Source organism: Paraburkholderia sp. FT54, assembly GCF_031585635.1.
Classification (GTDB): Bacteria; Pseudomonadota; Gammaproteobacteria; order Burkholderiales; family Burkholderiaceae; genus Paraburkholderia.
Genome location: NZ_CP134195.1, coordinates 229,308 through 285,168, shown reverse-complemented (window position 1 = coordinate 285,168; position 55,861 = coordinate 229,308). Strand labels below are relative to the sequence as shown.

At 59.1% G+C, this 55,861-nt stretch carries 58 protein-coding genes, 6 tRNA genes and 3 rRNA genes (1 of these 67 running past the window's edge); 11 read left to right on the top strand and 56 right to left on the bottom strand.

Features of this window, described 5'->3' with window-relative positions; genetic code table 11:
* Nucleotides 1–34: 34 nt before the first annotated feature.
* From rplQ to rpoB, 36 genes are all read right to left on the bottom strand, one after another.
* The gene (rplQ, locus tag RI103_RS01370; RefSeq protein ID WP_006052227.1) at nucleotides 35–427 is read right to left on the bottom strand and encodes a 50S ribosomal protein L17; all 393 of its coding nucleotides are present in this window, start codon (nucleotides 425–427) and stop codon (nucleotides 35–37) included.
* A gap of 159 nt (nucleotides 428–586) precedes the next feature.
* The gene (locus tag RI103_RS01365) at nucleotides 587–1,564 is read right to left on the bottom strand and encodes a DNA-directed RNA polymerase subunit alpha (protein WP_006052226.1); all 978 of its coding nucleotides are present in this window, start codon (nucleotides 1,562–1,564) and stop codon (nucleotides 587–589) included.
* A gap of 124 nt (nucleotides 1,565–1,688) precedes the next feature.
* Nucleotides 1,689–2,312: a 30S ribosomal protein S4 gene (gene rpsD, locus RI103_RS01360; RefSeq protein WP_027800372.1), complete on the bottom strand. Its 624-nt coding sequence runs from the start codon at nucleotides 2,310–2,312 to the stop codon at nucleotides 1,689–1,691.
* Between the two features lie 148 nt (nucleotides 2,313–2,460).
* Nucleotides 2,461–2,865, bottom strand: coding sequence for a 30S ribosomal protein S11 (rpsK, locus tag RI103_RS01355; protein ID WP_006052224.1), 405 nt, complete (start codon nucleotides 2,863–2,865; stop codon nucleotides 2,461–2,463).
* Between the two features lie 28 nt (nucleotides 2,866–2,893).
* On the bottom strand, nucleotides 2,894–3,259 hold the full coding sequence (gene rpsM / locus RI103_RS01350) for a 30S ribosomal protein S13 (protein WP_006052223.1): 366 nt from the start codon (nucleotides 3,257–3,259) through the stop codon (nucleotides 2,894–2,896).
* A 41-nt stretch (nucleotides 3,260–3,300) separates the two neighbouring features.
* Nucleotides 3,301–3,417, bottom strand: coding sequence for a 50S ribosomal protein L36 (rpmJ, locus tag RI103_RS01345; protein WP_004199844.1), 117 nt, complete (start codon nucleotides 3,415–3,417; stop codon nucleotides 3,301–3,303).
* A 20-nt stretch (nucleotides 3,418–3,437) separates the two neighbouring features.
* Nucleotides 3,438–3,656, bottom strand: coding sequence for a translation initiation factor IF-1 (gene infA / locus RI103_RS01340; protein ID WP_004521905.1), 219 nt, complete (start codon nucleotides 3,654–3,656; stop codon nucleotides 3,438–3,440).
* An 8-nt stretch (nucleotides 3,657–3,664) separates the two neighbouring features.
* On the bottom strand, nucleotides 3,665–5,011 hold the full coding sequence (secY, locus tag RI103_RS01335; protein ID WP_007180124.1) for a preprotein translocase subunit SecY: 1,347 nt from the start codon (nucleotides 5,009–5,011) through the stop codon (nucleotides 3,665–3,667).
* A gap of 46 nt (nucleotides 5,012–5,057) precedes the next feature.
* Entirely contained in the window at nucleotides 5,058–5,492 is a 435-nt protein-coding gene (gene rplO / locus RI103_RS01330) for a 50S ribosomal protein L15 (RefSeq protein ID WP_007180125.1), read from the bottom strand.
* Between the two features lie 29 nt (nucleotides 5,493–5,521).
* The gene (gene rpmD, locus RI103_RS01325) at nucleotides 5,522–5,704 is read right to left on the bottom strand and encodes a 50S ribosomal protein L30 (protein ID WP_007180126.1); all 183 of its coding nucleotides are present in this window, start codon (nucleotides 5,702–5,704) and stop codon (nucleotides 5,522–5,524) included.
* A 10-nt stretch (nucleotides 5,705–5,714) separates the two neighbouring features.
* Nucleotides 5,715–6,233 (bottom strand): 30S ribosomal protein S5, encoded by a 519-nt coding sequence (gene rpsE / locus RI103_RS01320; RefSeq protein ID WP_006052219.1) that lies wholly within the window; start codon nucleotides 6,231–6,233, stop codon nucleotides 5,715–5,717.
* Nucleotides 6,234–6,247: 14 nt separating this feature from the next.
* Complete coding sequence (gene rplR / locus RI103_RS01315; protein WP_006052218.1) at nucleotides 6,248–6,613, bottom strand: 50S ribosomal protein L18; 366 nt, start codon at nucleotides 6,611–6,613, stop codon at nucleotides 6,248–6,250.
* Nucleotides 6,614–6,625: 12 nt separating this feature from the next.
* Nucleotides 6,626–7,156 carry a 50S ribosomal protein L6 gene (rplF, locus tag RI103_RS01310; RefSeq protein ID WP_012434569.1) on the bottom strand — a complete coding sequence of 177 codons (531 nt, stop codon included), beginning with the start codon at nucleotides 7,154–7,156 and terminating at the stop codon, nucleotides 6,626–6,628.
* Between the two features lie 18 nt (nucleotides 7,157–7,174).
* Nucleotides 7,175–7,570 carry a 30S ribosomal protein S8 gene (rpsH, locus tag RI103_RS01305; RefSeq protein WP_006052216.1) on the bottom strand — a complete coding sequence of 132 codons (396 nt, stop codon included), beginning with the start codon at nucleotides 7,568–7,570 and terminating at the stop codon, nucleotides 7,175–7,177.
* A 14-nt stretch (nucleotides 7,571–7,584) separates the two neighbouring features.
* A complete protein-coding gene (gene rpsN / locus RI103_RS01300) occupies nucleotides 7,585–7,890 on the bottom strand; it encodes a 30S ribosomal protein S14 (protein WP_006052215.1) in 306 nt (101 codons plus the stop codon).
* A gap of 7 nt (nucleotides 7,891–7,897) precedes the next feature.
* Nucleotides 7,898–8,437: a 50S ribosomal protein L5 gene (gene rplE / locus RI103_RS01295; protein WP_006052214.1), complete on the bottom strand. Its 540-nt coding sequence runs from the start codon at nucleotides 8,435–8,437 to the stop codon at nucleotides 7,898–7,900.
* A gap of 17 nt (nucleotides 8,438–8,454) precedes the next feature.
* Nucleotides 8,455–8,763 (bottom strand): 50S ribosomal protein L24, encoded by a 309-nt coding sequence (rplX, locus tag RI103_RS01290; RefSeq protein WP_020070584.1) that lies wholly within the window; start codon nucleotides 8,761–8,763, stop codon nucleotides 8,455–8,457.
* A gap of 9 nt (nucleotides 8,764–8,772) precedes the next feature.
* Nucleotides 8,773–9,141: a 50S ribosomal protein L14 gene (gene rplN / locus RI103_RS01285; protein ID WP_006052212.1), complete on the bottom strand. Its 369-nt coding sequence runs from the start codon at nucleotides 9,139–9,141 to the stop codon at nucleotides 8,773–8,775.
* A gap of 290 nt (nucleotides 9,142–9,431) precedes the next feature.
* Nucleotides 9,432–9,704 carry a 30S ribosomal protein S17 gene (gene rpsQ, locus RI103_RS01280; RefSeq protein ID WP_007180129.1) on the bottom strand — a complete coding sequence of 91 codons (273 nt, stop codon included), beginning with the start codon at nucleotides 9,702–9,704 and terminating at the stop codon, nucleotides 9,432–9,434.
* A complete protein-coding gene (rpmC, locus tag RI103_RS01275) occupies nucleotides 9,701–9,895 on the bottom strand; it encodes a 50S ribosomal protein L29 (RefSeq protein WP_007180130.1) in 195 nt (64 codons plus the stop codon). The genes rpsQ and rpmC overlap by 4 nt, the downstream gene beginning before the upstream one ends.
* 10 nt (nucleotides 9,896–9,905) lie before the next feature.
* Nucleotides 9,906–10,322: a 50S ribosomal protein L16 gene (gene rplP / locus RI103_RS01270; protein ID WP_007180131.1), complete on the bottom strand. Its 417-nt coding sequence runs from the start codon at nucleotides 10,320–10,322 to the stop codon at nucleotides 9,906–9,908.
* 2 nt (nucleotides 10,323–10,324) lie between these two features.
* Complete coding sequence (gene rpsC, locus RI103_RS01265) at nucleotides 10,325–11,131, bottom strand: 30S ribosomal protein S3 (RefSeq protein WP_012434570.1); 807 nt, start codon at nucleotides 11,129–11,131, stop codon at nucleotides 10,325–10,327.
* Nucleotides 11,132–11,142: 11 nt separating this feature from the next.
* Nucleotides 11,143–11,475 carry a 50S ribosomal protein L22 gene (rplV, locus tag RI103_RS01260; protein WP_007180133.1) on the bottom strand — a complete coding sequence of 111 codons (333 nt, stop codon included), beginning with the start codon at nucleotides 11,473–11,475 and terminating at the stop codon, nucleotides 11,143–11,145.
* A gap of 7 nt (nucleotides 11,476–11,482) precedes the next feature.
* Nucleotides 11,483–11,758 (bottom strand): 30S ribosomal protein S19, encoded by a 276-nt coding sequence (gene rpsS / locus RI103_RS01255; RefSeq protein WP_004199273.1) that lies wholly within the window; start codon nucleotides 11,756–11,758, stop codon nucleotides 11,483–11,485.
* A gap of 10 nt (nucleotides 11,759–11,768) precedes the next feature.
* The gene (rplB, locus tag RI103_RS01250) at nucleotides 11,769–12,596 is read right to left on the bottom strand and encodes a 50S ribosomal protein L2 (protein ID WP_106314050.1); all 828 of its coding nucleotides are present in this window, start codon (nucleotides 12,594–12,596) and stop codon (nucleotides 11,769–11,771) included.
* Nucleotides 12,597–12,598: 2 nt separating this feature from the next.
* Entirely contained in the window at nucleotides 12,599–12,913 is a 315-nt protein-coding gene (rplW, locus tag RI103_RS01245; protein WP_310813673.1) for a 50S ribosomal protein L23, read from the bottom strand.
* Nucleotides 12,910–13,530, bottom strand: a complete 621-nt coding sequence (rplD, locus tag RI103_RS01240; protein ID WP_007180136.1) for a 50S ribosomal protein L4 — start codon at nucleotides 13,528–13,530, stop codon at nucleotides 12,910–12,912. Before rplD ends, rplW begins: the two co-directional genes overlap by 4 nt.
* Nucleotides 13,530–14,189, bottom strand: a complete 660-nt coding sequence (gene rplC, locus RI103_RS01235) for a 50S ribosomal protein L3 (protein WP_007180137.1) — start codon at nucleotides 14,187–14,189, stop codon at nucleotides 13,530–13,532. The genes rplD and rplC overlap by 1 nt, the downstream gene beginning before the upstream one ends.
* Nucleotides 14,190–14,390: 201 nt before the next feature.
* The gene (rpsJ, locus tag RI103_RS01230; RefSeq protein WP_006998489.1) at nucleotides 14,391–14,702 is read right to left on the bottom strand and encodes a 30S ribosomal protein S10; all 312 of its coding nucleotides are present in this window, start codon (nucleotides 14,700–14,702) and stop codon (nucleotides 14,391–14,393) included.
* Nucleotides 14,703–14,829: 127 nt separating this feature from the next.
* The gene (tuf, locus tag RI103_RS01225; RefSeq protein WP_012434572.1) at nucleotides 14,830–16,020 is read right to left on the bottom strand and encodes an elongation factor Tu; all 1,191 of its coding nucleotides are present in this window, start codon (nucleotides 16,018–16,020) and stop codon (nucleotides 14,830–14,832) included.
* Nucleotides 16,021–16,067: 47 nt separating this feature from the next.
* Complete coding sequence (gene fusA, locus RI103_RS01220; protein ID WP_115781225.1) at nucleotides 16,068–18,170, bottom strand: elongation factor G; 2,103 nt, start codon at nucleotides 18,168–18,170, stop codon at nucleotides 16,068–16,070.
* A gap of 134 nt (nucleotides 18,171–18,304) precedes the next feature.
* A complete protein-coding gene (gene rpsG, locus RI103_RS01215; protein ID WP_006053291.1) occupies nucleotides 18,305–18,775 on the bottom strand; it encodes a 30S ribosomal protein S7 in 471 nt (156 codons plus the stop codon).
* 179 nt (nucleotides 18,776–18,954) lie between these two features.
* Nucleotides 18,955–19,335 (bottom strand): 30S ribosomal protein S12, encoded by a 381-nt coding sequence (gene rpsL, locus RI103_RS01210; protein WP_006998493.1) that lies wholly within the window; start codon nucleotides 19,333–19,335, stop codon nucleotides 18,955–18,957.
* A gap of 222 nt (nucleotides 19,336–19,557) precedes the next feature.
* Nucleotides 19,558–21,405 (bottom strand): DNA helicase RecQ, encoded by a 1,848-nt coding sequence (recQ, locus tag RI103_RS01205; protein WP_310813672.1) that lies wholly within the window; start codon nucleotides 21,403–21,405, stop codon nucleotides 19,558–19,560.
* Between the two features lie 217 nt (nucleotides 21,406–21,622).
* Nucleotides 21,623–25,861 (bottom strand): DNA-directed RNA polymerase subunit beta', encoded by a 4,239-nt coding sequence (gene rpoC, locus RI103_RS01200; protein WP_132376694.1) that lies wholly within the window; start codon nucleotides 25,859–25,861, stop codon nucleotides 21,623–21,625.
* Nucleotides 25,862–25,882: 21 nt separating this feature from the next.
* The gene (gene rpoB, locus RI103_RS01195; RefSeq protein ID WP_310813671.1) at nucleotides 25,883–29,989 is read right to left on the bottom strand and encodes a DNA-directed RNA polymerase subunit beta; all 4,107 of its coding nucleotides are present in this window, start codon (nucleotides 29,987–29,989) and stop codon (nucleotides 25,883–25,885) included.
* Between the two features lie 124 nt (nucleotides 29,990–30,113).
* Here rpoB and RI103_RS01190 point away from each other — a divergent pair, with 124 nt between their 5' ends.
* Entirely contained in the window at nucleotides 30,114–30,356 is a 243-nt protein-coding gene (locus tag RI103_RS01190; protein WP_310813670.1) for a hypothetical protein, read from the top strand.
* A gap of 3 nt (nucleotides 30,357–30,359) precedes the next feature.
* Here RI103_RS01190 and rplL read toward each other — a convergent pair whose 3' ends face one another.
* The 18 genes from rplL to RI103_RS01100 form a co-directional block, all read right to left on the bottom strand.
* Nucleotides 30,360–30,734 carry a 50S ribosomal protein L7/L12 gene (gene rplL, locus RI103_RS01185; RefSeq protein ID WP_062129471.1) on the bottom strand — a complete coding sequence of 125 codons (375 nt, stop codon included), beginning with the start codon at nucleotides 30,732–30,734 and terminating at the stop codon, nucleotides 30,360–30,362.
* 63 nt (nucleotides 30,735–30,797) lie between these two features.
* Nucleotides 30,798–31,301, bottom strand: coding sequence for a 50S ribosomal protein L10 (gene rplJ / locus RI103_RS01180; RefSeq protein ID WP_007180144.1), 504 nt, complete (start codon nucleotides 31,299–31,301; stop codon nucleotides 30,798–30,800).
* Nucleotides 31,302–31,603: 302 nt separating this feature from the next.
* Complete coding sequence (rplA, locus tag RI103_RS01175) at nucleotides 31,604–32,302, bottom strand: 50S ribosomal protein L1 (protein ID WP_007180145.1); 699 nt, start codon at nucleotides 32,300–32,302, stop codon at nucleotides 31,604–31,606.
* Complete coding sequence (gene rplK / locus RI103_RS01170; RefSeq protein WP_007180146.1) at nucleotides 32,303–32,734, bottom strand: 50S ribosomal protein L11; 432 nt, start codon at nucleotides 32,732–32,734, stop codon at nucleotides 32,303–32,305. It abuts the gene before it with no gap.
* Between the two features lie 164 nt (nucleotides 32,735–32,898).
* Nucleotides 32,899–33,456, bottom strand: coding sequence for a transcription termination/antitermination protein NusG (nusG, locus tag RI103_RS01165; protein WP_310813669.1), 558 nt, complete (start codon nucleotides 33,454–33,456; stop codon nucleotides 32,899–32,901).
* A gap of 1 nt (nucleotide 33,457) precedes the next feature.
* Complete coding sequence (gene secE, locus RI103_RS01160) at nucleotides 33,458–33,838, bottom strand: preprotein translocase subunit SecE (RefSeq protein ID WP_046567533.1); 381 nt, start codon at nucleotides 33,836–33,838, stop codon at nucleotides 33,458–33,460.
* Between the two features lie 36 nt (nucleotides 33,839–33,874).
* Nucleotides 33,875–33,950: transfer RNA gene (locus RI103_RS01155), tRNA-Trp, on the bottom strand.
* A gap of 64 nt (nucleotides 33,951–34,014) precedes the next feature.
* Nucleotides 34,015–35,205 carry an elongation factor Tu gene (tuf, locus tag RI103_RS01150; RefSeq protein ID WP_012434572.1) on the bottom strand — a complete coding sequence of 397 codons (1,191 nt, stop codon included), beginning with the start codon at nucleotides 35,203–35,205 and terminating at the stop codon, nucleotides 34,015–34,017.
* Between the two features lie 63 nt (nucleotides 35,206–35,268).
* A tRNA-Thr gene (locus RI103_RS01145) sits at nucleotides 35,269–35,343 on the bottom strand.
* Nucleotides 35,344–35,359: 16 nt separating this feature from the next.
* A tRNA-Gly gene (locus tag RI103_RS01140) sits at nucleotides 35,360–35,433 on the bottom strand.
* Nucleotides 35,434–35,474: 41 nt separating this feature from the next.
* Nucleotides 35,475–35,560: transfer RNA gene (locus RI103_RS01135), tRNA-Tyr, on the bottom strand.
* A 155-nt stretch (nucleotides 35,561–35,715) separates the two neighbouring features.
* A 5S ribosomal RNA gene (gene rrf, locus RI103_RS01130) occupies nucleotides 35,716–35,829 on the bottom strand.
* A gap of 241 nt (nucleotides 35,830–36,070) precedes the next feature.
* Nucleotides 36,071–38,949 (bottom strand): 23S ribosomal RNA (locus tag RI103_RS01125).
* Between the two features lie 337 nt (nucleotides 38,950–39,286).
* Nucleotides 39,287–39,362, bottom strand: a tRNA-Ala gene (locus RI103_RS01120).
* A gap of 54 nt (nucleotides 39,363–39,416) precedes the next feature.
* Nucleotides 39,417–39,493, bottom strand: a tRNA-Ile gene (locus tag RI103_RS01115).
* Nucleotides 39,494–39,558: 65 nt separating this feature from the next.
* Nucleotides 39,559–41,089: ribosomal RNA gene (locus RI103_RS01110) — 16S ribosomal RNA — on the bottom strand.
* The 16S, 23S and 5S rRNA genes sit together here with 5 tRNA genes alongside, the layout of an rRNA operon.
* Nucleotides 41,090–41,555: 466 nt before the next feature.
* Entirely contained in the window at nucleotides 41,556–42,827 is a 1,272-nt protein-coding gene (locus tag RI103_RS01105) for an SGNH/GDSL hydrolase family protein (RefSeq protein ID WP_310813668.1), read from the bottom strand.
* Between the two features lie 89 nt (nucleotides 42,828–42,916).
* A complete protein-coding gene (locus RI103_RS01100; protein ID WP_310813667.1) occupies nucleotides 42,917–44,539 on the bottom strand; it encodes an NAD(P)/FAD-dependent oxidoreductase in 1,623 nt (540 codons plus the stop codon).
* Nucleotides 44,540–44,755: 216 nt separating this feature from the next.
* Between RI103_RS01100 and paaA the strand changes: the two genes are divergently transcribed.
* From paaA to RI103_RS01060, 8 genes are all read left to right on the top strand, one after another.
* Nucleotides 44,756–45,754 (top strand): 1,2-phenylacetyl-CoA epoxidase subunit PaaA, encoded by a 999-nt coding sequence (gene paaA / locus RI103_RS01095; RefSeq protein WP_310813666.1) that lies wholly within the window; start codon nucleotides 44,756–44,758, stop codon nucleotides 45,752–45,754.
* Nucleotides 45,755–45,793: 39 nt separating this feature from the next.
* Nucleotides 45,794–46,078, top strand: coding sequence for a 1,2-phenylacetyl-CoA epoxidase subunit PaaB (gene paaB, locus RI103_RS01090; protein WP_007179854.1), 285 nt, complete (start codon nucleotides 45,794–45,796; stop codon nucleotides 46,076–46,078).
* 8 nt (nucleotides 46,079–46,086) lie between these two features.
* Entirely contained in the window at nucleotides 46,087–46,890 is an 804-nt protein-coding gene (paaC, locus tag RI103_RS01085) for a 1,2-phenylacetyl-CoA epoxidase subunit PaaC (protein ID WP_310813665.1), read from the top strand.
* A 7-nt stretch (nucleotides 46,891–46,897) separates the two neighbouring features.
* On the top strand, nucleotides 46,898–47,458 hold the full coding sequence (gene paaD, locus RI103_RS01080) for a 1,2-phenylacetyl-CoA epoxidase subunit PaaD (RefSeq protein WP_310813664.1): 561 nt from the start codon (nucleotides 46,898–46,900) through the stop codon (nucleotides 47,456–47,458).
* Nucleotide 47,459: 1 nt separating this feature from the next.
* A complete protein-coding gene (gene paaE / locus RI103_RS01075) occupies nucleotides 47,460–48,548 on the top strand; it encodes a 1,2-phenylacetyl-CoA epoxidase subunit PaaE (RefSeq protein ID WP_310813663.1) in 1,089 nt (362 codons plus the stop codon).
* A gap of 148 nt (nucleotides 48,549–48,696) precedes the next feature.
* The gene (locus RI103_RS01070) at nucleotides 48,697–49,509 is read left to right on the top strand and encodes a DUF1835 domain-containing protein (protein WP_310813662.1); all 813 of its coding nucleotides are present in this window, start codon (nucleotides 48,697–48,699) and stop codon (nucleotides 49,507–49,509) included.
* Between the two features lie 14 nt (nucleotides 49,510–49,523).
* Nucleotides 49,524–50,132 carry a TetR/AcrR family transcriptional regulator gene (locus tag RI103_RS01065; protein ID WP_310813661.1) on the top strand — a complete coding sequence of 203 codons (609 nt, stop codon included), beginning with the start codon at nucleotides 49,524–49,526 and terminating at the stop codon, nucleotides 50,130–50,132.
* A gap of 242 nt (nucleotides 50,133–50,374) precedes the next feature.
* A complete protein-coding gene (locus RI103_RS01060) occupies nucleotides 50,375–51,043 on the top strand; it encodes a GNAT family N-acetyltransferase (protein WP_310813660.1) in 669 nt (222 codons plus the stop codon).
* A gap of 81 nt (nucleotides 51,044–51,124) precedes the next feature.
* Here RI103_RS01060 and RI103_RS01055 read toward each other — a convergent pair whose 3' ends face one another.
* Nucleotides 51,125–51,622 (bottom strand): Lrp/AsnC family transcriptional regulator, encoded by a 498-nt coding sequence (locus tag RI103_RS01055; protein WP_310813659.1) that lies wholly within the window; start codon nucleotides 51,620–51,622, stop codon nucleotides 51,125–51,127.
* 165 nt (nucleotides 51,623–51,787) lie between these two features.
* Here RI103_RS01055 and hppD point away from each other — a divergent pair, with 165 nt between their 5' ends.
* Complete coding sequence (gene hppD, locus RI103_RS01050) at nucleotides 51,788–52,885, top strand: 4-hydroxyphenylpyruvate dioxygenase (protein ID WP_310813658.1); 1,098 nt, start codon at nucleotides 51,788–51,790, stop codon at nucleotides 52,883–52,885.
* A gap of 177 nt (nucleotides 52,886–53,062) precedes the next feature.
* Here the strand turns inward: hppD and RI103_RS01045 are convergent, their stop codons facing one another.
* The gene (locus tag RI103_RS01045; protein ID WP_310813657.1) at nucleotides 53,063–53,263 is read right to left on the bottom strand and encodes a hypothetical protein; all 201 of its coding nucleotides are present in this window, start codon (nucleotides 53,261–53,263) and stop codon (nucleotides 53,063–53,065) included.
* Between the two features lie 360 nt (nucleotides 53,264–53,623).
* On the opposite strand from RI103_RS01045, the gene RI103_RS01040 reads away from it, so the two are divergent.
* A protein-coding gene (locus RI103_RS01040) for an indolepyruvate ferredoxin oxidoreductase family protein (protein ID WP_310813656.1) crosses the window boundary here: on the top strand, nucleotides 53,624–55,861 show its 5' portion. Its footprint extends 1,362 nt past the window's final position; 2,238 of the gene's 3,600 nt are visible here — the first part of the coding sequence; its start codon is at nucleotides 53,624–53,626; the stop codon falls past the right edge of the window.

The following is a 55,861-nucleotide window of genomic DNA, read 5'->3' as shown; positions in this document are numbered from 1 at the left end:
CTAGGCGCCTGGCTTTTTTTAGATGCTAAGAAACTTACTCAGCTTCTTGCACTTCAACTTCTTCAACTTCCGGACGATCGAGCAGTTCGACCAGTGCCATCGGAGCGTTGTCGCCGACGCGGAAGCCGAACTTCAGGACGCGGAGGTAGCCGCCCGGACGGGTGGCGTAACGCGGGCCCAGAACTTCGAACAGCTTCGTGACCGAGTCACGATCGCGCAGGCGGTTGAACGCCAGACGACGATTTGCCAGCGACGGCTTTTTGCCGAGCGTGATCAGCGGCTCGACAACTTTACGGAGTTCTTTCGCCTTCGGCAGCGTGGTCTTGATGACTTCGTGCTCGATTAGCGAGTTGGACATATTACGGAGCATTGCCAGACGGTGGCTGCTCGTGCGGTTCAGTTTCCGCAAACCATGACGGTGACGCATGTTAATTCCTTCGATTCAAAGTTTTGGTCCAGCTCTTCTATCGCGCTCAGTTCACCCTAAGGGCGTGAGTGCACGGGCCGGTATTGAAAAAAGACAAGGCGCGGATTTTAAAGGAAAATCCGCGTCTTTGCCAGTGCAGCGGCGGGTTCTGTCCCGGGATTACTTATCGAGACCAGCCGGCGGCCAGTTCTCGAGTTTCATGCCGAGCGTCAAACCGCGCGACGCCAATACTTCCTTGATTTCGTTCAGCGACTTACGGCCCAGATTCGGCGTTTTCAGCAGCTCGTTTTCCGTGCGCTGGATCAGGTCGCCGATGTAGTAGATGTTCTCGGCCTTCAGACAGTTCGCGGAACGAACCGTCAGTTCGAGATCATCGACGGGACGCAGCAGGATCGGATCGATCTGCGGCGCACGCGACGGCGCTTCAGCCGTTGCTTCGGTGCCTTCCAGTGCAGCGAAGACCGACAGTTGATCGACCAGAATGCGCGCCGATTGACGGATCGCTTCTTCCGGCGAAATCACACCGTTGGTTTCGATGTTCATTACAAGCTTGTCGAGGTCGGTACGCTGTTCGACGCGAGCGCTTTCAACGGCGTAGCTCACGCGGCGAACCGGCGAGAACGATGCGTCCAGCACGATACGGCCGATGATCTTGGCCGACTCTTCGCCATAACGACGCACATTGCCCGGCACATAACCGCGGCCCTTTTCGACCTTGATCTGCACGTCGAGCTTGCCGCCCTTCGACAGGTGCGCAATCACGTGATCCGGGTTGATCACTTCGCAATCGTGCGCGAGTTCGATGTCGCCAGCGGTGACAACGCCTTCGCCTTCCTTGCGCAGCGTAACCGTCACTTCGTCACGGTTATGCAGCTTGAACACCACGCCCTTCAGGTTCAACAACAGGTTGACCACATCCTCTTGCACACCGTCGAGCGTCGAATACTCATGCACGACGCCTGCGATCGTCACTTCGGTCGGCGCGTAGCCGATCATCGACGACAGCAGCACGCGCCGGAGCGCGTTACCCAAGGTGTGGCCGTAACCGCGTTCAAACGGTTCCATGACCACTTTCGCGTGGCTCTCACCAAGCGATTCAACAGCGATGATCTTGGGCTTCAACAAACTGGTTTGCATAGGTTTTCCTTTTCAATACCCTCGGCTCGTTACACCGATAAGGCTGACCGGTAACAACCTGAAAATAAACAGCCGAGACGCCCCCTTGCGCAACGCAATCAGGGTGCCCCGGCCGTTAATCCGATTACCGCGAATACAATTCGACGATCAGGCTTTCGTTGATATCGCCAGCGATGTCGCTGCGTTCCGGCTTCGACTTGAACGTGCCTTCGAACTTCTTCGAATCGACAGCAACCCAGCTGGGCAGACCGCCTTGTTCAGCCAGCGACAGCGCTTCGAGAATACGCGCCTGCTTCTTCTTTTGTTCGCGCACCGCAACGACGTCGCCTGCCTTCACTTGCATCGATGGGATGTTCGACACAACACCGTTCACCGTGATCGCCTTGTGGCTCACCAGCTGACGCGCTTCAGCACGCGTCGAGCCGAAGCCCATGCGATACACGACGTTGTCCAGACGCGATTCGAGCAATTGCAGCAGGTTTTCACCCGTGTTGCCCTTCAGGCGGTCGGCTTCAGCGAAGTAACGGCGGAACTGGCGCTCGAGGACACCGTAGATACGCTTCACTTTTTGCTTTTCGCGCAGCTGCGTGCCGTAGTCAGACGTACGTGCGCCCGAGGTGCGGCCGTGTTGGCCGGGCTTGCTGTCAAGCTTGCACTTGTCAGCGAGCGAACGACGGGCGCTCTTCAGGAAAAGGTCAGTGCCTTCACGGCGGGACAGCTTGGCCTTAGGGCCGATATAACGTGCCACGTTGATTCCTTCAGTGATTAATCACGCGAATGCGTGCACTCGCGCTAGTCCGAACCCTTTGGGTCGAACGGTGGGCTTAGTCAATTCAATAGCGCAAGCAGCCTGCCGCCGCGCAGGTGCGGCAACAGGCGCGAGCAATACTAGCGTCTTAGATACGACGACGCTTCGGCGGACGGCAGCCGTTGTGCGGGACCGGGGTCACGTCGGAGATCGCGGTGATCTTGATACCAAGACCATGCAACGCGCGCACCGCCGACTCACGGCCAGGACCGGGGCCCTTGATCCGCACTTCGAGGTTCTTCACGCCGTATTCCATCGCCACGCGGCCAGCCGATTCGGCTGCCACCTGGGCTGCAAACGGGGTCGATTTACGCGAACCCTTGAAGCCCTGACCACCCGACGTTGCCCAAGCAAGTGCATTGCCTTGACGATCGGTGATCGTGATGATGGTGTTATTGAACGACGCGTGAACGTGAACCACGCCCTCGGCGACGTTCTTCTTGACCTTCTTGCGAACGCGTTGCGCCGCGGAGTTGTTCGAAGCCTTAGCCATTACGTTTTCCTGTAACTGTCAGTTCCGCTTACTTCTTCAGCGATTGCGCTGCACGACGCGGACCCTTGCGCGTACGGGCATTCGTACGCGTACGTTGGCCGCGCAGGGGCAAGCCCTTACGATGCCGAACGCCACGGTAGCAGCCGAGATCCATCAGGCGCTTGATATTCATCGTCGTTTCACGGCGCAGATCGCCTTCAACGATGAACTTGCCGACTTCTTCACGCAGCTTTTCGAGGTCTGCGTCGTTCAGGTCTTTGACCTTCTTCGAAAATGCCACACCAGCAGCGACGCAAATGTCGCGCGAGCGCGTGCGGCCGATACCGTAAATAGCCGTCAGGCCGATTTCGGTATGCTGGTGATTCGGGATGTTAACCCCTGCGATACGAGCCATTGTTTTTCCTCAAACAAAAAGCGCAAGCAAAAGCGCGGCGTTCAGCCTTGACGCTGTTTGTGGCGCGGATCAGAGCTGCAAATCACGCGCACAACGCCTTTGCGCTTGATGATCTTGCAATTGCGGCAAATGCGCTTAACCGATGCCATCACTTTCATGATATTACCCTTTTTTCAAATCACTTCGCCCGGAACACGATCCGCGCACGCGACAGATCGTAAGGCGTCAATTCAACCGTCACCTTGTCGCCCGGCAAGATTCGGATGTAGTGCATCCGCATCTTCCCGGATATGTGTCCCAATACGACATGGCCGTTTTCCAGCTTCACCCTGAAGGTAGCGTTAGGCAGGTTTTCGATGACTTCACCCTGCATCTGGATAACATCGTCTTTGGCCATAAGTCCTTTCAACGCATCGGGACGCCGCCGCCTTTGAAATTAGCTTTCTTCAGCAGCGATTCATACTGTTGCGACATAACGTACGACTGCACCTGCGCCATGAAATCCATTGTGACGACGACAATGATCAGCAGCGACGTTCCACCAAAATAAAACGGCACGTTCCAGCGCAGCACCAGAAACTCGGGCAGCAGACAAACAAACACGATGTAGATCGCACCGGCCAGCGTCAGACGCGTGAGGATACGGTCGATGTATCGCGCCGTTTGATCGCCCGGGCGGATGCCTGGGACGAAAGCGCCACTCTTTTTCAGGTTGTCGGCCGTCTCTCTGCTGTTGAACACCAGTGCGGTGTAGAAGAAACAGAAGAAAACGATCGCCAACGCATACAGCAACACGTACACGGGCTGACCGGGCTTGAGGGCTTCGGCCACGTTGTGCAACGTGTCTGCGAACCAGCTGGTACGCGACCCCGAACTAAACCAGTTCAGGATGGTTGCCGGGAAGAGAATGATCGACGATGCAAAGATCGGCGGAATCACGCCCGACATGTTCAACTTTAGCGGCAGATGCGAAGACTGACCGCCGTAAATCTTGTTACCGACTTGCCGCTTTGCGTAGTTCACAAGAATCTTGCGCTGGCCGCGTTCAATGAACACCACCAGATACGTCACAGCAGCAATCAGCGCGACGACGATAATCGCGGATATCGGGCTCATCGAACCAGTTTGCACCAGTGAGACAAGACCACCGATCGCATTCGGGAAACCCGCTGCAATCCCGCCGAAAATAATGATCGAGATACCGTTGCCAAGCCCGCGCTCCGTGATCTGCTCACCCAGCCACATCAGGAACATCGTGCCGGTCACCAGCGTCACGACCGTCGTCAACCGAAAAACCATCCCCGGATCGATCACCAGGCCAGGCTGATTTTCCAACGCGACGGCAATGCCGAACGCCTGGAATGTCGCCAGCAGGACCGTGAAGATACGCGTGTACTGCGTAATCTTCCGTTGACCCGCCTGCCCTTCCTTTTTCAGCGCTTCGAGCTGCGGCGAAACAATCGCCAGCAACTGCATGATGATCGACGCCGAAATATACGGCATGATCCCCAGCGCAAAAATCGTGAACCGCGAAAGTGCGCCACCCGAGAACATGTTGAACATGCCAAGGATGCCGCCCGACTGGCTTTGGAACAACTTTGCCAGCTGGTCCGGGTCAATACCCGGCACCGGAATATGCGCGCCGATACGATAGACGATCAACGCCAGCAGCAGGAACACTGCCCGCCGACGCAGATCGCCGAACTTCGCCGCGCTGCGACCGGGTTTTGCGAGACTCGGGCTGTTAGCCAAGTACCTTCTCCGATGCAAATGCTAGTGACGGCAAATAACTTGCACGTTACTCGGCAAAAGAGCCGCCGGCTGCTTCGATAGCAGCGCGCGCACCCTTCGTCGCACCCAGACCCTTCACAACGACCTTGCGCTTGAGCTCGCCCGTCGCGATGATCTTGGCGCTCTTGATCAGCTCACCGACCAGGCCGGCTTGCTTCAAAGCCAGCAGATCGATTTCGTCGACCGGCAGCTTTTCCAGATCCGAGAGACGCACTTCACCGACAAATTCCTTCGTCAGCGAGGTGAAGCCACGCTTCGGCAGGCGACGTTGCAGCGGCATTTGACCGCCTTCGAAGCCAACCTTGTGAAAGCCGCCCGAACGCGACTTCTGACCCTTGTGACCACGGCCAGCCGTCTTGCCCAGACCGGAGCCGATGCCACGGCCGACGCGACGCTTAGCGTGCTTCGAACCTTCAGCCGGCTTCAGGTTATTCAATTCCATTATCAACTCCTTGAGTCCTGGTCAGCCGCTTAGCTGATGACCTTAACGAGGTACGAAACCTTGTTGATCATGCCGCGCACAGCCGGCGTGTCCTGCAACTCGCTAACCGAGTTGAGTCGGCGCAGGCCCAAGCCACGCACCGTTGCACGGTGCGTTTCACGGGTGCCGATCAGGCTCTTGACGAGCTGGACCTTGACAGTTTTATCAGACATGGTGTCCACCTTAGCCCAGAATATCTTCGACGGACTTGCCGCGCTTCGCTGCGATGTCGCCCGGCGTGGACTGCTTGCGCAGACCGTCGAGCGTTGCACGAACGAGGTTGTACGGGTTCGTCGAACCGTGGCTCTTGGCCACAACGTTCTGCACGCCCATCACGTCGAACACTGCGCGCATCGGACCACCGGCGATCACACCGGTACCGTCCTTGGCCGGAGCCAGGAGGACCATCGATGCGCCGTGCTTACCGTGCACTTCGTGTTGCAGGGTACCGTTCTTGAGCGGCACCTTGAACATGTTGCGGCGAGCCTGTTCCATCGCCTTCTGAACAGCGACCGGCACTTCCTTTGCCTTGCCCTTGCCCATACCGACGCGGCCATCGCCGTCGCCAACCACGGTCAGTGCGGCAAAACCGAGAATCCGGCCACCCTTCACGACCTTGGTCACGCGGTTGACCGAAATCATTTTTTCACGAAGGCCGTCGTCGCGTTCGTCAGCCTGAACTTTCGCTTGCATCTTTGCCATGACGAATTCTTCCCTTAGAACTTGAGTCCGGCTTCGCGCGCCGCATCAGCCAGCGCTTTCACGCGGCCGTGGTAACGGAAACCCGAACGGTCGAAGGCGACGGATTCGATGCCGGCAGCCTTAGCCTTTTCTGCGATGCGCTTACCGATCAGGGTAGCAGCAGCGACGTTGCCGCCCTTGCCGGTCTGATCAGCCAGTTGCGCACGCACTTCGGCCTCGAGCGTCGACGCGCTGGCGAGCACCTTGGTGCCGCACGGCGAGAACACTTGCGCATAGATGTGCGTGTTCGTGCGATGCACGGCGAGACGCGCGACCTGCAGCTCAGCGATCTTGATACGCGTCTGACGAGCGCGGCGCAGGCGAGATTGAGTCTTATCCATGATTGCGCACCCTTACTTCTTCTTCGTTTCTTTGAGGATCACAACCTCATTGGCGTAACGCACACCCTTGCCCTTGTAGGGCTCCGGCGGGCGATAGCCGCGCACTTCTGCAGCGACCTGGCCAACTTGTTGCTTATTGATCCCCTTGATCACGATTTCGGTTTGCGTCGGGGTTTCAGCCTTGACGCCTTCCGGCATCTGGTGCACCACGGGGTGCGAGAAACCCAGCGACAGATTCAGCTTGTCGCCTTGCGCTTGTGCGCGGTAACCAACGCCAACCAGCGTCAGCTTGCGCTCGAAACCCTTCGTCACGCCGTTCACCATGTTCGCAACCAGTGCGCGCATCGTGCCCGACATCGCATTCGCTTCGCGGCTTTCGTCAACCGGCTCGAAATTTAACGTGCCGTTGTCGTTCACCACTTTCACGAGGCGGTTCGCCGCCTGCGTAATCGTACCCAGCGGGCCCTTGACGGTAATGCGATCGTCGCTCAGGGCCACTTCTGCGCCTTGCAGCGCGACCGGGCTTTTACCTACTCGAGACATGTTTCTCTCCTTTCGGCCTTAAGCGACGTAGCAGATGACTTCGCCGCCAACGCCCGTTGCGCGCGCCTTGCGGTCCGTCATCACGCCCTTCGGCGTCGACACGATTGCCACGCCGAGGCCATTCATGACCACAGGGATGTCGTTACGGCCGCGGTACACACGCAGACCAGGCTTCGAAACGCGTTCAATGCGTTCGATAACCGGACGGCCAGCGTAGTACTTCAACACGATGTTCAATTCAGACTTCGCACCTTCGGACTTCACTGCGAAATCATCGATATAGCCTTCGTCCTTCAGGACCTGCGCAATCGCAACCTTGACTTTCGACGAGGGCATAGTCACCGAGACTTTCTCAACCATCTGCGCATTGCGGATGCGAGTCAGCATATCGGCGATAGGATCACTCATGCTCATTTACGTTTCTCCTATTACCAGCTCGCCTTGGTCAGGCCAGGGATCTCGCCGCGGAACGCGATTTCGCGAATCTTGTTACGCGCCAGCCCGAATTTACGGAACGTGCCACGCGGGCGACCGGTAATTGCGCAACGATTGCGCTTACGGGTCGGGTTAGAGTTGCGCGGCAGTTGTTGCAGTTCCAGACGTGCTGCGTAATGCTCTTCGTCCGACTTGCTCATATCGCCGATAATCGCTTTCAGCTCAGCACGCTTGGGAGCGTACTTAGCGGCCAGGCGAGCACGCTTCTTTTCACGTTCGATCAGTGCCAGTTTAGCCACGGTAACCTCAGTTTCTGAACGGGAACTTGAAGCTGGCGAGCAGAGCCTTTGCTTCGTCGTCAGTCTTCGCAGTCGTCGTGATGCTGATGTTCAGCCCACGCAGTGCGTCGATCTTGTCGTAGTCGATTTCGGGGAAAATGATCTGCTCTTTCACACCGATGTTGTAGTTGCCGCGACCATCGAACGCACGACCTGACACGCCACGGAAGTCACGCACACGCGGGAGCGCGACCGTCACGAAACGGTCCAGAAATTCGTACATTGCCTGACCACGCAACGTGACCATTGCACCGATCGGATAGCCTTGACGGATCTTGAAGCCAGCGATTGCCTTGCGTGCCTTCGTGATCACCGGCTTCTGGCCTGCGATCTTCGTCAGGTCGCCAACGGCGTTTTCGATGATCTTCTTGTCAGCAACCGCTTCGCCAAGGCCCATGTTCAGGGTGATCTTGGTGATGCGCGGCACTTCCATCACGGACTTGTAACCGAACTTCTCGATGAGGCCGGGTACAACCTTCTCTTTGTAAAACTCTTGCAAACGAGCCATTTTTTTACTCCGCAGCGTCAGGCGCTCAGCTCGGCACCGGTCGTCTTAAGGAAACGAACTTTCTTGTCTCCTTCGACCTTGATGCCTACACGCGACGCCTTGCCATTCGCGTCGACCAATGCGACGTTCGAAATTTGCAGCGGCATCGTCTTGGCTTCCACACCGCCCGTCGTACCCTTCATCGGGTTCGGCTTGACGTGTTTCTTAACGAGGTTGATACCCTCGACAGTCACTTTGCCTTCGCCAACGGACAGCACGACGCCGCGCTTGCCTTTATCTTTGCCGGTGATGACGATAACTTCGTCACCTTTGCGAATCTTGTTCATCGCGACTCCTTACAGCACTTCAGGTGCCAACGAAACGATCTTCATGAATCGTTCGCTGCGCAACTCGCGCGTGACAGGCCCGAAAATACGGGTGCCAATAGGTTCGAGCTTGGCATTCAACAACACAGCGGCGTTGCCATCGAACTTGATCAGCGAGCCGTCCTGACGGCGCACGCCCTTGGCGGTGCGAACCACCACGGCGTTGTAAATTTCGCCTTTCTTCACGCGCCCGCGCGGCGTTGCTTCTTTGACGGTCACCTTGATGATGTCGCCAATGCTGGCATAACGACGCTTCGAGCCGCCGAGCACCTTGATGCACATGACTTCACGCGCACCCGTGTTGTCGGCCACTTCAAGCCGAGTTTCGGTCTGGATCATGGTTTATCTTTCCCAACTTAATCCGGTCACACCACCATGGCGTACCCGGTCAGTCTTGGTCCCGTCAGCCAATCGGCTGCTTGGGTATGAACAGCAGCGACGGCAAACGAAACCCGCCATCGCAATCCGGTGAATCCTACGGAACAGACTGGCGCCCGCTCCGCTTCCCCCACCAACTTCGCCCGCGACGGGGCTCCCATAAAAGAGGGAAGACCGAGAGTATAACAAATAATCTCGGTCTTGCAAGCGAAACTTACTGCGATTTCAATTACTTCTGCAACTTTGCGGCGTCAGATGACGCGAGCAGCCTCGACCAGGCGAGCCACAACCCAAGCTTTCGTCTTCGAAATCGGACGCGTTTCCTGGATTTCAACGAGGTCGCCCTCGTTGTACGTGTTCGCATCGTCGTGCGCGTGGTACTTCTTCGAACGCACAACGTACTTGCCGTAGATCGGGTGCTTCACGCGGTGCTCAACCAGCACGGTGACCGTCTTGTCCATCTTGTTGCTGACGACCTTGCCGACCAGCGTCCGCTTGAGCGAGGTTTTTACGCTATCGTTCATTTCTGGTTCGCCTTCTCAGTCAGGACGGTCCGCACACGTGCGATGTCGCGACGAACCTTCTTCAACTGGCTCGTGTTCGTGAGCTGCTGGGTCGCGAGTTGCATGCGCAGGCCGAATTGCGCCTTCAACAGGTCCGACAGCTCCTTGTTGAGCGCGGCCTGATCTTTCTGGTGAAGTTCGGAAGCCTTCATCATTTACTCCTTAGGCGCCGAGCTGACGCACGATAAACGTCGTCTTGAGCGGCAGCTTAGCTGCAGCCAGACGGAACGCTTCGCGTGCCAGCTCTTCGGTTACGCCGTCCATTTCGTACAGCATCTTGCCCGGTTGAATCTCTGCGACGTAGTACTCAGGGTTACCTTTACCGTTACCCATACGTACTTCAGCCGGCTTGTGCGAGATCGGCTTGTCCGGGAAGATGCGGATCCAGATGCGGCCACCACGCTTGATGTGACGCGTCATTGCACGACGTGCCGCTTCAATCTGGCGCGCGGTCAAGCGACCACGACCGATAGCCTTCAGGCCGAACTCACCGAACGACACCGCGTTGCCGCGGGTAGCGATACCGGTGTTACGACCCTTCTGCTCTTTGCGATACTTTCTGCGTTTCGGTTGCAGCATCGTTATTCTCCAGTCTTCCCGTCGCCGCCGGCACCGCCAGCACGACGGGGAGCGCCACGGCGTGCACCTGCCGGGCCACCACCTTCACCATCGCGACGCGGACGGCGATCACCACCCGGACGTGCGTTACGGCGCGGACGCTTTTCTTCGGCGACTTCTTCGACCACCGGTGCGTCGTTGCGGCCGAGCGTGTCGCCCTTGTAGACCCACACCTTCACACCGATGATGCCGTACGTCGTCTTCGCTTCCGAAGTTGCGTAGTCGATATCGGCGCGCAGCGTATGAAGCGGCACGCGACCTTCGCGATACCATTCCGTACGAGCGATTTCGATACCGTTCAGGCGGCCAGCGCTCATGATCTTGATGCCTTGAGCACCCAGACGCATTGCGTTTTGCATCGCACGCTTCATCGCGCGGCGGAACATAATCCGGCGCTCGAGCTGTTGCGTGATCGAATCCGCGATCAGTTGCGCATCGGTTTCCGGCTTGCGGATTTCTTCGATGTTGACGTGAACCGGAACGCCCATGCGCTTTTGCAGCTCGGACTTCAGCAGTTCAATGTCTTCACCCTTCTTACCGATCACGACACCCGGACGCGAGCTGAAAATCGTGATGCGGGCGTTCTTTGCAGGACGCTCGATCACCACACGGCCGACGGACGCGTTCTTTAGCTTCTTCTTCAGGTATTCACGAACACCGATGTCTTCCTGCAACATCGCCGCGAAATTGTTGTTGTTCGCGTACCAACGCGACGCCCAATTGCGGCTGACGGCCAAACGGAAGCCAGTCGGATGAATTTTCTGTCCCATCGTATGACCCCTTAATTCCCGACCGTCACAGTGATGTGACAGGATTGCTTCTCGATGCGGTTACCGCGGCCTTTAGCGCGCGCAGTAAAACGCTTGAGCGACGCAGCCTTGTCGATGTAGATGCTCGTGATCTTGAGCTCATCGATATCGGCGCCTTCGTTATGCTCCGCATTCGCGATCGCCGACAGCACGACCTTTTTCACGATTCCCGCAGCCTTCTTCGGCGAGAACGTCAGAACGTTCAGCGCCTTGTCGACCGGCAAACCGCGGATCTGGTCAGCCACAAGGCGCGTTTTCTGCGCCGAGATGCGGGCACCGCGATGAATTGCTTTCACTTCCATCATGAGCCCCTTATTTCTTAGCCTTCTTGTCGGCTGCGTGACCCTTGAACGTACGGGTCAATGCAAACTCGCCAAGCTTGTGGCCGACCATGTTTTCCGAGATGTACACCGGAACGTGTTGACGGCCGTTATGAACGGCGATCGTCAGACCGATGAAATCCGGGAGGATCGTCGAACGGCGCGACCAGGTTTTGATCGGCTTCTTATCCCGCGAAGCTGCTGCCGCCTCAACTTTCTTCAGCAAATGGGCGTCGCAGAACGGACCTTTTTTTACAGAACGTGCCATTGCCTACTCCTTAACGCTTGTGACGGCGCTGGACGATCATGCTCGTCGTGCGCTTGTTGCTGCGGGTGCGATAACCCTTAGCAGGCGTGCCCCACGGGCTCACCGGATCGCGACCTGCAGCCGTCTTGCCTTCACCACCACCGTGCGGGTGATCGACCGGGTTCATTGCAACGCCACGCACCGTCGGGCGGATACCGCGCCAGCGGTTCGCGCCAGCCTTACCGATTTGACGGAGGCTATGCTCTTCGTTACCAACTTCACCAATCGTCGCGCGGCATTCAACGTGAACGCGGCGGATTTCACCCGAGCGCAGGCGGACCTGTGCGTAGATGCCTTCACGAGCCAGCAGCATCGCCGACGTACCAGCCGAACGCGCCATTTGCGCGCCCTTGCCCGGCAGCATTTCGATGCAGTGAATCGTCGTACCGACCGGAATGTTGCGGATCGGCAGCGTGTTACCTGCGCGGATCGGCGCTTCCGAACCCGACATCAATTGCTGACCAACCGTCACACCCTTCGGAGCGATGATGTACTTGCGCTCGCCGTCTGCGTACAGAACCAGCGCGATGTTCGCGCTACGGTTCGGGTCGTACTCAAGACGTTCGACCTTCGCTGCGATACCGTCCTTGTTGCGACGGAAATCGACGACGCGATAGTGATGCTTGTGACCACCGCCCTTATGACGGGTGGTGATGTGACCGTTGTTGTTACGGCCGGCGGTCGAGGATTGCGAATCGAGCAGCGGTGCGTACGGCTTGCCCTTGTGCAGTTCCTTGTTGACCACCTTGACCATCGCACGGCGACCCGGCGAAGTCGGCTTAACTTTAACGATTGCCATGATTACTTGGCCTCCGCTTCAAAGTTGATTTCCTGGCCGGGCTTCAGGCAGACGTACGCTTTCTTCACGTCCTTGCGCTTGCCCATGAAGCGGCCAAAGCGCTTGGCTTTGCCCTTCGAGACCAGCACATTGACGGAATTGACTTCCACCTTGAACAGCAGCTCGACTGCAGCTTTCACTTCCTGCTTCGTGGCATTGGGCGCGACTTCGAACACAACTTGCTCGTTCTTGTCGGCCACCAGCGTCGCCTTTTCGGAGATCACCGGCGCGAGCAGGACCTGCATCAAACGATGATCGTTCTTGCGAATCTCGCTCATGACAGCAACTCCTCGATCTGGGCGACCGCAGCCTTCGTGATCAGGATCTTCTTGAAGTAGATCAGCGACAGCGGGTCGGCGTAACGCGGCTCGACAACCGCCACGTGGGCGAGGTTGCGCGACGCGAGGTACAGGTTTTCGTCAACCGTGTCGGTAATCACCAGCACGGAGTCGAGACCCATCGCCTTGAATTTTTCGGCCAGCAGCTTCGTCTTCGGCGCTTCGAGCGTCAGCTCGTCGACCACCGAAATGCGGCCTTCGCGGGCCAGCTGCGAGAAGATCGAGCAGAGACCTGCGCGATGCATCTTCTTGTTGACCTTGTGCGAAAAGTTTTCTTCCGGCGAATTCGGGAAGATCCGGCCACCGCCGCGCCACAGCGGGCTCGACGACATACCGGCACGAGCGCGGCCCGTACCCTTCTGGCGCCACGGCTTCTTGGTCGTGTGCTTGACTTGCTCACGGTCCTTCTGCGCGCGGTTGCCGCTACGGGCATTCGCTTGATACGCCACTACCACTTGGTGAATCAGGGCTTCGTTGTAATCGCGGCCGAACACGACGTCCGATGCGCTAACGCCTGCACCTTCCTGACCATTGGCATTCAGGAGCTTAAGTTCCATTATTTCGCTCCTTTCACGGCACGCGTCTTCACGGCCGGCGTAACGAATACCTTGCCACCCTTCGCACCCGGAACGGCGCCCTTGACCAGCAACAGCTTGCGGTCAGCGTCGATACGAGCGATTTCGAGGTTTTGCACGGTTACCGTATCGTCACCCATATGACCGGTCATGCGCTTACCCGGGAAAACACGACCCGGATCCTGCGCCATACCGATCGAGCCCGGCACATTGTGCGAGCGCGAGTTACCGTGCGATGCACGGCCGGATGCGAAGTTGTAACGCTTGATGGTACCGGCGTAGCCCTTACCGATCGACACGCCCTGCACGTCGACCTTCTGGCCTACTTCGAACAGGTCGGGACCGACCACGGTGCCGTTCGACAACTCGGCAGCCTTGGCAGCATCGATCTGGAATTCTTTGAGGATTTCACCGGCTTGAACACCGGCTTTGGCGAGATGACCGGCCAACGGCTTCGTCACGCGCGATGCACGGCGCGTACCGAATGCAACCTGCACGGCCGTGTAGCCGTCGGTTTCAACAGTCTTGATCTGCGTCACGCGGTTGTCGGACACGTCCAGCACGGTAACGGGAATCGAATCCCCTTCTGCCGTGAAGATACGGGTCATGCCAACCTTGCGACCTACGAGTCCAAGGCTCATCGTTTTCTCCATTCCCGACTGCGATTGGTCGGGGCTAATTTACAAAATGCCGGTGCCGTTTCGGGCATGAATTCATGCTGCAGCACACCGACTTTTTTGCGCCAATGCGCGAAAAGCCTTGCATTATAGCGAGGCTTTTCGTTTTCCGCAAGCAATCAATGACTTAGCGGCCTCCGGCGCGCCGGACAACCACTGGAAGCCTTATTGCAGCTTGATTTCCACGTCCACGCCAGCCGGCAGGTCCAGCTTCATCAGCGCGTCAACGGTCTTGTCCGTCGGATCGACGATGTCCATCAGGCGTTGGTGCGTACGAATTTCGAGCTGATCGCGCGACGTCTTGTTGACGTGCGGCGAACGCAGGATGTCGAAACGTTGAATGCGGGTCGGCAGAGGCACCGGACCACGGACGATTGCGCCAGTCCGCTTAGCCGTGTCGACGATTTCAGCTGCCGATTGATCGATCAGGCGATAGTCGAAAGCCTTCAGGCGAATGCGGATTTTCTGGTTCTGCATGACAATTCCTTGGAAAAGAGCGAGGCGGTATTGCACCGCCAGACAATAAAAGAACGTAGAGCCGGGCGCCCGCTGAGGGCCGGCGCCCGGCTCCGGGCACCACTTACTGCAAGTTCAATCCGCGATTTTACTCGAGAATCTTGGCAACCACACCTGCGCCGACCGTACGGCCGCCTTCGCGGATGGCGAAACGCAGACCTTCTTCCATCGCGATCGGGTTGATCAGCTTCACCGTGATCGACACGTTGTCGCCCGGCATGACCATTTCCTTGTCCTTCGGCAACTCGATCGAGCCCGTCACGTCCGTCGTACGGAAGTAGAACTGCGGACGGTAGTTGTTGAAGAACGGCGTGTGGCGGCCGCCTTCGTCCTTGCTCAGCACGTACACTTCAGCCGTGAAGTGCGTGTGCGGGTTGATCGAACCCGGCTTCGCCAGCACCTGGCCACGCTCCACGTCTTCACGCTTCGTGCCGCGCAGCAGGATACCCACGTTGTCGCCTGCCTGACCTTGATCGAGCAGCTTGCGGAACATTTCCACGCCCGTGCAGGTCGTCTTCACCGTCGGCTTGATACCAACGATTTCGATTTCCTCGCCGACCTTCACGACGCCGCGCTCAACGCGACCCGTCACCACCGTGCCGCGACCCGAGATCGAGAACACGTCTTCCACCGGCATCAGGAACGCGCCGTCCACTGCGCGCTCCGGCGTCGGGATGTACGTATCCAGCGCGTCGGCCAGATTCATGATCGCCACTTCGCCCAGCTCGCCCTTGTCGCCTTCCAGCGCCAGTTTGGCCGAACCCTTGATGATCGGCGTGTCGTCGCCCGGGAAGTCGTACTTCGACAGAAGTTCGCGAACTTCCATCTCGACCAGTTCCAGCAGCTCGGCGTCGTCCACCATGTCGCACTTGTTCAGGAACACGATGATGTACGGCACGCCAACCTGGCGCGCCAGCAGGATGTGCTCACGCGTTTGCGGCATCGGGCCGTCAGCGGCCGAGCACACCAGGATCGCGCCGTCCATCTGCGCTGCACCCGTGATCATGTTCTTCACATAGTCAGCGTGGCCCGGGCAGTCGACGTGCGCGTAGTGGCGGTTAGCCGTTTCGTACTCGACGTGTGCCGTGTTGATCGTGATACCACGTGCCTTTTCTTCCGGTGCCGCGTCGATCTGGTCGTATGCCTTCGCTTCGCCGCCAAACTTCTGCGTCAGAACCGTCGTGATCGCTGCCGTCAGCGTGGTCTTGCCGTGGTCAACGTGACCGATCGTGCCGACGTTCACGTGCGGCTTGGTCCGTTCGAATTTACCTTTAGCCATGTTTCTCTTCTTTCAAAAAGTTAATCGTTGAATGACTTGCCGCGCGATTACTTCGACTTGGCGTTGATGATCGCTTCCGACACGTTACGCGGTGCTTCGGAGTAGTGCTTGAACTCCATCGTGTACGTTGCACGACCTTGGGTCAGCGAACGCAGCGACGTCGAGTAGCCGAACATTTCCGACAGCGGGACTTCGGCGCGAACGATCTTGCCGCCGCCAACCATGTCGTCCATGCCCTGAACGATGCCGCGACGACCCGACAGATCGCCCATCACGTTGCCCATGTAATCTTCAGGCGTTTCGACTTCCACAGCCATCATCGGTTCGAGGATGACCGGTTGAGCCTTGCGCATTGCTTCCTTGAACGCCATCGAGCCGGCCATGCGGAACGCATTTTCGTTCGAGTCGACGTCGTGGTACGAACCGAACGTCAGGTGAACCTTGACGTCGACGACCGGGAAGCCTGCCAGCACGCCTGCCTTCAGCGTTTCCTGGATACCCTTGTCCACCGCCGGGATGTATTCGCGCGGAATCACACCGCCCTTGATCTCGTCGAGGAACTCGTAGCCCTTGCCTTGCTCATTAGGCTCGAGCGTAATGACCGCGTGGCCGTACTGGCCGCGACCACCCGACTGCTTGACGAACTTGCCGTCAACGTCTTCAGCCTTGCCGCGAATCGTTTCGCGGTATGCAACCTGCGGCTTGCCGACAGTCGCTTCCACGCCGAATTCGCGCTTCATACGGTCAACCAGAATTTCCAGGTGGAGCTCGCCCATGCCCGAAATAATGGTTTGGCCCGATTCTTCGTCCGTTTGAACGCGGAACGACGGATCTTCCTGTGCCAGACGGTTCAGCGCCAGGCCCATCTTTTCCTGGTCAGGCTTCGTCTTCGGCTCAACAGCCTGCGAAATCACCGGCTCCGGGAAAATCATGCGCTCGAGCACGATCGGGCTTTGCGGATCGCACAGCGTATCGCCGGTCGTTGCGTCCTTCAGGCCGACAGCAGCAGCGATGTCGCCTGCGCGGACTTCCTTGATTTCTTCGCGTTGGTTCGCGTGCATCTGCAAAATACGACCCAGACGCTCCTTCTTGTCTTTGGTCGCGTTCAGCACGGTGTCGCCCGAATTCACAACGCCCGAGTACACGCGGAAGAAGATCAGCTGGCCGACGAACGGGTCGGTCATGATCTTGAATGCCAGTGCCGAGAACTTTTCGTCGTCGGCAGCGCGGCGTTCACCCTTTTCACCGTTTTCCAGCTCGCCCGTAACCGGCGGGATGTCGATCGGCGACGGCAGGAAGTCGAGCACGGCGTCCAGCATACGTTGCACGCCCTTGTTCTTGAACGCGGTGCCGCACAGCATCGGCTGGATTTCGCAAGCGATCGTACGGTCGCGCAGACCCTTGACGATTTCCGCTTCCGTCAACTCGCCTTCTTCGAGGTACTTGTTCATCAGGTCTTCGCTCGACTCAGCAGCCGCTTCGACCATCTTTTCGCGCCACTCGTTGCACGAGTCGACCAATTCCGCCGGGATCTCTTCGTACGAGAACTTCGTGCCTTGCGACGCGTCGTCCCAAATGATCGCCTTCATCTTCAGCAGATCGACGACGCCCGTGAAGTTTTCTTCCGCGCCGATAGGCACCACGACCGGAACCGGGTTCGCCTTCAGACGCAGCTTGAGCTGGTCGTAAACCTTGAAGAAGTTCGCGCCGGTACGGTCCATCTTGTTGATGAACGCGAGACGGGGAACCTTGTACTTGTTAGCCTGACGCCACACGGTTTCCGACTGGGGCTGAACGCCGCCCACAGCACAATAGACCATGCACGCACCGTCGAGCACGCGCATCGAGCGCTCAACTTCAATCGTGAAGTCGACGTGGCCCGGGGTGTCGATGATGTTGATGCGATGCTCAGCGCGGTCGCCGGCCATGCCTTTCCAGAACGCCGTGGTAGCAGCGGACGTGATCGTGATGCCGCGTTCCTGCTCCTGCTCCATCCAATCCATGGTGGCAGCGCCGTCGTGAACTTCGCCAATCTTGTGGTTCACGCCGGTGTAGAACAAGATGCGCTCGGTCGTCGTCGTTTTGCCGGCGTCGATGTGAGCGCTAATACCGATGTTACGGTAGCGCTCGATAGGTGTCTTGCGAGCCACTTTGATCCTCTATTGGGATGACGCGATGCGAGAAAATACCCATCGCGCTGTAACACAAACGGGCGAGGCGCTTTGTAAGCGCACCCGCCCGGAATTTCTTTCCGTTTTTTCTGCTAAACCCGGGTTCGGGAAGCTTAGAAACGGAAGTGCGAGAACGCCTTGTTGGCTTCTGCCATCCGGTGAACTTCGTCGCGCTTCTTCATTGCGCCGCCACGGCCTTCGGCCGCTTCGGAGAGTTCACCTGCCAGACGCAGGGCCATCGACTTCTCGCTGCGCTTCTTCGCGGCTTCACGCAGCCAACGCATCGCCAATGCCATACGACGCGACGGGCGCACTTCGACCGGAACCTGATAGTTCGCACCACCAACGCGGCGGCTCTTCACTTCGACCACCGGCTTGACGTTGTTGAGCGCTACCGTGAACACTTCCAGCGGGTCCTTGCCACCCTTGGTCTGGATCTGTTCGAAAGCGCCGTACACGATACGCTCGGCAACCGACTTCTTGCCGGAGAGCATCAGCACGTTCATGAACTTAGCTACATCAACGTTACCGAACTTCGGATCCGGCAACACTTCCCGCTTGGGGACTTCGCGACGACGCGGCATGTTTCTTCCTTTAACTTTTCAGTTGGAGCTACTTTTAGCCCCGCGGCCACCAACTAACCCGATTCATCCCTAGCGACTTACCAGCCTGGTCGGGTGACCACTTACTCGACAGCACCGGCGATTCCGGCGCCACCGCTATTACCGCCTTTGCAGGCGACCTGAAACTACTGACCGGCCAATTACTTGCCAGCCTTGGCACGCTTCGCACCGTACTTCGAGCGAGCCTGCTTACGATCCTTGACGCCCTGGGTATCCAGCGAGCCGCGAACCATGTGGTAACGCACACCCGGCAAGTCCTTCACACGGCCGCCGCGAATCAGCACGACCGAGTGTTCCTGCAGGTTGTGGCCTTCACCACCGATGTACGAAATGACTTCGAAGCCGTTCGTCAAACGAACCTTGGCAACCTTACGCAGTGCCGAGTTAGGCTTCTTCGGCGTCGTGGTGTACACACGGGTGCACACGCCGCGACGCTGGGGGCAGTCCTGCAAAGCCGGGCTCTTGCTCTTCGTCGTTTCCGACGCGCGGCCTTTGCGAACCAGTTGATTGATGGTTGGCATTGTTTATTCCTGAAATTGAACAAAATCGACGCATATGTTTCCGGGCAAAGCAGAAACGATTGCGCATCGAGCTTCCGGACCGAGTAGTCGGCGCATGAATTGACTTCGCGCGCAGGCATTCCAAGAACCGGAACCTAGCATAATATTCCGAAAATACTAAGGGAGTCAACAGGTTGCGATGTTTCGCACCCCTGCCGACCCGCTGAGGTGATCGCTAACCGGTCAGTCCGCGGCGACGACTTCCAGCAATTCATCGCCGAAACGGTCGAGTTTGCGTGCGCCCATACCCGGAATGCCCCGCAAATCCTCAATCGAGTCGGGGCCGTTGCGGGCAATTTCTGCCAGAGTCGCATCGTGGAAAATCACGTAGGCTGGCACGCCGTCGCTCTTCGCGGTTTCAGTGCGCCATGCCCGCAACCGCTCCCAGCGCGCGCGTTCACGCGGGCCCATGCCGATCGTCGGGTCGGCGCGCTCGCTGGTGCGGCCGGACGATTGACGCGTGCGCGTGGGCTTTACATAGCGCCGCATCGTGACGTTCTGCTCACCTTTGAGCACTGGCTTGCTTGCCTCGGTCAGAACCAGGGAGCCGAAGCCTTCATGGTCTACCGTCAGATAGCCGAACGCGACCAGTTGACGAAATACCGCGCGCCACTCTGGCTCGCCCAGTGCCGAGCCGATACCGAACGTGGTCAGCTTCTCGTGGCCACGCTGCAGGATTTTCTCGCTGCTATTGCCGCGCAGGATGTCGATCAGATGACCGGCGCCGAAATGAAATCCACTCGCCCGCTGCGCGCGAAACACACACGACAACGCCATCCGCGCCTCGCGCGTCGCGTCCCACGTATCAGGCGGTTCAAGGCAGTTGTCGCAGTTACCGCACGGCTTGCTCGACTCGCCGAAATACGCGAGCAGCCGTACTCGCCGGCAGGTCGCCGCCTCGCACAGCCCGAGCAATGCGTCCAGCTTGCCGGTTTGAACGCGTTTGTGCGCGTCATCGGCGTCCGACTCGTCGATCATCTTGCGCTGCTGCACGACGTCGCCGAGGCCGTAGGCCATCCACGCGTTCGCCGGCATGCCGTCGCGGCCCGCGCGGCCCGTTTCCTGATAATAGCCTTCGACGCTCTTCGGCAAGTCGAGGTGAGCGACGAAACGCACGTCCGGTTTGTCGATGCCCATGCCGAATGCGATCGTCGCGCACATCACGATCCCTTCCTCGCGCTGAAACATCTCCTGATGCTTCTGGCGGATTTCGAACTCCATGCCGGCGTGATACGGCAGCGCGCGCATCCCTTTTTCCTTCAGCCACTCCGCCGTCTCTTCGACCTTGCGACGTGACAGGCAATAGACGACACCGGCATCGGTCGTGCCGTCCGGCTTCGAATGCTCGGCGCGAATGAAGTCCAGCAACTGCGTACGCGCATTGTCCTTCTCGACGATGCGATAGCGGATGTTCGGCCGGTCGAAGCTGGACACGAAAATGCGCGCGTCGTCCAAGGCGAGGCGGTGGATGATTTCGTCGCGCGTGATTGCGTCAGCTGTGGCCGTCAGCGCGATTCGCGGCACGTTCGGGAACCGCTCGTGCAGCACCGACAACTGAATATATTCCGGCCGGAAATCATGCCCCCATTGCGACACGCAATGCGCTTCGTCGATGGCGAACAAGCCGATGCGCGTGCGCTCCAGCAACTCCTGGAAACGGGGCGTCATCAAACGCTCCGGCGCCACGTAGAGCAGATCGATTTCGCCTTCGCGCAATGCGCGCTCGGTCGCCATTGCCTCGGCGCTGGAGAGCGTCGAATTCAGATACGCGGCGCGCACGCCCACTTCGGTGAGCGCGGCCACCTGATCCTGCATCAGCGCGATCAGCGGAGAAACGACGATGCCGGTGCCGTAGCCGCCCTCGCGGCGCACCAGCGACGGAATCTGATAGCAGAGTGACTTGCCGCCGCCCGTCGGCATCAATACGAGGCAGTCGCCGCCGCCGGCGACGTGCTCGACAATTTCGCCCTGCTGCCCTCTGAACGCGGGGTAACCGAAGACTTCGTTGAGGATTTCGAGCGGACGGGACATGAATTTGAGAGAAGCAGCGTGATGCCGGTGACACGAATTTTACCAACGCATTCGTGCTGCGCCCGCGCTTTACCGCAACGTTAGCCGTTTGGCCTAACAAAGTCGGGCAAGCGCGTAAAAAGAAAGCGCATAAAAAAAGCCGCTCAGTCGAAACTGAGCGGCTTCGCTGGCTGGTGAGCCCAAGCGGCTTGCGCCGCCGGGACTTACTGACCTGAGCTTACTCGCCTGAGTGCTGCTGTTCGGCGGCCGGGGTTTCCGGCGTACCGAATTCGAACGACTCTTCCGCTGCGATCTGATCGAAACGCTCGCGGTCGGACAGTTCCTTGCTCTTGCGTGCCTTGTGGAACGCGAGACCCGTACCGGCCGGAATCAAACGGCCGACGATCACGTTTTCCTTCAGACCACGCAGGTCGTCGCGCTTGCCCATGATCGCCGCTTCGGTCAGCACGCGGGTCGTTTCTTGGAACGACGCCGCCGAGATGAACGAATCGGTCGACAACGAGGCCTTCGTGATACCGAGCAGCACGTTTTCGTACGTTGCCGGACGCTTGTCTTCCGCGATCATACGATCGTTCTCGTCGAGCATATCCGACCGCTCAACCTGTTCGCCCGGGATGAAACGCGTATCGCCGTTGTCCGTAATCTGCACGCGGCGCAGCATCTGACGAACAATCACTTCAATGTGCTTGTCGTTGATCTTCACGCCTTGCAGACGGTACACGTCCTGCACTTCGTCCACGATGTAACGCGACAGCGCTTCGACGCCCTGCAAACGCAGAATGTCGTGCGGATCCGCCGGCCCGTCGACGATCATTTCGCCCTTGTTGACGACCTGACCATCGTGCACCAGAACCTGCTTTTCCTTCGCGATCAGGAACTCGTGCTGGTTGCCCTCGAGGTCCGTGATAACGAGACGCTGCTTGCCCTTCGTGTCCTTACCGAACGACGTCGTACCCGTGACTTCCGCCAGGATACCGGCGTCCTTCGGCGAACGTGCTTCAAACAGTTCCGCCACACGCGGCAGACCGCCGGTAATGTCACGCGTCTTCTGCGATTCAGTCGGGATCCGTGCGAGCACTTCACCGACCTGCACTTGCTGACCGTCCTTCACGGTGATCAGAGCGCCGACCTGGAAGCCGATCTGCACCGAATGCTCGGTGTTCGGGATCTTGACTTCTTCGCCGTTCGCATCGAGCAGCTTGACCTGCGGACGCACCGTCTTCGACGCTTGCGAACCACGACGCTTCACGTCGATCACGACCAGCGTGGAGAGACCCGTCACGTCATCGATCTGCTTGGCAACCGTCACGCCTTCTTCGACGTTTTCGAACTTCACCGTACCGCCGTACTCGGTGATGATCGGACGCGTCATCGGATCCCACGTCGCCAGTTGCGTGCCGGCCTTGATCTGCGCGCCGTCCAGTTGCAACAGCGTCGCGCCGTACGGCACCTTGTGACGTTCGCGCTCGCGACCGTGGTCGTCGGTAATCATGGCTTCGCCCGAACGCGAGATGACGATCTGCTCGCCCTTCGCGTTGGTGACGTAACGCATCGTTGCCGTGAAACGCACCGTACCGTTCGACTTCGCTTCAACCGACGAAGCCACTGCCGCACGCGACGCCGCACCACCGATGTGGAACGTACGCATCGTGAGCTGCGTGCCCGGTTCACCGATCGACTGCGCAGCGATCACGCCGACTGCTTCACCGACGTTGACCGACGAGCCGCGGCCCAGGTCGCGACCGTAGCAGGCCGCGCACAGACCGTAACGCGTTTCGCAAGTCAGCGGCGTACGCACGCGCACTTCGTCGATACCGAGGCGTTCGATTTCTTCGACCGCGTCTTCGTCGAGCAACGTGCCCGTTTCGTACAGCGTTTCCTGCGATTCCGGATTGACGACGTCAGCCACCGTCACGCGACCCAGGATACGGTCACGCAGCGCTTCGACGACTTCACCGCCTTCGACCAACGCCTTCATGGCGACGCCGTTGGACGTACCGCAATCGTCCTCGACCACCACCAGATCCTGCGTCACGTCGACGAGACGCCGCGTCAGGTAACCCGAGTTAGCCGTCTTCAGTGCCGTATCAGCCAGACCCTTTCGTGCGCCGTGGGTCGAGATGAAGTACTGCAACACGTTCAGGCCTTCACGGAAGTTCGCCGTAATCGGCGTCTCGATGATCGAGCCATCCGGCTTCGCCATCAGGCCGCGCATACCGGCCAGCTGACGAATCTGAACCGCGGAACCACGAGCACCCGAGTCCGCCATCATGTAAATCGAGTTGAACGATTCCTGACGCGTTTCGTTGCCGTCGCGATCCGTGACCGGTTCCGTCGACAGCTGTTCCATCATCGCCTTGCCGACCGCTTCCGACGTTGCCGACCAGATGTCGACCACGTTGTTGTAGCGCTCTTGCGAGGTAACAAGACCCGACATGTACTGACGGTCGTATTCCTTCACCTTCTTCGCGGCGTCACCGACGATGGTTTCCTTCTGCGGCGGCACGAGCATGTCGTCGACGCAGATCGAGATACCAGCGCGCGTTGCCAGACGGAAACCCGACTGCATCAACTGGTCGGCGAAAATCACCGTTTCACGCAGACCGCACTTGCGGAATGCGGTGTTAATGAGGCGCGAGATTTCCTTCTTCTTCAGCGGCTTGTTGAGCACCGAGAACGGCAGGCCCGGCGGGAGAATTTCCGACAGGATTGCACGGCCGACGGTGGTCGGGTACAGCGTGATCTTCGGCACGAACGCCGGCGCACCTTCCGACTTGTCTTCGTTGTGGACCATTTCGGTGATCCGCACGTTGACGCGTGAGGCGAGCTCGACTTCCTTGTTCTCGTAGGCACGCAGCGCTTCCGAGACGCCCGTGAACGTCAGGCCTTCGCCCTTGCCGTTCACTGCTTCACGAGTCGCGTAGTACAAGCCGAGCACGATATCCTGCGACGGCACGATCGACGGATCGCCGTTGGCCGGGAACAGGACGTTGTTCGACGCCAGCATCAGCGTGCGCGCTTCCATCTGCGCTTCCAGCGACAGCGGCACGTGAACAGCCATCTGGTCACCGTCGAAGTCGGCGTTGAACGCCGCGCAAACGAGCGGGTGCAGCTGGATTGCCTTACCTTCGATCAGCACCGGCTCGAAAGCCTGAATGCCAAGACGGTGAAGCGTAGGCGCACGGTTCAGCATGACCGGATGTTCGCGAATGACTTCTTCGAGAATGTCCCACACCACCGGCGTCTGGTTCTCGACTTCCTTCTTCGCAGCCTTGATGGTGGTAGCAACACCCATCACTTCGAGCTTGTTGAAGATGAACGGCTTGAACAGTTCGAGCGCCATCAGCTTCGGCAGACCGCACTGATGCAGCTTGAGCGTCGGACCGACCACGATCACCGAACGGCCCGAATAGTCGACGCGCTTACCGAGTAAGTTCTGACGGAAACGACCGCCCTTACCCTTGATCATGTCGGCGAGCGACTTCAGCGGACGCTTGTTCGCACCAGTCATGGCCTTACCGCGGCGACCGTTGTCGAGCAGCGAATCGACGGCTTCCTGCAGCATCCGCTTTTCATTGCGGACGATGATTTCAGGCGCCTTCAGTTCGAGCAGACGCTTCAACCGGTTGTTACGGTTGATCACGCGGCGATACAGGTCGTTCAGGTCCGACGTCGCGAAACGGCCGCCGTCCAGCGGCACCAGCGGACGCAGTTCCGGCGGCAGCACCGGCAGCACTTCGAGCACCATCCAGTCAGGCTTGATGCCCGAACGCTGGAAAGCCTCGAGCACCTTCAGGCGCTTCGCGTACTTCTTGATCTTCGCTTCCGAACCCGTGTTCTTGAGTTCGGTGCGCAGCATCTCGACCTGTTCGTCGATGTTGATCGCGCGCAGCAGTTCGCGCACGCCTTCCGCGCCCATTTCAGCGCGGAATTCGTCACCGTACTCTTCGACCTTGTTGTAGTAATCCTCTTCCGTCATGATCTGCCGCGCTTTCAGCGGCGTCATGCCCGGATCGATCACCACATATGCTTCGAAGTACAGCACGCGTTCGATATCGCGCAGCGTCATGTCGAGCACCATGCCCAGACGCGACGGCAGCGACTTCAGGAACCAGATGTGCGCAACCGGCGAGGCCAGTTCGATGTGGCCCATGCGTTCGCGACGCACCTTTGCCAGCGTCACTTCGACGCCGCACTTCTCGCAGATCACGCCACGATGCTTCAGGCGCTTGTACTTGCCGCACAGGCACTCGTAGTCTTTGATCGGGCCGAAAATCTTGGCGCAGAACAAACCATCGCGTTCCGGCTTGAACGTCCGGTAGTTGATGGTTTCCGGCTTCTTCACTTCACCGAACGACCACGAACGGATCTTGTCCGGCGAAGCCAGACCGATCTTGATCGCGTCAAAAACTTCAGGCTGTTGGACTTGCTTGAATAGATCGAGCAGAGCTTTCATTGCTTTCTCTCCGTAGTCCGATTAGTTGCGGTCGAGGTCGATGTCGATACCGAGCGAGCGGATTTCCTTCACCAACACGTTGAAGGATTCCGGCATGCCGGCGTCGATCACGTGATCGCCCTTGACCAGGTTTTCATAAACCTTGGTCCGGCCAGTCACGTCGTCCGACTTCACCGTCAGCATTTCCTGCAGCACGTACGATGCGCCGTACGCTTCGAGCGCCCACACTTCCATTTCACCGAAACGCTGGCCACCGAATTGCGCCTTACCGCCCAACGGCTGCTGCGTCACGAGCGAGTACGGGCCCGTGGAACGCGCGTGCATCTTGTCGTCGACCAAGTGGTGCAGTTTCAGGTAGTGCATGTAGCCGACCGTCACCGTACGTTCGAACATTTCGCCCGTGCGGCCGTCGTACAGACGCACCTGATTCTTCGACGGCGTCATGCCGAGGTTCTTCGCGATGTCGTCCGGGAATGCCAGATCCAGCGCGCGCGACATCTCTTCTTCCGTCGCGCCGTCGAACACCGGCGTAGCGAACGGCACGCCTTCGCGCAGGTTCTTCGCCAGTTCGACGATCTCGTCGTCCGTGAAGCTGTCCAGCTCTTCGGCGCGGCCCGACTCGTTGTAGATCTTGGTCAGGAATTCGCGCAGTTCAGCAATCTTCGCCTGACGCTGCAGCATTTCGCCGATACGCCAGCCGAGACCCTTCGCGGCCCAACCCAGATGCACTTCGAGAACCTGACCCACGTTCATCCGCGACGGCACGCCGAGCGGGTTCAGAACGACGTCAGCCGGACGGCCGTCGGCCATGTACGGCATGTCTTCGATCGGAACGATCTTGGACACGACACCCTTGTTACCGTGACGGCCGGCCATCTTGTCGCCAGGCTGCAGGCGGCGCTTGACTGCCAGATACACCTTGACCATCTTCAACACGCCCGGCGGCAGTTCGTCGCCTTGCGTGAGCTTCTTGCGCTTTTCTTCGAACGCCAGATCGAACTGGTGACGCTTCTGTTCGATCGAGTCCTTGATGGCTTCGAGCTGTGCCGCTGCTTCTTCGTCCGCGAGGCGGATGTCGAACCAGTGGTAGTGATCCAGATCTTGCAGGTAAGCCTGTTCGATCTTCGTGCCCTTGGCCAGTTTCTTCGGACCGCCGTTCGCGACCTTGCCGTCGAGCATACGTGCGAGACGCTGGAACGCGTCGCCTTCCACGATGCGCAACTGGTCGTTCAAATCTAGGCGATAGCGCTTCAGTTCATCGTCGATGATCTGTTGCGCGCGCTTGTCGCGCTGAATGCCTTCACGCGTGAACACCTGAACGTCGATCACCGTGCCGCTCATGCCCGACGGCACGCGCAGCGACGTGTCCTTCACGTCCGAAGCCTTTTCACCGAAGATCGCGCGCAGCAGCTTTTCTTCCGGCGTCAGCTGGGTTTCGCCCTTCGGCGTGACCTTGCCGACCAGCACGTCGCCTGCTTCGACTTCAGCGCCGATGTAGACGATGCCCGACTCATCGAGACGGCCGAGTTGCACTTCAGCCAGGTTCGAGATGTCGCGCGTGATTTCTTCCGGTCCGAGCTTCGTGTCGCGAGCCACGACGTTCAGTTCTTCAATGTGGATCGACGTGTAGCGGTCGTCAGCAACCACCTTCTCCGAGATCAAAATCGAGTCTTCGAAGTTGTAGCCGTTCCACGGCATGAACGCGACCAGCATGTTCTGGCCGAGAGCCAGTTCGCCGAGGTCGGTCGATGCACCGTCAGCCAGCACGTCGCCACGCGACACGATGTCGCCGACCTTCACGATCGGGCGCTGGTTGATGTTCGTGTTCTGGTTCGAACGCGTGTACTTGATCAGGTTGTAGATGTCCACGCCGACGTCGCCAGCAACGGCTTCGTCGTCGTTCACGCGGATCACCATACGGCCTGCGTCGACATAGTCCACCACACCGCCGCGGAATGCCTGAACCGTCGTGCCCGAGTCGACCGCCACCGTGCGTTCGATACCCGTACCGACCACGGCCTTTTCAGGACGCAGACACGGCACAGCCTGACGCTGCATGTTCGAACCCATCAATGCGCGGTTCGCGTCATCGTGCTCGAGGAACGGAATCAGCGATGCTGCCACCGACACGATCTGTGACGGCGCCACGTCCATATACTGGATGCGGTCCGGCGTGACCATCAGCGTTTCGCCGGCTTCACGCGACGACACCAGTTCGTCGGTCAGCGAGCCGTCGGCAGCAACCGCCGCGTTCGCCTGAGCGATCACGTAACGGCCTTCTTCGATCGCCGACAGATAGTCGATCTGATCGGTCACCTTGCTGTCCACGACCTTGCGATACGGCGTTTCGAGGAAGCCGTATTCGTTCAGGTGCGCGTACAGAGCGAGCGAGTTGATCAGGCCGATGTTCGGACCTTCCGGCGTTTCAATCGGGCACACACGACCGTAGTGAGTCGGGTGCACGTCGCGGACTTCAAAGCCTGCGCGCTCACGCGTCAAACCGCCCGGGCCAAGTGCCGAAACACGGCGCTTGTGGGTAATTTCCGAAAGCGGGTTCGTTTGGTCCATGAACTGCGACAGCTGCGACGAACCGAAGAACTCGCGAATCGCCGACGAAATCGGCTTCGAGTTGATCAGGTCGTGCGGCATCAGGTTTTCGCTTTCGGCCTGGCCGAGGCGTTCCTTCACAGCACGTTCGACACGCACGAGACCTGCGCGGAACTGGTTTTCCGCCAGTTCGCCAACGCAACGCACACGACGATTGCCCAAGTGGTCGATGTCGTCCACTTCGCCCTTGCCGTTGCGCAACTCGACCAGGATCTTGATCGTGGCGAGGATGTCGTCGTCTTGCAGCGTCATCGGACCGACGATTTCGTCGCGGCCGACACGGCGATTGAACTTCATACGACCCACCTTGGACAGGTCGTATGCGTCTTCGCTGTAGAACAGACGGTTAAACAGCGCCTCGACCGCTTCTTCGGTCGGCGGTTCGCCCGGACGCATCATGCGGTAGATCGCGATGCGCGCGGCCATCTTGTCCGCGGTTTCGTCGATACGCAGCGTAGACGAGATGTACGGACCTTGATCCAGATCGTTCGTGTAGAGCGTCTGGATGTCTTTGATCTTCGACTCGCGCAGCTTCTCGAGGACGGTTTCCGTGATTTCGTCATTCGCGTTGGCGATGACTTCACCGGTGTCGCCGTCGACGACATTCTTTGCCAGCGTGCGGCCGAGCAAATAGTCTTCCGGAACCGAGATGAACTTGGTCTTGGCGTTGTCGAGGTCGCGAATGTGCTTCGCGTTGATCCGCTTGTCCTTCTGGACGATCACGTTGCCATCACGGTCCGTGATGTCGAAACGCGCGACTTCGCCACGCAGACGCTCCGGCACGAATTCCATCTGAGCGCCTTCCGGCATCAGCGTGAAATTGTCGAACACGAAGAAGTTTGCGAGGATCTGTTCCGGCGTGAGGCCGATTGCCTTCAGCAGGATCGTGACCGGCATCTTGCGGCGACGGTCGACGCGGAAGTACAGCACGTCCTTCGGGTCGAACTCGAAATCGAGCCACGAACCGCGGTAAGGAATGATACGTGCCGAGAACAGGAGCTTGCCCGAGCTGTGCGTCTTGCCCTTGTCGTGTTCGAAGAACACGCCGGGCGAACGGTGCAGCTGCGAAACGATCACACGTTCCGTGCCGTTGATGACGAACGAACCCGTCGGCGTCATGAGCGGAATTTCGCCCATGTACACTTCCTGTTCCTTCACTTCCTTGACGACCGGCTTGCTCGGCGATTCCTTGTCGAGCAGCACCAGGCGCACTTTCGCGCGCAGTGCCGAGCAGTACGTCAAACCGCGCTGCTGACATTCCTTGATGTTGAATGCCGGCGGCGACAGCATGTAGCTGACGAACTCTAGACGAGCGAACCCGTTGTGCGAAACAATGGGGAAAACCGAGGTAAACGCAGCCTGCAGGCCTTCCGGCTTGCGTTGCGTGGACGACGTGTCTGCTTGCAGAAACGTGCTGAATGATTCAAGCTGGGTAGCCAGCAGGAAAGGTACTTGGTGAACGATGGGGCGCTTCGCAAAACTCTTGCGAATACGCTTCTTCTCGGTGAAGGAATATTGCATACGATCTCCGAATCACGGCGGGCATTGTTGTCGAGGCAGGATACCTTGATGAGACAACCCGAGTGTTCACCGACTGAGACCCGATGGCCGTCCGATGGCTTGAACGAGCCTAGAAGCTTGGTGGTTGGCCGCTACCAACCGCTGGCTGACGGCAGCGGATGCCTATGTTGCCCGCTACCCGACCAAACTTGCCTTCTGCAGTCGCTTCAGAAGACAAAGAGAAACGCCGGTCAATGTTGCCGAATGGCGGTTTTCTTTGGCTTCTGGGGCGTCGGTTCTTGCCGAAACTGGCTGGCAAAAACGTGGTCCCCACAAAGCACAAAAAGGCCGGCGGTGGAAAACCGCCAGCCTTCGCACAGCGCGCTGAAACTTACTTGATTTCAGCTTTCGCGCCGGCTTCTTCCAGCTTCTTCTTGGCTTCTTCAGCAGCAGCCTTCGGTACCGCTTCCTTAACAGGCTTCGGTGCACCGTCAACCAGGTCCTTCGCTTCCTTCAGGCCGAGGCCCGTCAGTTCACGAACAGCCTTAATGACCGAAACCTTGTTCGCGCCGACTTCCGTCAGGTTGACCGTGAATTCGGTTTGCTCTTCAGCAGCTGCAGCAGCGCCGCCGCCTGCCGGGCCTGCCACTGCAACAGCAGCCGCCGACACGCCAAACTTTTCTTCGAACGCCTTGACCAGCTCGTTCAGTTCCAGAACCGACATCGAGCTTACTGCCTCGAGGATGTCTTCTTTTGCGATTGCCATTTGAAATACTCCTAAATTGAATTCGGATACAGCCAGCGATCAATCACGCTCGACTGAAGTGCATTACGCAGCGGTTTCTTCGCCTTGTTTCTTTTCTGCCAGCGCGGCCAAAGCGCGCGCAAAGCCGGAAACAGGTGCTTGCATAACGTACAACAGCTTGGAGAGCAGTTCTTCGCGGCTCGGGATGTTTGCCAGCGCTTGCACGCCAGCCTTGTCCATCACCTTGCCTTCGTAGGAACCGGCCTTGATGATCAACTTGTCATTGGTTTTGCCGAAGTCGTTGACGACCTTAGCAGCAGCAATTGCATCTTCCGAGATGCCGTAGATCAACGGACCAGTCATCTGCTCTGCCAGCGGAGCAAACGGGGTACCTTCGACGGCGCGACGCGCCAACGTGTTTTTCAACACGCGAAGGTAAACCTGTTGCTCACGCGCTTTCGCGCGCAGCTTGGTCAGATCGCCAACCGCGATTCCACGATACTCAGCCAGAACCACGGTCTGGGCTTTCGCGACTTGCGCGGCAACCTCAGCGACGACGGCCTGCTTGCTTTCTTTGTTAAGTGGCACGGTTAACCTCCAGATTCGATACACGCAGCGTGCGCCTTGTGTACCGCGTTCAATAACGGCGTCCGACCAGTCAGGAGTATTTCGACCGCCTGAGTCCCGCGTTGCTGCGGATATCAACCGGCTTCATCACTACAAAACCTTTTCGGGTTCGCCATCTGCGTTGGCTTTACATTAAGGACGCGCCTACCAGCTGCGTGCCCGCCAACGGTCTTTGACAACCGGTCGCTCGATGCAAACTGCCACCTTACGACCGCCCAAAGCCCATAAAACCGCCCCGACTCACGCCGAGGCGATGAAATCTATTACTGTGCCGCGATCGATGCCTGGTCGACGCGAACGCCAACACCCATCGTGCTCGACAGCGCAACCTTGCGCAGGTAGACACCCTTGCTCGTTGCCGGCTTTGCTTTTTGCAGCGCGTCGACGAGAGCGTTCAGGTTGCTGCGCAGAGCCGTCGGCTCGAACGAAGCACGGCCGATGGTGGCGTGAATGATACCGGCCTTGTCGACACGGAATTGCACCTGACCAGCCTTGGCGTTCTTCACGGCGGTCGCGACGTCCGGCGTAACCGTACCGACCTTCGGATTCGGCATCAGGCCGCGCGGGCCGAGGATCTGACCGAGGGTACCGACAACGCGCATCGTGTCCGGCGAAGCGATCACGATGTCGAAGTCCAGCTTGCCGGCCTTGACTTGTTCAGCCAGGTCTTCCATACCGACGACTTCTGCGCCAGCTGCACGAGCCTGCTCAGCCTTTTCGCCTTGTGCGAACACAGCGACACGGACCGACTTACCGGTACCTGCCGGCAGAACGACCGAGCCACGAACCACTTGATCCGACTTCTTTGCATCGATGCCGAGTTGCACCGCAACGTCGATCGACTCGTCGAACTTCGCGCTTGCGCATTCCTTCACGAGCGACAGAGCTTCGTCGATTGCGTACAGCTTCTGACGATCAACCTTGGCTGCAAATGCTTGCAGACGCTTCGAAAGCTTAGCCATTTACACGCCCTCCACGGTGATGCCCATCGAGCGGGCGCTACCAGCGATCGTACGAACCGCTGCGTCAAGATCAGCTGCCGTCAGATCGGGCATCTTGGTCTTGGCGATGTCTTCAGCTTGAGCGCGGGTGATCTTGCCGACCTTGTCGGTATGCGGCTTGCTCGAACCCTTGTCGATCTTCGCTGCCTTCTTGATCAGAACCGTTGCCGGCGGCGTCTTCAGAACGAACGTGAAGCTCTTGTCCGCGAACGCTGTGATCACAACCGGAATCGGCAGACCCGGTTCCAGTGCTTGAGTCTGCGCGTTGAACGCCTTGCAGAACTCCATGATGTTCAGGCCGCGTTGACCCAGTGCCGGACCAACCGGCGGCGACGGATTGGCTTTACCTGCAGGAATCTGCAGCTTGATAAAGCCGATAATTTTCTTTGCCATGTTGAAAGCCTCTTTGGAACACCGCACGATACATGCGAGCGTTCAGTGAGTAGTAGCGCGCGTTCACCGCAAAATTGGGTACTGACGCTCCTCAACGGCCATTACGCGGACCGTAAGCGCGAAATACGGAACGCGCCGACTGGCGCGCTCCGCAAAATTCTGGATTACAACTTTTCGACCTGGCCGAATTCCAGCTCGACCGGCGTTGCGCGGCCGAAGATTGTAACGGAAACACGGACGCGTGACTTTTCGTAGTTCACTTCTTCGACGCTGCCGTTGAAATCCGTGAACGGACCATCCTTCACCCGCACCATCTCGCCAACTTCGAACAGGGTCTTCGGACGCGGCTTCTCCACGCCTTCCTGCATTTGCGACATGATCTTCTCGACTTCCCGCGGGGAAATCGGACTCGGACGATTACGCGCACCGCCTACGAAACCCGTCACCTTTGCCGTGTTTTTCACGAGGTGCCACGTCTCGTCAGTCATTTCCATTTCAACGAGCACATAGCCCGGGAAGAAACGACGCTCGGTCACCGACTTGTGACCGCCTTTCACCTCGACGACCTCTTCAGTCGGAACGAGGATTTGACCGAACCGGTCTTGCATGCCAGCACGTTCGATGCGCTCCTGGAGCGCACGTTGCACGCTCTTCTCCATGCCGGAGTAGGCGTGCACGACGTACCAACGTTTGCCACTCGGGGATGCCGGAGTATCGCTCATATCATTTCCAACCCAGAATCACCGAGAAAATCGCCCATTCGATGGATTTATCACTGATCCACAGAAAGATCGCCATGACGAACACGAAGCCGAACACTACGAGCGTTGTCTGGGTAGCCTCTTTGCGAGTCGGCCAAACAACCTTGCGGACTTCCTTGTACGAATCTTTGGCGAAAGCGATGAAACCCTTGCCAGGCGCGGAGAGAAGACCGACTGCAACACCCGCGATCGCACCAACAGCCAAGGCAGCTCCGCGGACGTACCATTCCTGGCCACTAAGCCAGAAGAACCCCACGAACCCGGCCAAGACCAGCAATACGCCCGCGACGAGCATCAGCTTGTCGCCGGATGTATTTACAGTTTCGACGGAAGGATTCGCCATAACACCTTAACGAAGCGCCACATACGGCGCGAGAGTTGGCAGGGGCAGAGGGAATCGAACCCCCAACCTTCGGTTTTGGAGACCGACGCTCTGCCAGTTGAGCTATACCCCTAAACCATTTGGGGCTGACGACACCGCCAACCCCGAAACTACCGATTAACGAGAACTATCTGGCGTTACTCGAGAATCTTGGCAACCACACCTGCGCCGACCGTACGGCCGCCTTCGCGGATGGCGAAACGCAGACCTTCTTCCATCGCGATCGGGTTGATCAGCTTCACCGTGATCGACACGTTGTCGCCCGGCATGACCATTTCCTTGTCCTTCGGCAACTCGATCGAGCCCGTCACGTCCGTCGTACGGAAGTAGAACTGCGGACGGTAGTTGTTGAAGAACGGCGTGTGGCGGCCGCCTTCGTCCTTGCTCAGCACGTACACTTCAGCCGTGAAGTGCGTGTGCGGGTTGATCGAACCCGGCTTCGCCAGCACCTGGCCACGCTCCACGTCTTCACGCTTCGTGCCGCGCAGCAGGATACCCACGTTGTCGCCTGCCTGACCTTGATCGAGCAGCTTGCGGAACATTTCCACGCCCGTGCAGGTCGTCTTCACCGTCGGCTTGATACCAACGATTTCGATTTCCTCGCCGACCTTCACGACGCCGCGCTCAACGCGACCCGTCACCACCGTGCCGCGACCCGAGATCGAGAACACGTCTTCCACCGGCATCAGGAACGCGCCGTCCACTGCGCGCTCCGGCGTCGGGATGTACGTATCCAGCGCGTCGGCCAGATTCATGATCGCCACTTCGCCCAGCTCGCCCTTGTCGCCTTCCAGCGCCAGTTTGGCCGAACCCTTGATGATCGGCGTGTCGTCGCCCGGGAAGTCGTACTTCGACAGAAGTTCGCGAACTTCCATCTCGACCAGTTCCAGCAGCTCGGCGTCGTCCACCATGTCGCACTTGTTCAGGAACACGATGATGTACGGCACGCCAACCTGGCGCGCCAGCAGGATGTGCTCACGCGTTTGCGGCATCGGGCCGTCAGCGGCCGAGCACACCAGGATCGCGCCGTCCATCTGCGCTGCACCCGTGATCATGTTCTTCACATAGTCAGCGTGGCCCGGGCAGTCGACGTGCGCGTAGTGGCGGTTAGCCGTTTCGTACTCGACGTGTGCCGTGTTGATCGTGATACCACGTGCCTTTTCTTCCGGTGCCGCGTCGATCTGGTCGTATGCCTTCGCTTCGCCGCCAAACTTCTGCGTCAGAACCGTCGTGATCGCTGCCGTCAGCGTGGTCTTGCCGTGGTCAACGTGACCGATCGTGCCGACGTTCACGTGCGGCTTGGTCCGCTCAAACTTACCCTTGGCCATTTTCGACTCCTAAGAGGATTTTTCCGTACGTTGCGCCGGGCGCAAACAATCACTAAGTACTTCTGGTGCCCATGGGCAGGATCGAACTGCCGACCTCTCCCTTACCAAGGGAGTGCTCTACCACTGAGCCACATGGGCGCTACTTCTCCAATGCTGGAGCGGGTGAAGGGAATCGAACCCTCGTCGTAAGCTTGGAAGGCTTCTGCTCTACCATTGAGCTACACCCGCAAGGATCCATGGATTCCCAACAACTGCTACAACTTGCATTCTGGTGGAGGAGGTTGGATTCGAACCAACGTAGGCGTAAGCCAACAGATTTACAGTCTGCCCCCTTTAGCCACTCGGGCACCCCTCCGCAGAGAACTGATGATTATGGGGGAACAACCGCTTATTGTCAAGACTTGCTTGATCGTTCCAAACCCAAGGCTCTCACTTATATAGTGATTTCAACGCTTCCGTAAACGCAGAAACCCCACCTTTTTTGGGTGGGGTTTCTGATGCTGCTGGGGAGCCTGACGATTACCTACTTTCACACGGGTAATCCGCACTATCATCGGCGTGGAGTCGTTTCACGGTCCTGTTCGGGATGGGAAGGGGTGGGACCGACTCGCTATGGTCATCAGGCATGACTTGTTGTCATGCTGTCTGTGGGACAGCACAACCAATCGGGAAGAAGTAGTTTCTGGTGATGCTCACCAGGGGTGAAGCTGTTGGGGTTGTGTTGTCTGTGTGTATCAATTCGCACAACACTGATCTCAACCGTGCGTTCTGCGAGCGCCTCTGGTCATTCCAGCGCCCTGCCCCCTTCGGGGGTTGTCCTGAGTAAGTGCTGAAGCACTAACTCATGACGAAACACACCTGTTATAGGATCAAGCCTTACGGGCAATTAGTATCAGTTAGCTTAACGCATTACTGCGCTTCCACACCTGACCTATCAACGTCCTGGTCTTGAACGACCCTTCAAGGGGCTCGAAGCCCCGGGGATATCTCATCTTAAGGCGAGTTTCCCGCTTAGATGCTTTCAGCGGTTATCTCTTCCGAACATAGCTACCCGGCGATGCCACTGGCGTGACAACCGGTACACCAGAGGTTCGTCCACTCCGGTCCTCTCGTACTAGGAGCAGCCCCCTTCAAATATCCAGCGCCCACGGCAGATAGGGACCAAACTGTCTCACGACGTTTTAAACCCAGCTCACGTACCTCTTTAAATGGCGAACAGCCATACCCTTGGGACCGGCTACAGCCCCAGGATGAGATGAGCCGACATCGAGGTGCCAAACACCGCCGTCGATATGAACTCTTGGGCGGTATCAGCCTGTTATCCCCAGAGTACCTTTTATCCGTTGAGCGATGGCCCTTCCATACAGAACCACCGGATCACTATGACCTGCTTTCGCACCTGCTCGACTTGTCGGTCTCGCAGTTAAGCACGCTTATGCCATTGCACTATCAGCACGATTTCCGACCGTACCTAGCGTACCTTCGTACTCCTCCGTTACACTTTGGGAGGAGACCGCCCCAGTCAAACTGCCTACCATGCACTGTCCCCGATCCGGATCACGGACCAAGGTTAGAACCTCAAACAAACCAGGGTGGTATTTCAAGGATGGCTCCACGCAGACTGGCGTCCACGCTTCAAAGCCTCCCACCTATCCTACACAGACCGGTTCAAAGTCCAATGCAAAGCTACAGTAAAGGTTCATGGGGTCTTTCCGTCTAGCCGCGGGGAGATTGCATCATCACAAACACTTCAACTTCGCTGAGTCTCGGGAGGAGACAGTGTGGCCATCGTTACGCCATTCGTGCAGGTCGGAACTTACCCGACAAGGAATTTCGCTACCTTAGGACCGTTATAGTTACGGCCGCCGTTTACCGGGACTTCAATCAAGAGCTTGCACCCCATCATTTAATCTTCCGGCACCGGGCAGGCGTCACACCCTATACGTCCACTTTCGTGTTTGCAGAGTGCTGTGTTTTTATTAAACAGTCGCAGCCACCAGTTTATTGCAACCCCTTCACCCTTCTGGCGCAGGCCAGTCAGGCTACAGGGGCGTACCTTATCCCGAAGTTACGGTACCAATTTGCCGAGTTCCTTCTCCCGAGTTCTCTCAAGCGCCTTAGAATACTCATCTCGCCCACCTGTGTCGGTTTGCGGTACGGTCTTGTTGAACTGAAGCTTAGAGGCTTTTCCTGGAACCACTTCCGATTGCTTCGTCGCCTGAGCGACTGGCCTCGCACCCTTGAATTCCGCGCCCGGATTTGCCAAAGCGCCTTCTCCAATGCAAGGACCGGGACTTCCAACACCCGGACAACCTTCCGCGATCCGTCCCCCCATCGCATTCAACAATGGTGCAGGAATATTAACCTGCTTCCCATCAGCTACGCATTTCTGCCTCGCCTTAGGGGCCGACTCACCCTACGCCGATGAACGTTGCGTAGGAAACCTTGGGCTTACGGCGAGGGGGCCTTTCACCCCCTTTATCGCTACTCATGTCAGCATTCGCACTTCCGATACCTCCAGCACACTTTCCAGTGCACCTTCGCAGGCTTACGGAACGCTCTCCTACCATGCACATAAATGTGCATCCGCAGCTTCGGTATATTGCTTAGCCCCGTTACATCTTCCGCGCAGGACGACTCGATCAGTGAGCTATTACGCTTTCTTTAAAGGATGGCTGCTTCTAAGCCAACCTCCTGACTGTTTTAGCCTTCCCACTTCGTTTCCCACTTAGCAATATTTGGGGACCTTAGCTGGCGGTCTGGGTTGTTTCCCTCTTGACACCGGACGTTAGCACCCGATGTCTGTCTCCCGTGATTGCACTCTTCGGTATTCGGAGTTTGCTATGGCGTAGTAATCCGCAATGGACCCCACAACCATGACAGTGCTCTACCCCCGAAGGTGATACACGAGGCACTACCTAAATAGTTTTCGGAGAGAACCAGCTATTTCCAGGTTTGTTTAGCCTTTCACCCCTATCCACAGCTCATCCCCTAACTTTTCAACGTTAGTGGGTTCGGACCTCCAGTACGTGTTACCGCACCTTCATCCTGGCCATGGATAGATCACCTGGTTTCGGGTCTACACCCAGCGACTGAACGCCCTGTTCGGACTCGCTTTCGCTACGCCTGCCCTAATCGGTTAAGCTTGCCACTGAATGTAAGTCGCTGACCCATTATACAAAAGGTACGCCGTCACCCCTTGCGAGGCTCCGACTGTTTGTATGCATGCGGTTTCAGGATCTGTTTCACTCCCCTCCCGGGGTTCTTTTCGCCTTTCCCTCACGGTACTGGTTCACTATCGGTCGATCACGAGTATTTAGCCTTGGAGGATGGTCCCCCCATCTTCAGACAGGATTTCACGTGTCCCGCCCTACTTTCCGTACACCTAGTTCTTCCTCGCTGTTTTCGTCTACAGGGCTATCACCTGCTATGGCGGCACTTTCCAGAGCCTTCGACTAACAATGAAGATAAAGAGTACAGGCTGGTCCCATTTCGCTCGCCACTACTCTGGGAATCTCGGTTGATTTCTTTTCCTGCGGTTACTTAGATGTTTCAGTTCACCGCGTTCGCTTCACATGACCTATGGATTCAGTCATGGATGACCCATACGGGCCGGGTTTCCCCATTCGGATATCGGTGGATCAAAGCTCGTTTGCCAGCTCCCCACCGCTTTTCGCAGGCTACCGCGTCCTTCATCGCCTGTGATCGCCAAGGCATCCACCACATGCACTTGTTCGCTTGACCCTATAACGGGTGTGTCTCCTGTGTGATCCACTGGGAATCACACGCTCGCCACGCCCGCTACAGGTTGAGTATTCGTGTTGCGCCGTATTCCAAAAGCGATCTTTCGATCTCTCTTTTCATACATTGATACAATCACAACCCTGATTCACCTACTCGCACACCCATCTCTAAGTATGCTTTCGTGAATCTCTTTACTACTTCTTCCTGATTGTTAAAGAACGACAGCCGACATAAAACCCTGTTTCATGTCACTCTGACTGGCTCAATCGCCAATGCCTGTTTCACTACACCGCAAACCCCTTTCAAGGTCTGCCGCAGTAAAACCGGCATTGAGGATTGGTGGAGGATGACGGGATCGAACCGACGACCCCCTGCTTGCAAAGCAGGTGCTCTCCCAGCTGAGCTAATCCCCCAGTCATACAGATACCCCAGAGGTTTTTAGACGATCAGCACACCAGACAAGACTTTGGTGGGTCTGGATGGATTCGAACCATCGACCCCCGCCTTATCAAGACGGTGCTCTAACCGACTGAGCTACAGACCCCTGAGTCTGTCCATTTTCACAGCCGATAAGCGTGAGCGCTCAACGTTCGACACGTCCAGCTCGAGAAAGGAGGTGATCCAGCCGCACCTTCCGATACGGCTACCTTGTTACGACTTCACCCCAGTCATGAATCCTACCGTGGTGACCGTCCTCCTTGCGGTTAGACTAGCCACTTCTGGTAAAACCCACTCCCATGGTGTGACGGGCGGTGTGTACAAGACCCGGGAACGTATTCACCGCGGCATGCTGATCCGCGATTACTAGCGATTCCAGCTTCACGCACTCGAGTTGCAGAGTGCGATCCGGACTACGATCGGTTTTCTGGGATTGGCTCCCCCTCGCGGGTTGGCGACCCTCTGTTCCGACCATTGTATGACGTGTGAAGCCCTACCCATAAGGGCCATGAGGACTTGACGTCATCCCCACCTTCCTCCGGTTTGTCACCGGCAGTCTCCCTAGAGTGCTCTTGCGTAGCAACTAGGGACAAGGGTTGCGCTCGTTGCGGGACTTAACCCAACATCTCACGACACGAGCTGACGACAGCCATGCAGCACCTGTGTTATGGCTCCCTTTCGGGCACTCCCACCTCTCAGCAGGATTCCATACATGTCAAGGGTAGGTAAGGTTTTTCGCGTTGCATCGAATTAATCCACATCATCCACCGCTTGTGCGGGTCCCCGTCAATTCCTTTGAGTTTTAATCTTGCGACCGTACTCCCCAGGCGGTCAACTTCACGCGTTAGCTACGTTACCAAGTCAATGAAGACCCGACAACTAGTTGACATCGTTTAGGGCGTGGACTACCAGGGTATCTAATCCTGTTTGCTCCCCACGCTTTCGTGCATGAGCGTCAGTATTGGCCCAGGGGGCTGCCTTCGCCATCGGTATTCCTCCACATCTCTACGCATTTCACTGCTACACGTGGAATTCTACCCCCCTCTGCCATACTCTAGCCCGCCAGTCACAAATGCAGTTCCCAGGTTAAGCCCGGGGATTTCACATCTGTCTTAGCGAACCGCCTGCGCACGCTTTACGCCCAGTAATTCCGATTAACGCTTGCACCCTACGTATTACCGCGGCTGCTGGCACGTAGTTAGCCGGTGCTTATTCTTCCGGTACCGTCATCCCCCCGCCGTATTAGGGCAGAGGATTTCTTTCCGGACAAAAGTGCTTTACAACCCGAAGGCCTTCTTCACACACGCGGCATTGCTGGATCAGGGTTGCCCCCATTGTCCAAAATTCCCCACTGCTGCCTCCCGTAGGAGTCTGGGCCGTGTCTCAGTCCCAGTGTGGCTGGTCGTCCTCTCAGACCAGCTACAGATCGTCGCCTTGGTAGGCCTTTACCCCACCAACTAGCTAATCTGCCATCGGCCGCCCCTGCAGCGCGAGGTCCGAAGATCCCCCGCTTTCATCCGCAGATCGCATGCGGTATTAATCCGGCTTTCGCCGGGCTATCCCCCACTACAGGACACGTTCCGATGTATTACTCACCCGTTCGCCACTCGCCACCAGGGTTGCCCCCGTGCTGCCGTTCGACTTGCATGTGTAAGGCATGCCGCCAGCGTTCAATCTGAGCCAGGATCAAACTCTTCAGTTCAAACCTGTTACTGTTTTCGGTTCAGTTAAGAACCGGTCGCTCACTCAACGTACTGACGAATGATCTTTCCATCTCGCGATGAAAAAACCTTCCTTTCATTACTGTGTGAGACTTGATACTTTCGCTTTGCGGCAGACCCCGGAGGATCCGCCTCGCGTCGCGCATCAAGCGCCCACACTTATCGGCTGTTAATTTTTAAAGATCGGTTACGCATTCACTACCAAACCAGCACCACACTTCAACCACCCGGCACCGCTTCGTTCTGCGTCGCTGCATCTGCAGCAGAGAAACGAGATTATGAAGGCTCTTTTTCGTTTCGTCAACAACATTTTTCGCTTTCGCTTAAAACCTTGTTGACGTTACGGCCGCTGGTTTCTGCCGCGGCCCTCGTTCGCAAACGAGGAGGCGAATCTTAGGTCAACATCAGCTATATGACAAGGGTTCGACCGAAATCTTTTTTGACGGCTCACTTGTGGGCTGATTTCACCACCGCGTCCATCGGAACTGCCTCGGCCATTGCTGAGTAGCCCGCGTCGCCAGGATGGATGTGGTCGCCGCTGTCAAAGTTGCGCTGCAGGCGATCCGGCTGCGCCGGATCACGCAGCGCAGCGTCGAAGTCCACGACGCCGTCGAAAGCATGGCTGGTCCGAATCCACTGGTTGACGGCGCGCCGGATGTTTTCTCGCTGCGGCGGAAGCGACGCCGGCGTCAAGGTCGCGCCGAAGACCTTCACGCCGGCGTGCCGAGCGGCGGCGATCAACCGCTGGTATCCGGCGATCAGGTCGGCAGCCGTCACCGAGGTGTGCGGGAAGTCGCAGTCGAGACCGCCACGCGGCGGCATTGACGCGAAGTTGATGTCGTTGATGCCGATCAGCAGAATCGCCGTCTTGACGCCGGGCCGCGCGAGCACGTCGCGCTCGAAGCGCGTCGCGAGCGCGTCGCCGTAGCAAGGGGAGTCGCTCAGCAAGCGGTTGCCGCTAATTCCCAGATTGACGATCGCAGTCGACCGGTTGCCGCTAGCGGCAAACCGGCGGGCCAACGCGTCCGGCCAGCGGCGATTCTGGTTCAGACTGGAGCGCATGCCATCGGTGATCGAATCGCCAATCGCGGCGACGGCCGCAGAAGCAGGCGCCGCGTCCACCGACAATCCGCTCATCCACACATATTGCGTAAACCGACCGCGAAACGCTTCCGCAGAGGCGTCCGCCGTGTGATTACCCGGCGCCGAAACGTAGTTCACCTGGCTCGACACGCGGTGCCAAGCCATAATCCGCTGCTCCGGCCCCATAAAAACGCTGACCGCGTAGGGAGCAGCTTCGGCAATATCAATGGCGACCGGGTCGCTGTCCAGTTCGCCGCCCGGCGGAATCGATACCGCGCTCTTGCCGCCGAACGTCACGCGCGCCTCACCACCACTGACCACGGCCGCGCCGCCCGCCGAGCGTGCGATGCGCAGATCTTCGATGACCAGCGGCGTTTTGCCGTACTGGTTGCTAAGGTGGACCCGCGCCGACTTTCCGGACAACGTCGGATAGACAATCTGGCGCACGGTCCGCCCGGCTACTTCTGGTGCGCGATAGAGCGGCGGCAAGTCCGCCCGCTGTGGGATGGGTTGCAGCGCTGTTGCCCAAGCAGTGACCCAATGCACTGGGGCGTCGGCGGCGAAAACGGTTGGGGAGACGGCAAATTGGGCCAGCAGCGCTGCGCCGCATGCGGCAGCTAGGGTGCGAATGGTCATTCAGGTAGTCGGTTCGAGGCGAAACGAGCATTGTGCCCGATCGCCACGGCCGTCGCGGCCGGGCGCGACGGCATTCCGTCCCTATCGACTCAGGCCGCCTGCGCCCCGGCCATCTTCAACGCGAGCGCTTCAGCGACTTCGATCCCGTCGATGGCCGCCGAGTAGATGCCGCCGGCATACCCAGCGCCTTCGCCAGCCGGATACAGACCTTCGACATTCATGCTCTGATAGTCGTCCCGCCGACGCACGCGAATGGGCGACGACGTTCTCGTCTCGACGCCGGTCAGCACCGCGTCGTGCATCGCAAAGCCGGCAATCTTCTTGTCCATCTGCGGCAAGGCTTCGCGAATGGCCTCGATCACGTAGTCGGGAAGCGCGGTGCTGAGATCGGTCGGATGTACGCCGGGTTTGTACGACGGCACCACCGAACCTAGCGATGTGGACGGCCGGCCGGCGATAAAGTCGCCGACCAGCTGGCCCGGCGCCATATAGTTGCCGCCGCCAAGCTCGAAAGCCCGCTCTTCCCACTTGCGCTGAAAAGCAATGCCGGCGAGCGGGCCGCCCGGATAGTCATCCGGCGTAATACCGACGACGATCCCCGCGTTGGCGTTCCGCTCCGCCCGCGAATACTGACTCATGCCGTTGGTCACGACGCGACCCGGCTCGGACGTCGCCGCCACCACGGTGCCGCCCGGGCACATGCAAAAGCTGTAGACGGCGCGGCCGTTGCTGCAGTGATGCACCACCTTATAGTCGGCGGCGCCAAGCTGCTTGTGACCGGCAAACTTGCCGAAACGGCTGCGATCGATCAAACCCTGCGGATGTTCAATCCGGAACCCGAGTGAAAACGGCTTCGCCTCAATATAGACGCCACGGTCGTTCAGCATCTGGAAGGTGTCGCGCGCACTGTGACCGACCGCCAGCACCACATGATCGCAGCGCAGCGTTTCCCCGGTGGACAGCTTTAACCCGCGCACCTTGCCCTCGTCGATCTCGATATCGTCGACGCGGGTTTCGAAACGCACCTCGCCACCCAGTTCGTGGATGGTCGCGCGCATTTTTTCGACCATGCTTACCAGCCGGAACGTGCCGATATGCGGCCGGCTAAGAAACAGAATGTCTTCCGGCGCGCCGGCCCGCACGAATTCGTCGAGCACCTTGCGACCGTAGTGCTTTGGATCCTTGATCTGGCTATACAGCTTGCCGTCCGAGAAGGTGCCCGCGCCGCCTTCACCGAACTGCACATTCGACTCGGGATTGAGCACTGACTTGCGCCACAGGCCGAACGTGTCCTTGGTGCGCTCGCGCACGGCCTTGCCGCGCTCGAGGATGATCGGCCGGAAGCCCATTTGCGCCAGGATCAACCCGGCGAACAGGCCGCACGGACCCATGCCGATCACGACCGGGCGCAGCGCGGTCATCTGCGCCGGCGCTTGGGCGACGAAGCGGTACGTCATGTCAGGCGTCACGCCGCAGTGCGGCACATCGGAGAGCCGCTTGAGCGCCGCCGCTTCATCCCTGACTTCGACATCGACGATGTAGGTGAGCTTGATGTCGGCGCGCTTGCGCGCATCGTGCGCGCGGCGAAACACGGTGTATCGGACGAGCCCGTCCGCGGCCACGCCGAGTTCCGCGAGGCGAGCATGCACGGCGGCTTCGAGGACACTGTCGGGATGATCGAGCGGAAGTTTGATTTCGCTTAGACGTAACATGAGTACCGGGGGATGCAGGAAGGCCGCACATCGCGGCCAATTCGCAATTTTATAGGTTTAGTGTGGGGGCGGGGCGTCGGCACAGACGAAACGCCTGTGTAACGAGTCCGCTCCTCCCCTATCGGCCCGATCGACCTATCTCAAAAAATTTATTAACCGACCGGTCGGTTGGCTTATACTGTGCGCACACAGACAACTTCCGCAGAGAGCGTCCCCATGTACACGCAATCCCTGGATATTCCCGGCAATGTCGCCCCGCTGGATGCGGGCGCGGACTCGTCCGAGCAGACGCAATTCGACGCGGTCATGGCCGCCGACGGCAAGATCGAAGCTCAGGACTGGATGCCGGAGGCTTACCGTAAGACGCTGGTCCGGCAAATCTCGCAACACGCGCATTCGGAAATCGTCGGCATGCTGCCGGAGGGTAACTGGATCACGCGCGCGCCTAGCCTGAAGCGCAAGGCGATCCTGCTCGCCAAAGTGCAGGACGAAGCCGGCCACGGCCTTTATTTATATAGCGCGGCGGAAACGCTGGGCGTATCGCGCGATCAGCTGATCGCGGCGCTGCACTCGGGCAAAGCCAAATACTCGAGCATCTTTAATTACCCGACGCCCACATGGGCGGACGTCGGCGTGATCGGCTGGCTGGTGGACGGCGCGGCGATCATGAACCAGATTCCCCTGTGCCGTTGCACTTACGGCCCGTATGCACGCGCCATGATCCGCATCTGCAAGGAAGAGTCGTTCCACCAACGCCAGGGTTTCGACGCGCTCATGTCGATGATGTCCGGCACCGAAGCGCAGCGTGAACTGGTCCAGCAGGCCGTGAATCGCTGGTGGTGGCCGGTGCTGATGATGTTCGGCCCGAGCGATAAGGATTCGATCCACAGCAACCAGTCGTCGAAATGGGGCATCAAGCGCATCTCGAACGACGACCTGCGCCAGAAATTCGTCGACGCCACCGTCGACCAGGCCAAAGTGCTCGGCGTCACGCTTCCCGACCCGGACCTGAAGTGGAACGAAGCGCGCGGCCATCACGACTACGGCGACATCGACTGGGAAGAGTTCTGGCGCGTGGTGAATGGCGACGGCCCGTGCAATCGCGAGCGTCTCGCCACCCGCGTCAAAGCTCACGACGACGGCGCCTGGGTCCGCGAAGCCGCCCTCGCCCACGCCGAAAAACAGCGCCAGCGCGCACAACAGCACGCCGCCTAACCCGCGCGATATGCCGGACAAAGAATCAGGAGATCTGCAATGAACAAGGAATGGCCGATTTGGGAAGTCTTCGTGCGCAGCAAGCAGGGACTCGACCACAAACACTGCGGTAGCCTGCACGCCGCCGACGCGCCGATGGCGCTGCGCATGGCGCGCGACGTCTACACGCGCCGCCAGGAAGGCGTGAGCATCTGGGTGGTGCCGTCGTCGGCGATTACGGCGTCCGCGCCGGAAGACAAGGCGGAGCTGTTCGAACCGGCTGGCGACAAGATTTACCGCCACCCGACGTTCTACACGCTCCCCGACGAAGTCAACCACATGTAAGCGCGGCCATGGACATCACGCCTCAACATCTCCAATACGTGCTGCGCCTTGCGGATACCGCGCTGATCCTCGGTCAGCGTAATACCGAGTGGTGCGGCCACGGCCCGATCCTCGAAGAGGACATCGCGCTGTCGAACATGAGCCTTGACCTGATCGGCCAGGCGCGCCTGCTGTATACGCATGCCGCGTCGCTCGAGCAGCAGCTCACCGGCAAAAACCGCACGGAAGACGACTACGCGTACTTTCGCGCCGAGCGCGAGTTCGCCAACTACACGCTCGCCGAATTGCCGCATGTCGGCCCGCTGTCGGCCACGGCGAAAGCCGAGAAGGACTACGCGGTCACGATCGTGCGCAATTTCCTCTATTCGACGTTGATGGCGCATCTGTGGACAGCGCTCACGGCATCCGCCGACGATCAGTTGGCGGCGATCGCATCGAAGTCGATCAAGGAAACCAGCTATCACGTGCACCACGCACGCGAGTGGCTGATCCGTTTCGGCGACGGCACCGAAGAATCGCATCGCCGCGCGCAAGCCGCACTGGACTATCTGGTGCCGTACACGCGGGAGTTCTTCAGCACTGACGCCGTCGAGCAGACCATCGCGGCCGCCGGCATCGGCCCGTTGACATCGGACCTCGAAGCGGCATGGCTCGCCGACGTGCGCGCCACGCTCGACGAAGCTACCTTGACGCTGCCCGAACCTGTCAAGCACATCACGGCTGGCAAGCACGGCGAGCATTCCGAGCACATGGGTTTCGTGTTGGCCGAAATGCAGAGCCTCGCACGCCAGCATCCCGGCGCCACCTGGTAATCCGACGATGACGACTTCGACTGCCCTTCGCACGACCGACATGACCGACACGACCGACGCCGCGCTCGAACGCGCATGGGCCGTTCTCGAAACGGTGCCCGATCCGGAGATTCCGGTGGTGTCGATTCGCGAGCTCGGTATTCTGCGCGACGTGCGGCGCGCCGCCGACGGCACGCTTGAAGTCGTGATCACGCCGACCTACTCCGGTTGCCCGGCCATGTCGCAGATTGCCGAGGACGTCGCGCATGCGCTCGAGGTGGCGGAACTCACGCCTTATCGGATCGCCACGGTGCTGGCACCGGCCTGGACCACTGACTGGATGACCGCCGAGGCACGCGAAAAGCTGCGCGCCTACGGTATCGCGCCGCCCACGGGCAATTGCGGCTCGCCCGCGCCCGTGCAGGAAAAAGTGATGCGCTTCGTGCCCCGCGCGCTGCCCGCGCCGTCGTGTCCGCGTTGCGGTTCGGCGCATACCGAGCGTCTCGCGCAATTCGGCTCGACCGCCTGCAAAGCCTTGTACCGCTGCCTCGACTGCCGCGAACCCTTCGACTACTTCAAACCATACTGACATGGCCACCCCGCAATTTCACCCGCTGCGTATCCGCGAAGTGCGGCCCGAAACCGCCGATTCGGTTTCGGTCGCCTTCGAAGTCCCCGCCGAACTGCGCGACCACTATCGCTTCACGCAAGGCCAGTTCGTCACGCTGAAGACGCATATCGATGGTGAGGAAACGCGTCGTTCGTATTCGATCTGCGTCGGCGTCACCGATTACGATCGCGACGGCGAACTGCGCATCGGCATCAAACGCGTACGCGGCGGGCGCTTCTCGAACTTCGCCTTCGACACGCTGCAGCCCGGCCACACGATCGAGGTCATGACGCCGGACGGGCGCTTCTTCACCCACCTGAACGCCGATCAGGGCCAGCAATACCTGGCGTTCTCAGGCGGTTCGGGCATTACGCCGGTGCTGGCCATCATCAAGACGACGCTCGAAGTCGAACCGCGCAGCACCTTCACGCTCGTGTACGGCAACCGCAGCGTCGATCAGATCATGTTCGCGGAAGAGCTCGAGGATCTGAAGAACCGCTTCATGAATCGCTTCGTGCTCTATCACGTGCTGTCCGACGATCTGCAGGACGTTGAGCTGTTCAACGGCGTGCTCGATCAGGCAAAGTGCGCGGCCTTCATCGAGAATCTGCTACCGGCCGAGGCGATCGACGAGGCCTTCATTTGCGGCCCCGGTCCGATGATGGACGCCGCCGAAGCCGCACTGAAAGCCGCTGGCGTGCCAGCGGAAAAGGTGCACGTGGAGCGCTTCGGCTCGCCGCTGCCGCAGGCGGGCGTGCCGCCGGTCGAAATCACCGAAGACACACCGGCCGCCGACCTCGAAATCGTGCTCGACGGGAAACGCCGCAAGCTGCGCCTGCCGTATCAGGGCGTGAGCGTGCTCGACGTCGGCCTGCGAGCCGGCCTCGCGCTGCCTTACGCGTGCAAGGGCGGCGTCTGCTGCACTTGCCGCGCGAAGGTGCTGGAAGGCGAAGTGAAGATGGAAAAGAACTACACGCTCGAAGAGCACGAAATCCGCGACGGTTTCGTGCTGACGTGCCAATGCCATCCGATCAGCGACCGCGTGGTGGTGAGCTACGACGAACGTTGAGCCTTAAGCGGCGGACGGCCAGGCAAGGACGCCCGCCGCGCTTTCAGCAGTTCCGCGATGCGCTTACACTAGGGGCCGCTCGCGATCGGACTTCCGTCCCGGTCGATGAGCGGCCCCTAGTGCTGTTAACCGACCTACGCCACTGCCGATGAGCACGATCCACCTCACCAACGGCGATGTCGCCGCCGAGTCACTCCGCACCACATTGCGGGACGTGGGCCGCGACGATCGCGTGCATGCGTTGCGCGATGATCTCGCGGTCGGCCCGCTCCGCGGCGTCGACGACGCGCCGGACGTGCGCGCGGACTTCTGGGATCGCGTGAGCGCGGACACCCGGCGCGATTTCCTGCGGGAATTCCGCGAGCAGGCCGCGACGCTTGAGAATATCGCGCGCGGCGAAGCAAATCTGGTGGTCTGGCACGGCGAAAGCGCATCGGATCAATTGATGCTGCGCCGTGTCTGCTATCACCTGCGCAACTGCCCTCAGCGTCTGAACGAAATCCGCCTGTCGATTTGCGATCTCACCGATCCGGGCGCATGGGCGCATAGCCGCAAAGACCGCGCGACCTCTGTCGGGATGTTCGCGCCGGCCGTACTGCAAGCCCGGTTGCCGGACGCCGCGCCGATTTCCGTGCTGCGCATCAGCCGGCTCGCGCTCGAATGGCAGGAAGTCAAACACGCGAACGGCGAAACGCGGCGCTGGCGCGACAATACGTTCACGAGCGGCAGCTTCACGGAACTGGACGCGCTGATTCTTGAGCGCGTCACTGAAGACTGGCAGCCCGCCGCGCGCGTTGCCGCCGAATTGATGGCCGCCGAACTCGGCTTCCTGGTCAGCGACAGCATTGTGCTGTGGCGCTTCCGCGAACTGGCCGCGAGCCGGCGCATCAAGCTGCGTGGCGACGCGAGCGCGTGGCGCACGCTGGAATTGTGCGCAGCCTTCGCCCCCTGTCCACACTAAAAAAACACACGACTATGGCCCGCACCCGAGCCCCCGACCACGAAACCCAACGCGAACAAATTCTCGAACTCGCTGCGGCAAAATTCGCCCAGACCAGCTATCCCAGCACCTCGATGGCCGATCTCGCCGCTGCGAGCGGCACCTCGAAAGCGCGGCTTTACCATTACTACGCGAGCAAGGAAGCAATCTTGTTCGATCTGCTGGACCGTTACACCAAACGGCTCATGCTGATCATCGCCGAGGTGGAAGGCGCGAGCCAGCGGCGCGGCTTGTCGGAGCGGGAAACCTTCGCCGAGTTGATCCGGGCGTTTCTGTCGGAGTATGAGACGTCGCACAGCCGCCACGTCGCGCTATTGAACGACGTGAAGTATCTGGTCGACACCCAGCGCGAAGTGATTCTGAACCGTCAGCGTGACGTGGTCGCCGCTTTTGCGCGGCAGTTGGCGCGCGCCTATCCCGAGCGCGCCACGCGCGACAACCAGACCGCGCTCACCATGATGGTATTCGGCATGATCAACTGGACATTCACCTGGCTGAAGCCGGACGGCCCGATGGGTTATCGTGAATTCGCCGAGCAGGTGGTCGGCATGGTGGACCACGGACTAAGCTCAAACCCGGTCTGATTCCGCACCGCAACAATATTCAGACGCAATAATGCTCCGACGTGGCCGATGCGCGACATCGTGTCACGAACGTCCGTTCCATTTATTTGTTCTTCTAAATCAATGGTCTGAAAATAGGGCGCAAGCTTTTTAGGCACTCTCTTCAAATATTGATACGGGTTTTCCCTAGTTATCGGTCTTGTTCTCCGTTAAAATTGCTTTTGCGGTGCACCACGCCGCTTGACCAAAAGGAGAACCCGACCATGAACTTGATTACACCCCGCGCCGCTGAGCCGATCGTCGCGCACGATCGTTTGACGCAGCCAGCCGGTCGTGCGCCTGCTCTGGTCCGCGAACTCACCACTGTCGACCGCGAACGTCTGCTCACTCACTTCCTCGCGCTCGACGAAGACGACCGGCTCCTGCGCTTCGGCCAGATCGTGCCGGACCACGTCATCGAAAACTACGTCCGCGCGATCGACTTCACGCGTGACACCGTGTTCGGCGTCTTCAACAGTCAGTTGCAGCTTACGGGCGTCGGCCACCTGGCCTATTTGCCTGCCGAAGGCGACAAGCGCACAGCCGAGTTCGGCGTGTCCGTGCTGGAAAGCGTTCGCGGCCAGGGCATCGGCTCAAAGCTGTTCGAGCGCGCCGCCATTCGCAGCCGCAATACGCGCGTCACCACGTTGTACATGCACTGCCTGTCGCGCAACTCGACCATGATGCACATCGCGAAGAAGGCCGGCATGAAGATCGAATACGCGTACGGCGAGGCTGACGCTTACCTCACGCTGCCGCCGGCGGATCAATCGAGCATCATCACCGAAATGCTGCAAGAGCAGGCTGCCGTGTTCGACTACGCGCTCAAGCGGCAAGCGCGTCAGGCGTCCAAGCTGTTGGAGTCGTTCATGCCGTCGGCTGTCGCAGCCTAAGCGACTTGCGCTGCGGCACCAAAAAGGGCGGCCCGGGGGCTGCCCTTTTTCGTTGCCGTGCCAGCACGCAAACTGCCGCGCTCACAAAATCGGCAGCACCGTGGTCTCTTTGATCTTTTCGAGCGAGAAGCTCGTTTTCACGTCGATCACCGACGGATGGTGCAGCAACTGGTCCTGCACGAAGCGCGAAAAATGCGCCATGTCCTCCACCTGGACGCGCAACAAGTAGTCCATCTCGCCAGTCATCGCATGGCATGCCACCACTTCGGGCCAGGCCTGAACGGCCGCGCGGAACAGATCGGCGTGCGTGGCGTCGCCGCGCGGACTGATCGCCGGACCGCCGCGCTTTTCCAGCCGCACGTTCACGTACGCGAGCAAGTCGAGCCCGAGTCGCTGCGCATCGAGCAACGCCACATAGCCGCGAATTACACCGCTCTCTTCCAGCCGACGGATACGCCGCAGACAGGGGCTCGGCGAAAGATTGATCCGTTCGGCGATCTCCTGATTTGACAGCCGGCCATTCTCCTGAAGGATCGCCAGAATTCGCCTGTCGATGGCGTCTATCTCTATATTGGCCATTTTCTGCCGTCCATTTGAAACATTGGGCTAGAAACTAGCGCCAGCGTATCCATGCGCGAATAAGTTCGCAAGTTTTTGCCGCCGACAGGCCTTTACACTTGCGTCATTCAGTCGCGCTCAATCGCACATCCCCGCCAGCGCCCCGCGCGCATCAGGAGACAGACAATGCAGGTTTCAACTTGGGAAAATCCGGTCGGCACCGACGGCTTCGAGTTCATCGAATACACCGCGCCGGATCCGAAGGCGCTCGGCAAGCTGTTCGAACAGATGGGCTTCACCGCTGTCGCGCGTCATCGTCATAAAGACGTGACGTTGTATCGGCAGGGCGAAATCAACTTCATCGTCAACGGGGAACAGGATTCGTTCGCGCAACGCTTCACGCGTCTGCACGGCCCGTCGATCTGCGCGATCGCCTTCCGCGTTCAGGACGCCGCCAAGGCATACAAGCAGGCTTTGGAAAAAGGCGCTTGGGGCTTCGACAACAAAACCGGCCCGATGGAATTGAACATTCCGGCGATCAAAGGCATTGGCGACTCGCTGATCTATTTCGTCGACCGCTGGCGCGGCAAGAACGGGGCCGAGCCGAACAGCATCGGCAACATCGACATTTACGACGTCGACTTCGAACCCATTGCGGGGGCGAATCCGAACCCGGTCGGCCACGGCTTGACCTACATCGACCATCTGACGCACAACGTGCATCGCGGCCGGATGCAGGAATGGGCGGAGTTCTACGAGCGTCTGTTCAATTTCCGCGAAGTGCGTTATTTCGACATCGAAGGCAAAGTGACGGGCGTGAAGTCGAAGGCAATGACCTCGCCGTGCGGCAAGATTCGCATCCCGATCAACGAAGAAGGTTCGGAAACCGCCGGCCAGATTCAGGAATATCTCGACGCCTACCACGGCGAAGGCATTCAGCACATTGCCTTGGGCAGCAACGACATTTACCGCACGGTGGACGGCTTACGCGCATCGAACATCTCGCTGCTCGATACGATCGACACTTACTATGAACTGGTCGACCGCCGCGTACCGAATCATGGTGAACCGCTCGACGAACTGCGCAAACGCAAGATTCTGATCGACGGCGCGCCGGAAGATTTGCTGCTGCAGATCTTCACCGAAAACCAGATCGGTCCGATCTTCTTCGAGATCATTCAGCGCAAGGGCAATCAGGGTTTCGGCGAGGGCAACTTCAAGGCGCTGTTCGAATCGATCGAACTGGATCAGATTCGCCGCGGTGTGGTGCAAGACAAGAGCTGACGGCTTGCGCAGCTTCACAAGGCGCGTAACCAGACCCAAATGAGTAGATCCAAATGAAAAGGGCGAAGATCTCACGATCCTCGCCCTTTTCACGGGTGCCGTCGTCTCAAGCAGAACCTTGCTGGCTTGATGGGACAACGGCCGGTTGTTCAACTGACACACCGCGTGAGCGGTGCATCACGAATTCTGGTCTTCCTCGTCGGACTTGCTGGATCGCGTGACGCGGTCCATGGTAATGCGTGCGGGCGCGACCTGCGCCGGACGCGTCACCGCGTTCGACAGCTCCCCTGCGCTGCCCGAGTTCGAGCGCACCGGTGCGCTCATAGCGAAAAATGCGGCCGAAACCATCAGGAACGTCTGGATGTTTCTCGTGTTCATGCGTACTCCTTTTCTGACTGCCCTGCTGTCGTGAAGCTCCACCGAATGCGGAGCGTTGCGCGGACATTGCTCACAGGTGCCCGTTTAGACAGGCGTTTCAACCACGGTTCCGCAGATTCGTAGCTTTTACAGGTTGTTACAGGACGCGGCGACGAAACGCCGCCAGCGCGAACGACCACTACGGTCCGACACCATCCATATGGCTGCGACGCTGCATTTTTGGCAGCCTGCGGCGGGTTTTCACCAGTGCTACCATCACTTAAAACACGTCAATATGACGGCCCCGGCCCTACGCATTCACAAGATGCCGCGGCCCAAAAAAGTTTTGGTGATCCCAAACTGGTTGGAGGAGTACACATAATGAACGCCCCGCTAGACGCAGGTCAGCGAGCCTCGCTCGAAGCCGCGCTATCTTCCGTCACGCTCGACGACAAATACACCCTCGAACGCGGCCGCGCGTACATGAGCGGCATCCAGGCGCTGGTGCGTCTGCCGATGCTGCAGCAGGAACGCGACCGGGCCGCCGGACTCAATACCGCCGGTTTCATCTCCGGTTACCGTGGATCGCCACTCGGCGGACTCGACCAATCCCTGTGGAAGGCGAAACAGCATCTCGCCGCGCATCAGGTCGTGTTCCAGCCAGGCGTCAACGAAGACCTCGCGGCGACCGCTGTCTGGGGTTCGCAGCAGGTCAATCTGTACCCGAGCGCCAAGTACGACGGCGTGTTCTCGATGTGGTACGGCAAAGGCCCAGGCGTCGACCGTTCCGGCGACGTCTTCAAGCACGGCAACTCAGCCGGGTCGGCGCGCAACGGCGGCGTTCTCGTTCTCGCCGGCGACGACCACGCCGCGAAATCCTCCACGCTCGCGCATCAGTCCGAACACATTTTCAAGGCGTGCGGCCTGCCGGTTCTGTTCCCGTCGAATGTGCAGGAATATCTCGACTTCGGTCTGCACGGCTGGGCAATGAGCCGCTACTCCGGCCTGTGGGTCGCGATGAAGTGCGTGACCGATGTGGTCGAGTCGTCGGCTTCGGTCGATATCGATCCGCACCGCACGAAGATCATCCTGCCCGAAGACTTCGCGATGCCCGAGGGCGGCCTGAATATCCGCTGGCCGGATCCGCCGCTGGTGCAGGAAGCGCGTCTGCTCGACTACAAGTGGTACGCCGCGCTCGCCTACGTGCGCGCCAACAAACTGGACCGCGTCGAAATCGACTCGCCGCACGCGCGCTTCGGCATCATGACCGGCGGCAAGGCGTATCTCGACGTGCGTCAGGCGCTGACGGACCTCGGTCTCGATGACGAAACGTGTTCGCGCATCGGCATCCGTCTCTACAAAGTCGGCTGCGTGTGGCCGCTCGAAGCGCAAGGCGCGCAGGCTTTCGCGCGCGGCCTCGACGAAATTCTGGTGGTCGAGGAAAAGCGCCAGATTCTCGAATACGCGATCAAGGAAGAACTGTACAACTGGCCCGACGCCCAGCGTCCGCGTGTGTTCGGCAAGTTCGACGAGAAAGACGGTGCGGGCGGCGAATGGTCGGTGCCGATGGGCAACTGGCTGCTGCCAGCGCACTACGAACTCTCGCCGGCGATCATCGCCAAGGCCATCGCCACGCGGCTCGACAAATTCGACTTGCCGTCCGATGTGCGCGCCCGCATTGCCACGCGCATCGCGGTGATCGAAGCGAAGGAGAAGGCGCTGGCGCGGCCGCGCGTCGAAGCCGAACGCAAGCCGTGGTTCTGCTCGGGCTGCCCGCACAACACGTCGACCAACGTGCCGGAAGGTTCGCGCGCGATGGCCGGCATCGGCTGCCATTACATGACTGTGTGGATGGACCGCAGCACCAGTACGTTCAGCCAGATGGGCGGCGAAGGCGTCGCGTGGATCGGCCAGGCGCCGTTCAGCAACGACAAGCACGTGTTCGCCAATCTCGGCGACGGCACCTACTTCCACTCAGGGCTATTGGCAATTCGCGCGGCGATCGCGTCGAAGGCCAACATCACGTACAAGATTCTCTATAACGACGCGGTCGCCATGACCGGCGGCCAGCCGGTCGACGGTGTGCTGACCGTGCCGCAGATCACGCATCAGCTCGCCGCCGAAGGCGCGACCAAAATCGTGATCGTCACCGACGAGCCGGAGAAGTACTCCGCGAACGTCGGCCTCGCGCCGGGCATCGACATCCATCATCGCGACAAGCTCGACGAGGTGCAGCGTGAATTGCGCGAAGTGTCCGGCACGACGATCCTGATCTACGACCAGACTTGTGCAACGGAGAAACGCCGCCGCAGGAAACGCGGCACGTATCCAGACCCGGCGCGCCGCGTCGTGATCAACGAGGCGGTGTGCGAAGGCTGCGGCGATTGCTCGGTGAAGTCGAACTGCCTGTCGGTCGAGCCGCTCGACACCGAGTACGGTACGAAACGCCAGATCAATCAATCGACCTGCAACAAGGACTTCTCGTGCGTGAACGGTTTCTGCCCGAGCTTCGTCTCCATTGAAGGCGGTCAGTTGCGCAAGCCGAAGGCCGCCTCCGGCCTCGCCGGCGACGCGATGCCGCCGGTGCCGGAACCCGAGTTGCCGTCCATGGAGCGGCCG

Excerpts from the sequence above, each read along its gene's own strand:
- paaA (WP_310813666.1), top strand. The coding sequence starts at position 44,756 with ATGTACACGCAATCCCTGGATATTCCCGGCAATGTCGCCCCGCTGGAT.
- rplR (WP_006052218.1), bottom strand. The coding sequence starts at position 6,613 with ATGGATAAGACTCAATCTCGCCTGCGCCGCGCTCGTCAGACGCGTATC.
- rplL (WP_062129471.1), bottom strand. The coding sequence starts at position 30,734 with ATGGCAATCGCAAAAGAAGACATCCTCGAGGCAGTAAGCTCGATGTCG.
- rplV (WP_007180133.1), bottom strand. The coding sequence starts at position 11,475 with ATGATGGAAGTGAAAGCAATTCATCGCGGTGCCCGCATCTCGGCGCAG.
- secE (WP_046567533.1), bottom strand. The coding sequence starts at position 33,838 with ATGGCGAATCCTTCCGTCGAAACTGTAAATACATCCGGCGACAAGCTG.
- rplD (WP_007180136.1), bottom strand. The coding sequence starts at position 13,530 with ATGGAACTTAAGCTCCTGAATGCCAATGGTCAGGAAGGTGCAGGCGTT.
- rplB (WP_106314050.1), bottom strand. The coding sequence starts at position 12,596 with ATGGCAATCGTTAAAGTTAAGCCGACTTCGCCGGGTCGCCGTGCGATG.
- rpoB (WP_310813671.1), bottom strand. The coding sequence starts at position 29,989 with ATGCAATATTCCTTCACCGAGAAGAAGCGTATTCGCAAGAGTTTTGCG.
- paaC (WP_310813665.1), top strand. The coding sequence starts at position 46,087 with ATGGACATCACGCCTCAACATCTCCAATACGTGCTGCGCCTTGCGGAT.
- rpsE (WP_006052219.1), bottom strand. The coding sequence starts at position 6,233 with ATGGCAAAGATGCAAGCGAAAGTTCAGGCTGACGAACGCGACGACGGC.
- rpsG (WP_006053291.1), bottom strand. The coding sequence starts at position 18,775 with ATGCCGCGTCGTCGCGAAGTCCCCAAGCGGGAAGTGTTGCCGGATCCG.
- rpmC (WP_007180130.1), bottom strand. The coding sequence starts at position 9,895 with ATGAAGGCTTCCGAACTTCACCAGAAAGATCAGGCCGCGCTCAACAAG.
- rpsM (WP_006052223.1), bottom strand. The coding sequence starts at position 3,259 with ATGGCTCGTATCGCAGGGGTTAACATCCCGAATCACCAGCATACCGAA.
- rplW (WP_310813673.1), bottom strand. The coding sequence starts at position 12,913 with ATGAGCGAGATTCGCAAGAACGATCATCGTTTGATGCAGGTCCTGCTC.
- rplF (WP_012434569.1), bottom strand. The coding sequence starts at position 7,156 with ATGTCTCGAGTAGGTAAAAGCCCGGTCGCGCTGCAAGGCGCAGAAGTG.
- infA (WP_004521905.1), bottom strand. The coding sequence starts at position 3,656 with ATGGCCAAAGACGATGTTATCCAGATGCAGGGTGAAGTCATCGAAAAC.
- rpmD (WP_007180126.1), bottom strand. The coding sequence starts at position 5,704 with ATGTCTGATAAAACTGTCAAGGTCCAGCTCGTCAAGAGCCTGATCGGC.
- rplQ (WP_006052227.1), bottom strand. The coding sequence starts at position 427 with ATGCGTCACCGTCATGGTTTGCGGAAACTGAACCGCACGAGCAGCCAC.
- paaD (WP_310813664.1), top strand. The coding sequence starts at position 46,898 with ATGACGACTTCGACTGCCCTTCGCACGACCGACATGACCGACACGACC.
- paaB (WP_007179854.1), top strand. The coding sequence starts at position 45,794 with ATGAACAAGGAATGGCCGATTTGGGAAGTCTTCGTGCGCAGCAAGCAG.
- rpoC (WP_132376694.1), bottom strand. The coding sequence starts at position 25,861 with ATGAAAGCTCTGCTCGATCTATTCAAGCAAGTCCAACAGCCTGAAGTT.
- paaE (WP_310813663.1), top strand. The coding sequence starts at position 47,460 with ATGGCCACCCCGCAATTTCACCCGCTGCGTATCCGCGAAGTGCGGCCC.
- RI103_RS01105 (WP_310813668.1), bottom strand. The coding sequence starts at position 42,827 with ATGACCATTCGCACCCTAGCTGCCGCATGCGGCGCAGCGCTGCTGGCC.
- rplO (WP_007180125.1), bottom strand. The coding sequence starts at position 5,492 with ATGGAATTGAATAACCTGAAGCCGGCTGAAGGTTCGAAGCACGCTAAG.
- rplE (WP_006052214.1), bottom strand. The coding sequence starts at position 8,437 with ATGGCTCGTTTGCAAGAGTTTTACAAAGAGAAGGTTGTACCCGGCCTC.
- rpsS (WP_004199273.1), bottom strand. The coding sequence starts at position 11,758 with ATGGCACGTTCTGTAAAAAAAGGTCCGTTCTGCGACGCCCATTTGCTG.
- rpsL (WP_006998493.1), bottom strand. The coding sequence starts at position 19,335 with ATGCCAACCATCAATCAACTGGTTCGCAAAGGCCGCGCGTCGGAAACG.
- RI103_RS01365 (WP_006052226.1), bottom strand. The coding sequence starts at position 1,564 with ATGCAAACCAGTTTGTTGAAGCCCAAGATCATCGCTGTTGAATCGCTT.
- rpsJ (WP_006998489.1), bottom strand. The coding sequence starts at position 14,702 with ATGCAGAACCAGAAAATCCGCATTCGCCTGAAGGCTTTCGACTATCGC.
- RI103_RS01065 (WP_310813661.1), top strand. The coding sequence starts at position 49,524 with ATGGCCCGCACCCGAGCCCCCGACCACGAAACCCAACGCGAACAAATT.
- rpsH (WP_006052216.1), bottom strand. The coding sequence starts at position 7,570 with ATGAGCATGAGTGATCCTATCGCCGATATGCTGACTCGCATCCGCAAT.
- RI103_RS01100 (WP_310813667.1), bottom strand. The coding sequence starts at position 44,539 with ATGTTACGTCTAAGCGAAATCAAACTTCCGCTCGATCATCCCGACAGT.
- rpsC (WP_012434570.1), bottom strand. The coding sequence starts at position 11,131 with ATGGGACAGAAAATTCATCCGACTGGCTTCCGTTTGGCCGTCAGCCGC.
- rpmJ (WP_004199844.1), bottom strand. The coding sequence starts at position 3,417 with ATGAAAGTGATGGCATCGGTTAAGCGCATTTGCCGCAATTGCAAGATC.
- RI103_RS01060 (WP_310813660.1), top strand. The coding sequence starts at position 50,375 with ATGAACTTGATTACACCCCGCGCCGCTGAGCCGATCGTCGCGCACGAT.
- rpsK (WP_006052224.1), bottom strand. The coding sequence starts at position 2,865 with ATGGCTAAGGCTTCGAACAACTCCGCGGCGCAACGCGTTCGCAAGAAG.
- RI103_RS01055 (WP_310813659.1), bottom strand. The coding sequence starts at position 51,622 with ATGGCCAATATAGAGATAGACGCCATCGACAGGCGAATTCTGGCGATC.
- rplK (WP_007180146.1), bottom strand. The coding sequence starts at position 32,734 with ATGGCAAAGAAAATTATCGGCTTTATCAAGCTGCAGATTCCTGCAGGT.
- nusG (WP_310813669.1), bottom strand. The coding sequence starts at position 33,456 with ATGAGCGATACTCCGGCATCCCCGAGTGGCAAACGTTGGTACGTCGTG.
- rplN (WP_006052212.1), bottom strand. The coding sequence starts at position 9,141 with ATGATCCAGACCGAAACTCGGCTTGAAGTGGCCGACAACACGGGTGCG.
- tuf (WP_012434572.1), bottom strand. The coding sequence starts at position 16,020 with ATGGCTAAAGGTAAATTCGAACGGACCAAGCCGCACGTGAACGTCGGC.
- rplX (WP_020070584.1), bottom strand. The coding sequence starts at position 8,763 with ATGAACAAGATTCGCAAAGGTGACGAAGTTATCGTCATCACCGGCAAA.
- rplP (WP_007180131.1), bottom strand. The coding sequence starts at position 10,322 with ATGCTGCAACCGAAACGCAGAAAGTATCGCAAAGAGCAGAAGGGTCGT.
- rpsQ (WP_007180129.1), bottom strand. The coding sequence starts at position 9,704 with ATGAACGATAGCGTAAAAACCTCGCTCAAGCGGACGCTGGTCGGCAAG.
- tuf (WP_012434572.1), bottom strand. The coding sequence starts at position 35,205 with ATGGCCAAGGGTAAGTTTGAGCGGACCAAGCCGCACGTGAACGTCGGC.
- rplC (WP_007180137.1), bottom strand. The coding sequence starts at position 14,189 with ATGAGCCTTGGACTCGTAGGTCGCAAGGTTGGCATGACCCGTATCTTC.
- RI103_RS01070 (WP_310813662.1), top strand. The coding sequence starts at position 48,697 with ATGAGCACGATCCACCTCACCAACGGCGATGTCGCCGCCGAGTCACTC.
- RI103_RS01045 (WP_310813657.1), bottom strand. The coding sequence starts at position 53,263 with ATGAACACGAGAAACATCCAGACGTTCCTGATGGTTTCGGCCGCATTT.
- recQ (WP_310813672.1), bottom strand. The coding sequence starts at position 21,405 with ATGTCCCGTCCGCTCGAAATCCTCAACGAAGTCTTCGGTTACCCCGCG.
- rplA (WP_007180145.1), bottom strand. The coding sequence starts at position 32,302 with ATGGCTAAGCTTTCGAAGCGTCTGCAAGCATTTGCAGCCAAGGTTGAT.
- hppD (WP_310813658.1), top strand. The coding sequence starts at position 51,788 with ATGCAGGTTTCAACTTGGGAAAATCCGGTCGGCACCGACGGCTTCGAG.